This is a genomic window from Streptomyces sp. NPDC052064 (assembly GCF_055585925.1).
Genome location: NZ_JBVJJE010000006.1, coordinates 286,328 through 341,504, shown reverse-complemented (window position 1 = coordinate 341,504; position 55,177 = coordinate 286,328). Strand labels below are relative to the sequence as shown.

57 protein-coding genes, 2 tRNA genes and 3 pseudogenes (2 of these 62 cut by a window edge) are annotated in these 55,177 nt (G+C 71.7%); 32 read left to right on the top strand and 30 right to left on the bottom strand.

Annotated elements, in window-relative coordinates:
* From ACZ6TU_RS18685 to ACZ6TU_RS18675, 3 genes are all read left to right on the top strand, one after another.
* On the top strand, positions 1–386 hold the final stretch of the coding sequence (locus ACZ6TU_RS18685; protein ID WP_469549627.1) for a M23 family metallopeptidase. 547 nt of this gene lie to the left of the window's left edge; 386 of the gene's 933 nt are visible here — the last part of the coding sequence; its start codon lies off the left edge, out of view; it ends in the stop codon at positions 384–386.
* Positions 387–581: 195 nt separating this feature from the next.
* Positions 582–1,298, top strand: a complete 717-nt coding sequence (locus ACZ6TU_RS18680; RefSeq protein WP_469549625.1) for a DUF6250 domain-containing protein — start codon at positions 582–584, stop codon at positions 1,296–1,298.
* A gap of 145 nt (positions 1,299–1,443) precedes the next feature.
* A complete protein-coding gene (locus tag ACZ6TU_RS18675; protein WP_469549892.1) occupies positions 1,444–2,229 on the top strand; it encodes an SGNH/GDSL hydrolase family protein in 786 nt (261 codons plus the stop codon).
* 318 nt (positions 2,230–2,547) lie between these two features.
* On the opposite strand, the gene ACZ6TU_RS18670 is transcribed toward ACZ6TU_RS18675, so the two are convergent.
* The 3 genes from ACZ6TU_RS18670 to ACZ6TU_RS18660 form a co-directional block, all read right to left on the bottom strand.
* Positions 2,548–3,375, bottom strand: coding sequence for an SDR family oxidoreductase (locus ACZ6TU_RS18670; protein ID WP_469549621.1), 828 nt, complete (start codon positions 3,373–3,375; stop codon positions 2,548–2,550).
* A gap of 209 nt (positions 3,376–3,584) precedes the next feature.
* The gene (locus tag ACZ6TU_RS18665) at positions 3,585–4,712 is read right to left on the bottom strand and encodes a serine hydrolase domain-containing protein (RefSeq protein WP_467670686.1); all 1,128 of its coding nucleotides are present in this window, start codon (positions 4,710–4,712) and stop codon (positions 3,585–3,587) included.
* Positions 4,713–4,805: 93 nt separating this feature from the next.
* The gene (locus ACZ6TU_RS18660; RefSeq protein WP_467670688.1) at positions 4,806–5,228 is read right to left on the bottom strand and encodes a DUF4097 family beta strand repeat-containing protein; all 423 of its coding nucleotides are present in this window, start codon (positions 5,226–5,228) and stop codon (positions 4,806–4,808) included.
* Between the two features lie 223 nt (positions 5,229–5,451).
* On the opposite strand from ACZ6TU_RS18660, the gene ACZ6TU_RS18655 reads away from it, so the two are divergent.
* The gene (locus tag ACZ6TU_RS18655) at positions 5,452–6,195 is read left to right on the top strand and encodes a helix-turn-helix domain-containing protein (protein ID WP_467671480.1); all 744 of its coding nucleotides are present in this window, start codon (positions 5,452–5,454) and stop codon (positions 6,193–6,195) included.
* A gap of 26 nt (positions 6,196–6,221) precedes the next feature.
* Here the strand turns inward: ACZ6TU_RS18655 and ACZ6TU_RS18650 are convergent, their stop codons facing one another.
* A complete protein-coding gene (locus ACZ6TU_RS18650; protein WP_467670690.1) occupies positions 6,222–6,836 on the bottom strand; it encodes a TetR/AcrR family transcriptional regulator in 615 nt (204 codons plus the stop codon).
* 86 nt (positions 6,837–6,922) lie between these two features.
* Complete coding sequence (locus ACZ6TU_RS18645) at positions 6,923–8,101, bottom strand: glutamate dehydrogenase (protein WP_469549616.1); 1,179 nt, start codon at positions 8,099–8,101, stop codon at positions 6,923–6,925.
* 125 nt (positions 8,102–8,226) lie between these two features.
* On the opposite strand from ACZ6TU_RS18645, the gene ACZ6TU_RS18640 reads away from it, so the two are divergent.
* Positions 8,227–9,417, top strand: coding sequence for an MBL fold metallo-hydrolase (locus ACZ6TU_RS18640; protein ID WP_467670694.1), 1,191 nt, complete (start codon positions 8,227–8,229; stop codon positions 9,415–9,417).
* A gap of 45 nt (positions 9,418–9,462) precedes the next feature.
* Here ACZ6TU_RS18640 and ACZ6TU_RS18635 read toward each other — a convergent pair whose 3' ends face one another.
* Positions 9,463–9,987 carry an ABC transporter substrate-binding protein gene (locus ACZ6TU_RS18635; RefSeq protein WP_467671482.1) on the bottom strand — a complete coding sequence of 175 codons (525 nt, stop codon included), beginning with the start codon at positions 9,985–9,987 and terminating at the stop codon, positions 9,463–9,465.
* A 297-nt stretch (positions 9,988–10,284) separates the two neighbouring features.
* On the opposite strand from ACZ6TU_RS18635, the gene ACZ6TU_RS18630 reads away from it, so the two are divergent.
* The 13 genes from ACZ6TU_RS18630 to ACZ6TU_RS18570 all read left to right on the top strand — a co-directional run bounded on the left by ACZ6TU_RS18630 (position 10,285) and on the right by ACZ6TU_RS18570 (position 20,715).
* Positions 10,285–10,620 (top strand): hypothetical protein, encoded by a 336-nt coding sequence (locus ACZ6TU_RS18630; RefSeq protein WP_467670696.1) that lies wholly within the window; start codon positions 10,285–10,287, stop codon positions 10,618–10,620.
* A 656-nt stretch (positions 10,621–11,276) separates the two neighbouring features.
* Positions 11,277–13,505: a sensor histidine kinase gene (locus tag ACZ6TU_RS18625; protein ID WP_469549610.1), complete on the top strand. Its 2,229-nt coding sequence runs from the start codon at positions 11,277–11,279 to the stop codon at positions 13,503–13,505.
* A 68-nt stretch (positions 13,506–13,573) separates the two neighbouring features.
* Entirely contained in the window at positions 13,574–14,008 is a 435-nt protein-coding gene (locus ACZ6TU_RS18620) for a roadblock/LC7 domain-containing protein (RefSeq protein WP_467670700.1), read from the top strand.
* A gap of 2 nt (positions 14,009–14,010) precedes the next feature.
* Entirely contained in the window at positions 14,011–14,382 is a 372-nt protein-coding gene (locus tag ACZ6TU_RS18615) for a DUF742 domain-containing protein (protein ID WP_010044672.1), read from the top strand.
* Complete coding sequence (locus tag ACZ6TU_RS18610; RefSeq protein WP_467670702.1) at positions 14,360–14,989, top strand: GTP-binding protein; 630 nt, start codon at positions 14,360–14,362, stop codon at positions 14,987–14,989. Before ACZ6TU_RS18615 ends, ACZ6TU_RS18610 begins: the two co-directional genes overlap by 23 nt.
* 61 nt (positions 14,990–15,050) lie before the next feature.
* On the top strand, positions 15,051–15,623 hold the full coding sequence (locus ACZ6TU_RS18605) for a GAF domain-containing protein (protein ID WP_467670704.1): 573 nt from the start codon (positions 15,051–15,053) through the stop codon (positions 15,621–15,623).
* Between the two features lie 185 nt (positions 15,624–15,808).
* Positions 15,809–16,837 carry an L-threonine 3-dehydrogenase gene (tdh, locus tag ACZ6TU_RS18600; RefSeq protein ID WP_467670706.1) on the top strand — a complete coding sequence of 343 codons (1,029 nt, stop codon included), beginning with the start codon at positions 15,809–15,811 and terminating at the stop codon, positions 16,835–16,837.
* A gap of 34 nt (positions 16,838–16,871) precedes the next feature.
* A complete protein-coding gene (locus tag ACZ6TU_RS18595; protein ID WP_467670708.1) occupies positions 16,872–18,065 on the top strand; it encodes a glycine C-acetyltransferase in 1,194 nt (397 codons plus the stop codon).
* 31 nt (positions 18,066–18,096) lie between these two features.
* Positions 18,097–18,999 carry a LysR family transcriptional regulator gene (locus ACZ6TU_RS18590; protein ID WP_469549607.1) on the top strand — a complete coding sequence of 301 codons (903 nt, stop codon included), beginning with the start codon at positions 18,097–18,099 and terminating at the stop codon, positions 18,997–18,999.
* Positions 19,000–19,045: 46 nt separating this feature from the next.
* Entirely contained in the window at positions 19,046–19,618 is a 573-nt protein-coding gene (locus ACZ6TU_RS18585) for a helix-turn-helix domain-containing protein (protein ID WP_467670712.1), read from the top strand.
* Complete coding sequence (locus tag ACZ6TU_RS18580; protein WP_467670714.1) at positions 19,615–20,148, top strand: GNAT family N-acetyltransferase; 534 nt, start codon at positions 19,615–19,617, stop codon at positions 20,146–20,148. The genes ACZ6TU_RS18585 and ACZ6TU_RS18580 overlap by 4 nt, the downstream gene beginning before the upstream one ends.
* A gap of 30 nt (positions 20,149–20,178) precedes the next feature.
* Complete coding sequence (locus tag ACZ6TU_RS18575; protein ID WP_467670716.1) at positions 20,179–20,538, top strand: MmcQ/YjbR family DNA-binding protein; 360 nt, start codon at positions 20,179–20,181, stop codon at positions 20,536–20,538.
* 103 nt (positions 20,539–20,641) lie between these two features.
* A tRNA-Pro gene (locus tag ACZ6TU_RS18570) sits at positions 20,642–20,715 on the top strand.
* Positions 20,716–20,780: 65 nt separating this feature from the next.
* On the opposite strand, the gene ACZ6TU_RS18565 is transcribed toward ACZ6TU_RS18570, so the two are convergent.
* The 9 genes from ACZ6TU_RS18565 to ACZ6TU_RS18525 all read right to left on the bottom strand — a co-directional run bounded on the left by ACZ6TU_RS18565 (position 20,781) and on the right by ACZ6TU_RS18525 (position 30,275).
* The gene (locus ACZ6TU_RS18565) at positions 20,781–21,788 is read right to left on the bottom strand and encodes an MASE1 domain-containing protein (RefSeq protein WP_469549603.1); all 1,008 of its coding nucleotides are present in this window, start codon (positions 21,786–21,788) and stop codon (positions 20,781–20,783) included.
* Positions 21,789–21,821: 33 nt separating this feature from the next.
* Complete coding sequence (locus tag ACZ6TU_RS18560) at positions 21,822–23,210, bottom strand: PP2C family protein-serine/threonine phosphatase (protein ID WP_469549601.1); 1,389 nt, start codon at positions 23,208–23,210, stop codon at positions 21,822–21,824.
* Between the two features lie 212 nt (positions 23,211–23,422).
* A complete protein-coding gene (locus ACZ6TU_RS18555; protein ID WP_469549598.1) occupies positions 23,423–24,424 on the bottom strand; it encodes a glycoside hydrolase family 43 protein in 1,002 nt (333 codons plus the stop codon).
* Positions 24,425–24,455: 31 nt separating this feature from the next.
* Entirely contained in the window at positions 24,456–24,983 is a 528-nt protein-coding gene (locus tag ACZ6TU_RS18550) for an NUDIX hydrolase family protein (RefSeq protein ID WP_467671484.1), read from the bottom strand.
* Between the two features lie 84 nt (positions 24,984–25,067).
* Positions 25,068–26,207, bottom strand: a complete 1,140-nt coding sequence (locus tag ACZ6TU_RS18545; protein WP_469549595.1) for an amidohydrolase family protein — start codon at positions 26,205–26,207, stop codon at positions 25,068–25,070.
* A gap of 1 nt (position 26,208) precedes the next feature.
* On the bottom strand, positions 26,209–27,612 hold the full coding sequence (locus ACZ6TU_RS18540) for a type I glutamate--ammonia ligase (RefSeq protein WP_469549593.1): 1,404 nt from the start codon (positions 27,610–27,612) through the stop codon (positions 26,209–26,211).
* Between the two features lie 31 nt (positions 27,613–27,643).
* A complete protein-coding gene (locus tag ACZ6TU_RS18535) occupies positions 27,644–28,456 on the bottom strand; it encodes an SAM-dependent methyltransferase (protein ID WP_467670728.1) in 813 nt (270 codons plus the stop codon).
* A gap of 134 nt (positions 28,457–28,590) precedes the next feature.
* Complete coding sequence (locus ACZ6TU_RS18530; protein ID WP_469549590.1) at positions 28,591–29,415, bottom strand: hypothetical protein; 825 nt, start codon at positions 29,413–29,415, stop codon at positions 28,591–28,593.
* Positions 29,416–29,525: 110 nt separating this feature from the next.
* On the bottom strand, positions 29,526–30,275 hold the full coding sequence (locus ACZ6TU_RS18525; protein ID WP_469549587.1) for a response regulator: 750 nt from the start codon (positions 30,273–30,275) through the stop codon (positions 29,526–29,528).
* A 189-nt stretch (positions 30,276–30,464) separates the two neighbouring features.
* Here ACZ6TU_RS18525 and ACZ6TU_RS18520 point away from each other — a divergent pair, with 189 nt between their 5' ends.
* The 8 genes from ACZ6TU_RS18520 (at position 30,465) to ACZ6TU_RS18485 (ending at position 38,757) form a co-directional block, all read left to right on the top strand.
* Positions 30,465–31,628 carry a sensor histidine kinase gene (locus tag ACZ6TU_RS18520; RefSeq protein ID WP_467670734.1) on the top strand — a complete coding sequence of 388 codons (1,164 nt, stop codon included), beginning with the start codon at positions 30,465–30,467 and terminating at the stop codon, positions 31,626–31,628.
* Positions 31,629–31,776: 148 nt separating this feature from the next.
* Positions 31,777–32,418: a helix-turn-helix domain-containing protein gene (locus tag ACZ6TU_RS18515; RefSeq protein WP_469549584.1), complete on the top strand. Its 642-nt coding sequence runs from the start codon at positions 31,777–31,779 to the stop codon at positions 32,416–32,418.
* Between the two features lie 52 nt (positions 32,419–32,470).
* Positions 32,471–33,808, top strand: coding sequence for a M24 family metallopeptidase (locus tag ACZ6TU_RS18510; protein ID WP_469549581.1), 1,338 nt, complete (start codon positions 32,471–32,473; stop codon positions 33,806–33,808).
* On the top strand, positions 33,808–34,785 hold the full coding sequence (locus ACZ6TU_RS18505) for a thiamine pyrophosphate-dependent dehydrogenase E1 component subunit alpha (protein WP_469549577.1): 978 nt from the start codon (positions 33,808–33,810) through the stop codon (positions 34,783–34,785). Before ACZ6TU_RS18510 ends, ACZ6TU_RS18505 begins: the two co-directional genes overlap by 1 nt.
* Entirely contained in the window at positions 34,773–35,753 is a 981-nt protein-coding gene (locus tag ACZ6TU_RS18500) for an alpha-ketoacid dehydrogenase subunit beta (RefSeq protein ID WP_469549575.1), read from the top strand. The genes ACZ6TU_RS18505 and ACZ6TU_RS18500 overlap by 13 nt, the downstream gene beginning before the upstream one ends.
* 42 nt (positions 35,754–35,795) lie before the next feature.
* Positions 35,796–37,193, top strand: a complete 1,398-nt coding sequence (locus ACZ6TU_RS18495; protein WP_467670744.1) for an amidohydrolase family protein — start codon at positions 35,796–35,798, stop codon at positions 37,191–37,193.
* Positions 37,190–38,071 carry a cupin domain-containing protein gene (locus ACZ6TU_RS18490; RefSeq protein ID WP_469549572.1) on the top strand — a complete coding sequence of 294 codons (882 nt, stop codon included), beginning with the start codon at positions 37,190–37,192 and terminating at the stop codon, positions 38,069–38,071. The genes ACZ6TU_RS18495 and ACZ6TU_RS18490 overlap by 4 nt, the downstream gene beginning before the upstream one ends.
* The gene (locus ACZ6TU_RS18485; RefSeq protein WP_467670748.1) at positions 38,068–38,757 is read left to right on the top strand and encodes an SDR family oxidoreductase; all 690 of its coding nucleotides are present in this window, start codon (positions 38,068–38,070) and stop codon (positions 38,755–38,757) included. Before ACZ6TU_RS18490 ends, ACZ6TU_RS18485 begins: the two co-directional genes overlap by 4 nt.
* Positions 38,758–38,775: 18 nt before the next feature.
* On the opposite strand, the gene ACZ6TU_RS18480 is transcribed toward ACZ6TU_RS18485, so the two are convergent.
* The 4 genes from ACZ6TU_RS18480 to ACZ6TU_RS18465 are packed head-to-tail and all read right to left on the bottom strand — an operon-like array spanning position 38,776 to position 40,540.
* Positions 38,776–39,423 carry an HhH-GDP family DNA glycosylase gene (locus ACZ6TU_RS18480; RefSeq protein WP_469549569.1) on the bottom strand — a complete coding sequence of 216 codons (648 nt, stop codon included), beginning with the start codon at positions 39,421–39,423 and terminating at the stop codon, positions 38,776–38,778.
* A 2-nt stretch (positions 39,424–39,425) separates the two neighbouring features.
* Complete coding sequence (locus ACZ6TU_RS18475) at positions 39,426–39,770, bottom strand: DUF3140 domain-containing protein (protein WP_467670752.1); 345 nt, start codon at positions 39,768–39,770, stop codon at positions 39,426–39,428.
* A gap of 33 nt (positions 39,771–39,803) precedes the next feature.
* Positions 39,804–40,286 (bottom strand): Dps family protein, encoded by a 483-nt coding sequence (locus ACZ6TU_RS18470; RefSeq protein WP_467670754.1) that lies wholly within the window; start codon positions 40,284–40,286, stop codon positions 39,804–39,806.
* Entirely contained in the window at positions 40,283–40,540 is a 258-nt protein-coding gene (locus tag ACZ6TU_RS18465; RefSeq protein ID WP_469549566.1) for a WhiB family transcriptional regulator, read from the bottom strand. Before ACZ6TU_RS18465 ends, ACZ6TU_RS18470 begins: the two co-directional genes overlap by 4 nt.
* Positions 40,541–40,752: 212 nt before the next feature.
* Here ACZ6TU_RS18465 and ACZ6TU_RS18460 point away from each other — a divergent pair, with 212 nt between their 5' ends.
* The gene (locus ACZ6TU_RS18460; protein ID WP_469549564.1) at positions 40,753–41,946 is read left to right on the top strand and encodes a thiolase family protein; all 1,194 of its coding nucleotides are present in this window, start codon (positions 40,753–40,755) and stop codon (positions 41,944–41,946) included.
* A gap of 61 nt (positions 41,947–42,007) precedes the next feature.
* Complete coding sequence (locus tag ACZ6TU_RS18455) at positions 42,008–42,781, top strand: sulfite exporter TauE/SafE family protein (RefSeq protein ID WP_467670760.1); 774 nt, start codon at positions 42,008–42,010, stop codon at positions 42,779–42,781.
* On the opposite strand, the pseudogene ACZ6TU_RS18450 reads toward ACZ6TU_RS18455, so the two are convergent.
* Positions 42,767–43,568, bottom strand: a pseudogene (locus ACZ6TU_RS18450) (HAD-IIA family hydrolase). The gene ACZ6TU_RS18455 and the pseudogene ACZ6TU_RS18450 sit on opposite strands and share 15 nt — an antisense overlap.
* Before the next feature lie 477 nt (positions 43,569–44,045).
* The gene (locus tag ACZ6TU_RS18445; protein WP_467670764.1) at positions 44,046–44,585 is read right to left on the bottom strand and encodes a DUF309 domain-containing protein; all 540 of its coding nucleotides are present in this window, start codon (positions 44,583–44,585) and stop codon (positions 44,046–44,048) included.
* Between the two features lie 147 nt (positions 44,586–44,732).
* On the opposite strand from ACZ6TU_RS18445, the gene ACZ6TU_RS18440 reads away from it, so the two are divergent.
* A tRNA-Pro gene (locus ACZ6TU_RS18440) sits at positions 44,733–44,806 on the top strand.
* 212 nt (positions 44,807–45,018) lie between these two features.
* Here ACZ6TU_RS18440 and ACZ6TU_RS18435 read toward each other — a convergent pair.
* The 4 genes and pseudogenes from ACZ6TU_RS18435 to ACZ6TU_RS18420 form a co-directional block, all read right to left on the bottom strand.
* Positions 45,019–45,854, bottom strand: a pseudogene (locus ACZ6TU_RS18435) (MBL fold metallo-hydrolase).
* A 51-nt stretch (positions 45,855–45,905) separates the two neighbouring features.
* On the bottom strand, positions 45,906–46,136 hold the full coding sequence (locus tag ACZ6TU_RS18430; protein ID WP_469549559.1) for a hypothetical protein: 231 nt from the start codon (positions 46,134–46,136) through the stop codon (positions 45,906–45,908).
* Entirely contained in the window at positions 46,133–46,732 is a 600-nt protein-coding gene (locus ACZ6TU_RS18425) for an ATP-binding cassette domain-containing protein (RefSeq protein ID WP_469549558.1), read from the bottom strand. Before ACZ6TU_RS18425 ends, ACZ6TU_RS18430 begins: the two co-directional genes overlap by 4 nt.
* A 104-nt stretch (positions 46,733–46,836) precedes the next feature.
* Positions 46,837–47,079, bottom strand: a pseudogene (locus ACZ6TU_RS18420) (ABC transporter transmembrane domain-containing protein); the annotation flags it as partial.
* Between ACZ6TU_RS18420 and ACZ6TU_RS18415 the strand changes: the two are divergent.
* The 3 genes from ACZ6TU_RS18415 to ACZ6TU_RS18405 all read left to right on the top strand — a co-directional run bounded on the left by ACZ6TU_RS18415 (position 46,993) and on the right by ACZ6TU_RS18405 (position 49,795).
* Positions 46,993–47,574: a hypothetical protein gene (locus tag ACZ6TU_RS18415; protein WP_469549555.1), complete on the top strand. Its 582-nt coding sequence runs from the start codon at positions 46,993–46,995 to the stop codon at positions 47,572–47,574. The pseudogene ACZ6TU_RS18420 and the gene ACZ6TU_RS18415 overlap by 87 nt on opposite strands.
* A gap of 355 nt (positions 47,575–47,929) precedes the next feature.
* Positions 47,930–48,913, top strand: a complete 984-nt coding sequence (locus tag ACZ6TU_RS18410) for an aldo/keto reductase (protein WP_469549551.1) — start codon at positions 47,930–47,932, stop codon at positions 48,911–48,913.
* Between the two features lie 57 nt (positions 48,914–48,970).
* Complete coding sequence (locus ACZ6TU_RS18405) at positions 48,971–49,795, top strand: DUF427 domain-containing protein (protein ID WP_469549550.1); 825 nt, start codon at positions 48,971–48,973, stop codon at positions 49,793–49,795.
* A 93-nt stretch (positions 49,796–49,888) separates the two neighbouring features.
* Here ACZ6TU_RS18405 and ACZ6TU_RS18400 read toward each other — a convergent pair whose 3' ends face one another.
* The 5 genes from ACZ6TU_RS18400 to ACZ6TU_RS18380 form a co-directional block, all read right to left on the bottom strand.
* On the bottom strand, positions 49,889–50,674 hold the full coding sequence (locus tag ACZ6TU_RS18400; protein ID WP_467670774.1) for a GntR family transcriptional regulator: 786 nt from the start codon (positions 50,672–50,674) through the stop codon (positions 49,889–49,891).
* 21 nt (positions 50,675–50,695) lie between these two features.
* Positions 50,696–52,201 (bottom strand): CoA-acylating methylmalonate-semialdehyde dehydrogenase, encoded by a 1,506-nt coding sequence (locus ACZ6TU_RS18395; protein ID WP_467670776.1) that lies wholly within the window; start codon positions 52,199–52,201, stop codon positions 50,696–50,698.
* Positions 52,202–52,256: 55 nt separating this feature from the next.
* The gene (iolD, locus tag ACZ6TU_RS18390) at positions 52,257–54,131 is read right to left on the bottom strand and encodes a 3D-(3,5/4)-trihydroxycyclohexane-1,2-dione acylhydrolase (decyclizing) (RefSeq protein WP_467670778.1); all 1,875 of its coding nucleotides are present in this window, start codon (positions 54,129–54,131) and stop codon (positions 52,257–52,259) included.
* Positions 54,128–55,021, bottom strand: a complete 894-nt coding sequence (gene iolB / locus ACZ6TU_RS18385) for a 5-deoxy-glucuronate isomerase (protein WP_469549547.1) — start codon at positions 55,019–55,021, stop codon at positions 54,128–54,130. Before iolB ends, iolD begins: the two co-directional genes overlap by 4 nt.
* Positions 55,022–55,097: 76 nt before the next feature.
* A protein-coding gene (locus tag ACZ6TU_RS18380) for a Cgl0159 family (beta/alpha)8-fold protein (protein WP_467670782.1) crosses the window boundary here: on the bottom strand, positions 55,098–55,177 show its end. Its footprint extends 799 nt past the window's final position; only the last 80 of its 879 coding nucleotides appear in the window; its start codon lies beyond the right edge, outside the window; its stop codon occupies positions 55,098–55,100.

Sequence of the window (55,177 nt, the reverse complement as noted above, 5' to 3'; positions counted from 1 at the left end):
GCGCCACCGTCGGCACCCCGTACCGCATGTCCGGCAGCATGTGGTCCAGCGGCTACCACACCGGTGTCGACTTCGTCGTCCCGACCGGCACCTCGCTCAAGGCCGTCGGCGCGGGCACGGTCGTCTCCGCGGGCTGGGGCGGCGCGTACGGCAACCAGGTCGTCATCAAGCTGAACGACGGCAACTACGCGCAGTACGCCCACCTGTCCTCGCTCTCCGTCTCGGCCGGCCAGACCGTGAGCGCCGGACAGCAGATCGGCCTCTCCGGTGCCACCGGCAACGTGACCGGACCGCACCTGCACTTCGAGATCCGCACCACGCCGGACTACGGCTCGGACGTGGACCCGGTCGCCTACCTGCGCTCGCACGGCATCTCCGTCGGCTGACCGACCGCACGACCACCTGCCTGACACGCGACCGTTGGCCGGACCCCGATCCCCGGGTCCGGCCTTCGGTGTGTGCGCACCTTCCGGTCATCCCAAGGGATCGACAGCGGGCGGCAGTTGGGAGACAGTGATCCCGTCCGGAGCGCAAGCGCTTTCTAGAGCCTTCCAGGCGGATCCCCCAAGGAGACGTGTCCCGTGCCGACCACTCGCAGAGCGTTCGCAGCCCTGTCCGCCGGAGCCGCCCTGACGGCCCTCGTTCCGACGGGCGCCGCGTACGCCGCGCCCCGGCACCGCCGCCTCGTCGCCCACGACGACTTCTGCCACGGCCTCGCCCAGTGGGCGACCGAACTCCAGGGCGGCGGCACCGTCACCGCCTCTCGCGGCGTTCTGGAGATCGACGTGCCGAGCGGGGCGACCGTGTGGTTCAGGCGGCGGCTCGAAGGCCCTTACGTCCTCGAGTACACCGCCACGCCTGTCTCCGAGGGCGGGGTCAACGACCGGGTCTCGGATCTCAACAACTTCTGGAACGCGACCGACGTGCGCTCCCCGGGCGACCTCTTCGCCACGCCGCGGGGTGGGGCGCTGGAGGAGTACGACCACCTGACGACGTACTACTCCGGTTACGGCGCCAACTACAACACCACGACCCGGCTGCGGCGGTACGTCGGCGAGCCCGGCGTCCGGCCCTTGATCTACGACTACACCGAGCCGCTGCTGGTCCCCAACGAGCCCAATCGGGTCCGGATCGTCTCCGACGGCTCGACGGTCAGGTGGTGGAACAACGGGCGCCTCGTCTTCGACTACGCAGACCCGCGGCCGTACACCGGCGGGCACTTCGCCTTCCGGACCGTGTGGAGCCACTTCCGGATCACGGGCTTCCGGGTATGGCGACTGACTCCCCAACATCGCTGACGGGTGACGTATTCCGGAGTTGGCGAACACTTTGGGAGTGGCTTATCTCACCGCCCGTCAACCCCTGCCTACGGTCGCGTAGGTCACATTGGAGGGTGAATCATGAGCGGCTGTGGCAGACGATTCGAAGAGTGACAGCAGAGCAGTGATCGGGTCGTACGTGGCGGTGGGGGACAGCTTCACCGAGGGCGTCGGTGATCCCGGCCCCGACGGGGCGTTCGTCGGCTGGGCCGACCGGTTCGCCGTCCTGCTCGCCGACCGCCGGCCCGAAGGCGACTTCCAGTACACCAACCTCGCCGTGCGCGGGAAGCTCCTCGACCAGATCGTGGCGGACCAGGTTCCGCGGGCCGCCGAAATGGCCCCGGACCTCGTCTCGTTCTGCGCCGGGGGCAACGACATCCTCCGGCCCGGTACCGACCCGGACGAGGTGGCCGAGCGTTTCGAGCGGGCCCTTGTGCGGCTCACCGCCGTGGCCGGCACGGTGATGGTGACGACCGGGTTCGACACCCGTGGGATGCCCGTGCTCAAGCACCTGCGGGGCAAGATCGCGACGTACAACGGGCATGTCCGGGCCATCGCCGACCGGTACGGCTGCCCGGTGCTCGACCTGTGGTCCCTGCGCAGTGTCCAGGACCGCAGGGCATGGGACGCCGACCGGCTGCACCTGTCGCCCGAGGGGCACACGCGGGTGGCGCTCCGTGCGGGGCAGGTGCTCGGGCTGGAGGTTCCGGCCGACCCGGAGCAACCGTGGCCACCGCTGCCGGCGCGGGGGCCGCTTGAGGTTCGGCGGGACAATGTGCACTGGGCGCGGGAGTTTCTGGTGCCGTGGATCGGACGGCGGCTGCGTGGGGAGTCGTCGGGGGATCACGTGACGGCCAAGGGGGCTCTGTCGCCGGAGGACATCAGGATGCGGATCGCTTCGGTGGCGTAGGGGGACGGGTGCGGGTGCCTGCGGCGGCCTGCGGGGGTGCGGTGCGGGCGCCTGCGGCGGCCTGCGCGGGTGCCGTGCGGGTGCCTGCGGCGGCCTGCGCGGGTGCGGTGGGGTGCGCGTAGCGCCTTCGCGGTGGTGGTGGGTCGGGGCCGCGCCGGGGGGTGTCCGTCCTCGGAACGGCGCGATGGGGTCGAGTACCGACTGACTGTCCGCTGACGCGCCAACCGCTGCGGGCGGACACCCCCCGACACGTCCCCTTCTCGCCGTCGGCGGGTGCGGGCCCGTCGTGGCCGCCCTGGTGAGCGCGCCGCTTCGCGCTCAAGCTCCCACCGCGAGGAACTGGCGGGCGCCGCGCAACGTGGTGTGCAGCTTGCGCTGGGTGGCGCGGCTGTCGAGGCGGACGTCGAGGGCCCCGGGGAGCGCGCTTTCGGCCCGCAGGCCCACGGGCAGCCGGGAGACGTCGAGCCCGTCGCGCCTGGCTACAAGGGTTCCGAGCTCGTGGCGGCTCACGGCGTCGGACCCTGCCAGATGGTGTACGCCGTGTGCGTCGCAGCCCGCGAGTTCCAGCAGGGCGGCGGCCAGGTCGGCCACATGGACGGGACAGCGGACGTCGTCGGTGAACAGGACGCCGTTTCGGGTACCGGCCACGAGGTCGTGCACCATGCGTACGTGCACGGACTGCCGGTCGCCGATGATCAGCGAGGTGCGAGCGACAACGGCATCCGGGTGTACGAGGCGAACCCCTGTCTCCGCTGCGGCCTTGGCCGCGCCGTAGGGGGTGACAGGATCGGGCGGGCAGTCCTCGTCGTAGTGGACGCGTGCGCCGGAGAACACTGCGTCGCTGGATACATGGACCAGGCGGCAGCCGTACTTCACCGCAGCCATCGCCATGCGGACAGGGCCCTCGGCGGTGACCGCCCAGTCGGATTCGCTGCTCGTCGCGTTGACGACGAGGCGCGGGCGGACCTCAGCCCCGACTGCTTCGACGCGCTGGGGGTCCCGCAGGTCGAGGGCGTGCCATGCGACCCCGGGGGTGGTGCCGGGCCTGGTCGCGAAGGTCGCGGCCGTCGCGTGCCCGGCCGCTGCCGACCGGCGGACCAGTTCAGCGCCCAGGAACCCGCTACCACCGATGATCAGGACTGTCATGACGCGACACAGTAGTTCCATGTGCTCGGGCGTCACGCGCTTGGTGAGTGCCGTCTTCTCCACCCCTCGGACGGGACGATGAACGGCTCGACGATCTGACAGGCCATATGCGCGTGGCGGTCCTGACCTGGAAGTGCCCCACGGCCACCGCTGATCCGCTCACGTCGAGCTCGGTGAGCCCGGCGTGAGCCGGTTCGTGTCCTGCCTGTTCATTGAGCCGGCTCGGTCTTGTCAGCGACCTCGGCCTGCCCGCCGCGGAACACCTCCTTGACGAGCCTCTGCTGCGCCTTCTGGAACGCCTCGGCCGTGGCGGCGAAGTCGAGCTCGGCGTCCCCGGTGGTCAGGGAGGCGGTCAGGGTCGTACCGCCGTCGGGTGTGCTGTACATCAGAGCCCCCCAACCGAAAAAGCCGCCGTTGTGGTTGAAGATGGTGCCGCCGCCGTCCGTCTCCTCCACGAACAACCCCAGGCCGTAGCCGGCCTTGGGATGCGGCGTGCGCATCTCGGCAAGCAGTGAGTCCGGCAGGAGCTTGCCGCTCATCAGCGCGGAGAAGAACAGGTGGAGATCCTCGGTGGTCGAGATCATGTCACCGGCGGCGGAGATCCAGGAGACGTTGAAGCGGGTGACATCGACCACCTTCCACTGGCCGGCGTGCTCGTACCGGTAGTAGCCGTGAGCGTGCGGCTCGGGGATCTCCGGCGAGGCGCCCGGCGCCACGGTGCCCGACATTCCCAGTGGCTGCAAAATCAGCCGATGCAGCTCCTCGGCCAACGAACGGCCGGTGACCTCCTCGATCAGCAACTTGGCCAGTACGTAGTTGGTGTTGGAGTAGCTCCAGTCCGTCCCCGGCTCGAAGCGCGCCGGCTTGGACAACGCCAGCCGTACCAGCTCCTCCGGTTGGTAGGTGTGGAACTGGTTGTCCACGTACTCCTGCCCCTGCCAGGGGATCCCCGGCGCGACCGTCCCGTCGTCGTAGTACTCGCCGGTGTAGTTGAACAGCCCGCTGGTGTGCTGCAGCAGCATCCGTACCGTGATCCGCCGGTCCAGCCCGAACCGGGGCAGGTAGTCATCCGCTGGGCTGTCCAGCCCGATCTTGCCCTCGGCCACGAGTCGCAGCACCACGGTCGCGGTGAAGGCCTTGGTGGTGCTGCCGATCCGGAACCGCCCGTTGGTCGGCGGTTTGGCGCTCTCGCCCAGCTTGCGCACCCCGGCGCTGCCGACCCACTCGCCCCGCTCGTCGTGCACGCGCAACTGCACGCCGCTGAAACCGGAATCGATGATCTCCTGAAGGGCCTTCTGCAACTCCGGGCGGTCCTGCCCGGCAACGGTGAGGGACATGGCTGTGTGCTCCTTACGGGTTGGGTGGTTGATGCGGTGACGGGGCTGCCCAGGCAGCGACGACGTTGTGCCGACCGCCAAGGGCCGTGCTTCTCAGAGGCTGCGGGCGGTGATGTCGCCGTAGGCGGTGGGCGCGTGGAGGTTCAGGTCGGCGGCTCCGTCGGTGTTCCGAAGCGTGTTGTGGGTCCGGCCGTACGTGGTGCCGGCGTCCAGGGGGGCGGAGACTCCGCGGGCCGCGCCGAGCGAGATCTCGCCGTGCTCGGTGCGCAGCGTGACCGTGCCCCGCACGGCCTCGGCGATGCGGAGGTCGCCCTTTCTGGTGCTGATCTGCGCGGGGCCGCCCAGTCGGCCGATGCCCCGGAACTCGGCGCCGGCCGTATTCGCCGCGATGCGGGAGCCGGCGGGCAGCTGGACGGTCACCTCGACGGATCGGGAAGCGCCGACGCCGTCGCCGTATTCGACCTTGGTCTGTTCCGCCGCTCTCACATCGCGACCGTGGTGGCGATGATTCCGCATCGTGTTCTCCTTCGACCCGTTGTTTCCAGCGATGGAAAAGCTACGTTGCATTCGTGGATTCGGCAACACATTCGTTGCGTAGAAACACTATAGAGGCAGGTCAACGCCATGTATTCGTTGCAATGGATTTACATTCAACGCAACGGTCGCCGCTCCTGTGCGTTGCAATGGATAGAGGGTGAACGCTATGCTGAGCGCACCAAGGAGCACTAAGGAGACCGCGATGCCGGGAGGCAGGCTCACCCAGCAGGAACGCCAGCAGATCGCGCAGGGGCTGGCCGATGGCCTCGCCTACGCGGAGATCGGCAGACGTCTCGATCGTCCGACCTCGACGGTCACGCGTGAGGTGATGCGCAACGGCGGCCCCACCGCCTACCGCGCCGACCTGGCCCACCGCGCCACCGAACGCCGCACCCACCGGCGCAGGCAGGCCGCGCCAAGGGGGGCCGAGGCGCCCGCGCCGGCCCATGGACGCGACGCCGAGGCCGTGCGCGAGTACGAGGAGATGTTCACCACCCTCCTCATGCAACAGGGCCTGCCCAAGATGATGTCCCGGGTGCTGACCTGCCTCTACACCACCGACGCGGGCAGCCTCACCGCGTCCGAACTCGTCCGCCACCTCCAGGTCAGCCCGGCGTCCGTCTCCAAAGCGGTCACGTTTCTCGAAAGCCAGGGCCTCATCCGCCGGGAACGCGAAGAAGGCCGCCGCGAGCGCTACGCCGTCGACGACGACGTCTTTTACCAAGGGATGATGGCCAGCGCCCGGTCCAGTGCTCAGCTCGCCGAGACCGCGCGGCAGGGCGTCGGCGTCCTCGGCCCCGACACCCCGGCCGCCACCCGCCTCGAGAACATCGCCCGCTTCGTCGACTTCGTAGCCGAGAGCCTTGTCCGCGCCGCGGAGCAGGCTCGCGAGGTCCTCCACACCAAACCCGAAACGACCTCAGGCGGCACCGTCGATCGCGGATAGGCGGCCGTCTTGGGTTGCCGGACCGGTCAGGGCAGGGTCAAGGCCACGGTCTCCAGGCCCAGTTCGCGAGCAAGTGCTTCCTCGGCCCACTCCTGCGCCCGTGCCCGCGGCACCGCGCCCGCGTAGGACATCAGCTGGACGGCGAGGCCGTCGAGAAGGGCGGTGAGGCGGAGGGCCGTGCCGTGCGGGTCGGGGCAGTGGAACTCGCCGGCCGCCACGCCCTCCGTGATGACCTCGGCGAGGGCCGCCTTCCACTGCCTGTCGAGGTCCTGGGTGACCTCCCGCAGCGCGGGCTCACGCAGCGCCGCCGCCCAGCCCTCGATCCACAGCCGCCAGCCCTTGGCCTGGCCTGTCGGGGCGTACCACCGTACGGCCGACCGCAGCCGGCGCAGTGCCGACGTACGGCGGCCGAGCAGTCTGCGCAGATGGGCGAGGTCGGCCTCGGCCGCGTGCCGGAACGCGGCGGCGACCAGCTTCTCCTTCGTCGAGAAGTGATAGAGCACCAGCGCGTTGCTCACACCGAGCGCCGAGGCCACGTCGGCGATCCTGACCGCCGCCACGCCCCGGGCCTCGATCTGCTCGACGGCGGCCCGCAGCAGTTCCCCGCGCCGTTCCGCCACGCTCAACCGGACTCTCGTCACGCCGTCACCCTACACACGCGCGTGCACCCTCTTGACGTGCGTGTCCGGCCGGTCCGGTGTGGGGCCCGTGGCTGCCTCGCCGTCCGTCAGCGGTACCAGCCGAACCGTTCCGCTATGACCGGCAGCCGGTCCGCCACGAGCGCGTGGGCCGCGTCCCGTGGTGTCGTGCCGTCGGCCAGTGCGCGGGCCAGCATCCGCTCGACCAGGGACCGCATCGAGCGGCGTGTGTGCGCGAACGCCTCCTCCGCGTCGGCGCCGATGTCCCCGAACAGCGTCCACCACCACCAGGCGTTCGTCCCGGAGTTGACCACGACGTCCGGCAGCACGGTCACCCCGCGCGCGGCCAGCAGTAGCTCCGCCTCCGGTCGCACGGGCATGTTGGCCGCCTCGACGACCCAGCGGGCGGTGATCCGCTCCTGGTTCCCGGCGTCGATCGCGTACGAGACGGCCGCGGGCACCAGGACGTCCGTGTCGGCCGACAGCCAGGCGTCGCCCGGCAGTTCGCGGTCGCCCGGACGCAGCGCGGAGCGGTCCACGGTGCCGTGGGAATCCCGCGCGGCGAGCAGCTCCTCGACGTCGAGCCCCGCCGGATTGGCGATCGTGCCCTTGATGTCGGCGACCGCCACGACCGTGAGTCCAGCGCGTGTGAGGAAGCGTGCGGTGGCCCCGCCCATGGTGCCCAGCCCCTGGAGGGCGACCCGCGTCCCCGCGCGGGACACCCCGGCACGGTCCAGCGCCGTGAGGGCCGCCTCGGCGACACCGCAGCCGCCGACCAGCTCGTCGAGCCCGATGCCGTCCACCTCGACCGCGAACGCGTCCCCGAGCCGGCGCCGGGACTCGGCCTCGTCGTCCAGCAGCGGGTACACGGCCTGGATGGAGGAGACCAGTCCCGCCTCGGCCGCGGCCCGGTCCACCAGGTCCTGGGTGAGCCCGAGGTCCTCGCCGGTCGTCCAGAAGCTCTCGATGTACGGCCGCATGGCACGCAGGTACCGCACCAGCAGCGGGTAGGCCTCCGGATCGCGCGGATCGCAGTCGATGCCGCCCTTGGCGCCGCCGAGCGGGACGTAGCGGCTGTCGGGGTCGTAGTGGAGGGCCTCTTTCATGCTCATGCCGCGGGCCAGGCCGGTGACCTCGTCCAGGGTGCAGCCCGGGCGCATCCGCAGACCGCCACTGGCGACACCGCGCACCAGCCGGTCGACGACCAGGAAACCCTGGCGGCCGGTGATGTGGTCGGTCCAGGTGAGGGACAGCAGAGGGCTGGCCATGCGGGCTCCTTCGCCGGGATTACTGAATACCTGTTCAGTATCACGGTCGCGGGGCCCCTGCGGCCCAGTGTTGTCGGAGGGGCCGACCATAATGGAAAGCCTGACTGACTCCACCTGGAGGTACCGTGGCCGGTTTCCGTTCCCTGAGCTCCGGGCTCCGCGCGCTCCCGCCCGGGGCGTTCGGTGCGGACCCGAGCGGAGAGCGCATGGCGCGCATCCGCAGATCGCCCCACTTCGAGAACGGGGTCTTCCGGAACCCCGGCGGCCCCGCGCGGACCCGCCCCTCGGGCTCGGCCCTGGACTTCGCGAAGGTCTTCTTCGACAAGGAGACCCGGCCCCGCCGCTCCCCGAAGGGCACGGTTCCGGTGCACGCCACCACCCTCGCCGACATAGCCCGGCCGCCGGCCACCGGGTTGCGGCTGACCTGGATGGGGCACTCCAGCGTGCTCGCCGAGATCGACGGCCGGCGCGTCCTGTTCGACCCGGTGTGGGGCGAGCGCTGCTCCCCGTTCCCCTTCGCCGGTCCCAAGCGGCTGCACCCGGTGCCCCTGCCGCTGGCCGCGCTCGGCCCGGTCGACGTCGTGGTCATCTCGCACGACCACTACGACCACCTGGACATGCCCACCATCAAGGCCCTGGCCGGCACGGACACGCTGTTCGCCGTGCCGCTCGGCGTCGGGGCGCACCTGGAGCACTGGGGTGTGTCCGCCGACCGGCTGCGCGAACTGGACTGGCACGAGGCCACGAAGATCGGCGGCCTCACCCTGACCGCCACTCCGGCCCGGCACTTCTGCGGGCGGGGGCTGCGCAACACCCAGCACACCCTGTGGGCCTCCTGGGTCGTCGCCGGCGAGGAGCACCGGATCTACCACAGCGGCGACACCGGCTACTTCGACGGCTTCAAGGAGATCGGCGCCGAGCACGGGCCGTTCGACGCGACGATGATCCAGCTCGGTGCGTACTCCGACTTCTGGCCGGACATCCACATGACGCCCCCGGAGGGGCTCCAGGCCCAGCTCGACCTCCAGGGAGGCAAGCCGCACGGGGTGCTGCTGCCGATCCACTGGGGCACGTTCAACCTCGCCACCCATGCCTGGGCCGAGCCGGGGGAGTGGACGAAGGACGTGGCCGAGGAGGCGGGACAGGACGTGGCGTTCCCCCGGCCTGGCGAGCCCTTCGAGCCGGCTGGGAAGCTCCCCGGGGAGCCTTGGTGGCGGGCGGTGTCCGCGCCCCTCGCTCATCCGTGGCGCCGTACCACGAGGGTGGCCACCGCGCCGACCGCTCCAGGGGATCTCGACCTCGCGGGCGAGAAGTGATCCGGTGGTGCCGCGGCGTGTGAGGGGCGCGGACGCCCGCCATCGTCACGGAGGTCCTTCTTCGACCAGCGGAAGCCCCGCCGACCGCAACGCCCTGTCGAGCGCACCCACGTCGTAGATTCCCGTCAGGTCATCCGATTCGAGCAGGCGCAGCCGCGCGGCGTGCCGGGCCTGGGCGCGCGGGGTCCTCGGCAGCGGGTCGTCGGTGAACGTGATCCCCTGCCAGGCGGCGTCGAGCACGGCAGCCGGAAGCGCCTTGCCCGTCAAGCGCTTGAGGTGGGCGCCGGCCGCGGTCCTGGCTTCCTGGGTATGGGTGTCGATCCAGGCGTTGGCAGCGACGGATGCCCGTACGACCGCGTCGACCATGTCCGGGTGTTTCGCCAGGAACGTGGGTGAGACGATGACGTTCGTCGTGACGAACCGGCGACCGGGCCAGAGGTCCGCCTCGTCCAGCAGCACGCGTGCCCCCTCCGCGACCAGGATCGCGGCGGTCGGCTCGGGAACCCAGGCGCCGTCCAGTGAGCCGGAGCGGTAGGCGTCCACCGTCACCCGGTTGTCACTGCGGATCAGGGAGACGTCGCCCCGGCCGGGTCCTAGAGGTCAGGTGTGGAGACGGGCGGAGGGAGGGAGGCGGCCGTGCTGCCCCGGCCACCTCAGCGTACTCACCCGCCAGGCGCGCGCTCAAGAGGAACTCCTCGTCAGCGCACGGAACTTGGTCGACGTACGTGGCCTCGGACAGCAGTACGTCGGCGTCCCGTCCCAGGGCGGTCACCTCGGGACTGGGCCCGGTGTCTCCGGTGCAGGCCAGGGACGTGCCGCCCGCGGTCAGCCGGACGCCCGCGTTCGGGACGAGGCGGCAGCAGGCGTGTGTCGACACGGAAGGGGCCGATCTCGAAGCTGTCGTCGCCCTGGAACTCGCGCAGTTCGAAGGAGTCCCTCAGCATCCCGGGCCGGTCCAGGGAGAGCACCGCGTCGGGTCCGCGGCTGCCGTTCCTGACCGAGGCGAGGGCGCTCACCAGCGTGCGCGGCCGCGATCTGTACGTCAGTCCGACGGCTCTGCTGGGGCCCGTGCCCGAACTTCCGCGCACCGTGGTGGCGGCGGGCTGGTCGGGCTCCGGCTTCAAGTCGGCTCCGGCGGTGGCCGAGGCGGTGGCCGAGCTGGCGGCCCGCGCCGGTTGTCCGGCGCACCCGGCTTCCCTGTGAGCCCGACTTCCGGGCGCGGGCAGCCATGGCCCAGGCCGACACGGTCAGTGACGATCAGGGAGGGGTGGCGAAGAGTGCCGAAGACGCTGAAACGCCGTCGGCGGGCCGACCGCGGGCGGACAGTCGACGAGTGACGGGCAGACGGCGAGGGCCGGGGAGCGCGGAGCCCCCGGACCTCGCCGTTTGCTCATGACCGCTTCTGACCAGGTCGGATCGAACCCTTTCTCTTCGCGGGAGCTTTGCGCGAGGGGTTTATCGATCTGTCGTACGAGGTCTCATACCAGAGCGGGACGCTCACCGTATGAGTTTGTCAACTGCCCACCGCACATGATGCGCTGACGACTACTGTCAGTGTCCGTCGGGAAACAGACGGATCAGGGAGCGGGGACCGGCACGTGCAGGCGCAAGGCGGACGAGGGAGTCGACGCGAGGGGGATTCCCGCTGCCCGCGCACGACGGATGCCGGTACACGCGCCGCCGTGGTGACCTCCTCCGGCCCCGGGCAGCACACGGACTCCGGACGCGGCGGTGCCGGGCGGGAGCAGGGCGAGCCCGGGCGGACGGCTCGGGGCGCGCGGAAGCGACCCCGTGAGCCCGGTCGTATCACCGCAAGCCCCCCTGGCACCCAGGCCCGACGGACCAGTACGAGGACACCGATGTCTCACCTCCGCGCCCCGACCGCACGCGCAGACCGCCGTGAGGGCGGGCGGCACGGGCGGCCGGCCGCCCGCACCGCACCCGCGCTGCCCGAGACCCACATACGGCCCCAGCTGCTGCGTCTCGCCGTGCTGCCGCCCGTCGCCGTCGCCCTCAGCGGCTGTGCCGCCGTCCTCTTCACCGTCCGGTCCACCGGAGCGCGGCCGGAACCGACGCTGTGGGCCGTGCTCGCCGGGGCGGTCTCGGTGACCCTCGTCGGCATCGTCGTCGCCGCAGTGGCCGCCAACCGGGCCGCCCGGTCCGTGCACGACCGCATCGGCGTCCTGCGCCGCACCACCGCACGGCGCGAGGCCGACCTGCGCGCCCTGGTCGAGACGCTGCGCCGCGGCGACGGACCGCCGCAGCTCAGCTCGCAGAGCAGTCAGCGCGGTGGCCCCGCCGAGGGCGCCGACGACTTCGAACTCCTCGCCGCCGACCTGACCCGTGTGCACGACGGCGCCGTCACCGCCGTCGTCCAGGCCTCACAGCTCTCCAGCCAGGCGGGCAGCGAACAGAAGCTCGAGGTGTTCGTCAATCTCGCCCGGCGCTTGCAGTCGCTGGTGCACCGCGAGATCTCCATCCTCGACGAGCTGGAGAACGAGATGGAGGACCCCGACCTGCTCAAGGGGCTCTTCCACGTCGACCACCTCGCCACCCGCATCCGCCGCCACGCCGAGAACCTCGCCGTGCTCGGCGGGGCCGTCTCCCGCCGCCAGTGGAGCAACCCGGTCTCCATGACCGAGGTGCTGCGCTCGGCCATCGCCGAGGTCGAGCAGTACTCCCGGGTCAAGCTGGTGCCGCCGATCGACGGCACCCTGGGCGGACACGCCGTGGCCGACGTCATCCACCTGCTGGCCGAACTCGTGGAGAACGCCACGGTGTTCTCCGCCCCGCACACCCAGGTGCTGCTGCGCGCCAACCTCGTCACCGCCGGGCTGGCCGTCGAGGTCGAGGACCGTGGACTGGGCATGCCCCTGGAGGAGCAGACGCGGATGAACGCGCTGCTCGCCGACCCGGACCAGGTGAACGTCGCCCGGCTCCTCGCGGACGGCCGCATCGGGTTGTTCGTCGTCTCGCAGCTGGCCAGGAGGCACGGCATCACCGTCCGCCTCCAGACCAACATCTACGGCGGAGTGCAGGCGGTGCTCGTCGTGCCCCAGGCGCTGCTGGGGGCGGAGGCGGGCGCGCCCGGGAGCACTGGACAGCCGGAGGGCGAGGCGGGCGGTGCGGATCGTCCGGCCGTACCGCTGCGGCAGAGCCGGCAGCACGGAGAGCACGGACAGCTCGGGCAGTCCGCGGCCGGGGCAGGAGACGGAGCGGCGTCCCGGGACGAGGGGGCTGTGTCCGGTGGGGCCGGGCTCGGAAGCTCGCCCGAAGCCGGATCCGCGGCTGCGTCGGTGTCCTCGGTGGGGTACGGATTCTCGTCCGGGTCAGACGCCCCGTCCGATGCGCTGCCGTCGGTCCTGCCCGCCGCATCCCGGGCGCACCGGCAGGAGGCCGAACCGGCCTCGGGCGGACGCCCGCAGAGCGGCCGGCCCGCGCCCCTGCCCGTGCGCGGAACCCATCGGGAGCGGCCCAACCCGGCCGAGGCGAGGCCCGGTATCAGCCCCGACGACCGGCGCATCCTCGCCGAGAACGTGATCGCGCCGCCCACCCCGCGCAACGGCACCGTGCGCGGCACGATGGGCAAGCCCCAACTGCCCCGCCGCCGCGCCCAGGAACACATCGCGCCCCAGCTGCGCGACGGTCCCACGCCGCGTCAGGACCCCGACCACCTCGTCGGCCATGATCCCGGCCTGATGGCAGCCTTCCAGCGCGGCATCAGCCTCGCCGAGGCCCAACAGCACATGGAGGCCGGGAACACGGAGTGGGGCGACATGGAGCCGTCGACGCACGGGGAGCCTCCGACGCGCAACGAGCCGGCACACATGGAGCCAACGCACACGGAGCCGACGCATATGGAGTCGGCACACGTGGGGTCGACACACGTGAAGCCGCCACACGGGGACCCCGCGCACAGGGAGCCCGCGCACAGGGACCCGATCGCCATGGAGCCGGTGCACACCGAGTCCCTCCCCACCGTGGACGCGGCCCGCACAACCGAGGCGCGCGGCGCCCGGGACGGTGTGACCGCGTCCCGCCCCGACCACATCACCACCCGGCACGACGGGAGCGCACCCGCCGGATGACCACCCCCGTTTCCACCCCCACCCCCAGCGCTCCCTCAGACCTTCGTACCCCAAGGAGTCGATCCACCATGGCGAGCGATGCGCCGACCGCCCATGTATCCGATCTCGACTGGCTGATGAGCGGCCTCGTGCAGCGCGTACCGCACACGACCGCCGCGGTGCTCCTGTCCTGCGACGGACTCGTGAAGTCCGTGCACGGGCTCGACCCGGACAGCGCCGACCACATGGCCGCCCTGGCCTCCGGCCTGTACTCCCTCGGCCGCAGCGCCGGCGTCCGCTTCGGCGACGGCGGCGACGTCCGGCAGGTCGTGGTCGAACTCGACTCGACCCTGCTGTTCGTCACCACCGCCGGCTCCGGCACCTGCCTGGCCGTGCTCGCCGGCCGAGAGGCCGACGCGGCCGTCCTCGGCTACGAGATGGCGATGCTGGTCAAGAGCGTCCGCCCGTACCTGGTCACCGCCCCCCGCCAGCAGTCCGTCGAATCCCCGGCGATGAGGCGTTGAGCGTGGCGGCGGCCGGTGACGGGCCCTGGCTCGACGACGCGGCCGGGCGGCTGGTGCGCCCGTTCACGGTCAGCAACGGCCGCACCCGTCCCACCGTCGCGCTCGACCTGATGTCGCAGGTGATGGCCACCGGGGCGACCCCCCTCGGCTACCTCGGCCCCGAGCACGCGCAGGCACTGGAGCGGTGCAGTGTGCCCGTCGCCGTCGCGGAGGTCGCCGCCCATCTGAAGCTGCCGGTGGCCGTCACCAAGGTGCTGCTGGCGGACCTCGTGGACTGCGGGGCGCTGACCACCAAGCCCCCCGCGTTCCACCACAACCCGACGGACCGGGCCCTTCTGGAGGCAGTGCTCGATGGACTACGACGACAGCTCTGACTACGCCGGCGCTTCCGGCCACGGCGGCGACCCGTTCCCCACCGCCCTCAAGATCCTTGTGGCGGGCGGGTTCGGCGTGGGCAAGACGACCTTCGTCGGCGCGGTCAGCGAGATCGCGCCGCTCAGCACGGAGGAGCTGCTCACCACCGTCGGTGCCGCGACCGACAACCTCGACGGCATCGAGAACAAGGTCGAGACGACCGTGGCCATGGACTTCGGCCGCATCACGCTCGACGCGAAACACGTGCTGTACCTGTTCGGCACCCCCGGCCAGGAGCGGTTCTGGTTCATGTGGGACGAGTTGTGCGAGGGCGCGCTCGGGGCGGTCATCCTCGCCGACACCCGCCGCCTCCAGGAGTGTTTCGCGGCCGTCGACTTCTTCGAACAGCGCGGCCTCGGCTTCATCGTCGCCGTCAACGAGTTCGACGGCGCCTTCCGTTACGACCCGGAGGAGGTGCGCGCGGCCCTCGACCTGTCGGAGGAGATCCCCGTCGTGTGCTGCGACGCCCGGATCTCCAGTTCCGGGGTCCAGACCCTGCTGACCCTCGTGCGTCACCTCATCGCCCATGCGCCCGCCCCCACGACGGGGTATGGCGCCCACATGTGATCCCCCAACACCCGCCAGGGAGCCCGTATATGACGCATGCCCACAGTCCGGGAGGACGCCCATGAGCTACGACCCGCCGCGCCCGGCCGGTCGTCTGCTGCTCACACCCGAGGACAAGGAGGCCCCCGCTCGTGCCGGCCGACTGCGCCTGCTGGGCCTGGGGGAGCGCCCCGAACCCGCACTCGACGCCTTCGCGCACCGCCTCGCCGAGCTCACCGGGGCGCCGTACGCCATGGTCAACTTCCCGGACGAGCGGGGCCAGTTCTACGCGGGCCTGTACGTTCCAGCCGTCACGCCGGTGGTGCGGAGCGACGGGTCCAGCCCCCGGGTCGGCCGTACTCTGCCCCGCGACCATGGCTTCTGCCCCCATGTGGTGGCGCGACGCAAGGCCCTGGTCCTGGAGGACGTCCACGACTATCCGCGGTTCGCGGGCAATCCGGTGGTCGACGAGTTCGGTATCCGTTCCTATCTGGGAGCACCGCTCATCGACTGCACGGGCCTGGTGCTGGGCACGGTCAGCGTCGCCGACGTCGGGCCCCGGCCGTGGGGGAAGCCGGGCCTGACGGCCATCAAGGAACACGCCGCCCAGCTCGTCGTACAGCTGGAGGGCTGGGACGGCCGGCTGCCCTACTGACACGCCCCGGGTTTCCGCAGCGCACCAGGCGGGCGTGAAGGAAAGCTGAGGCGGCGCTTAAGAAAACCTCGATGGACCGGTGCGGCCGGCGTGCGGCAGATTGCTGTGCGATCCCACTCCTCTCCCGGCCAGGGGCTCCTTCGGCATGCCCGGAGCCGGGACTCACCCCCCCAGGAGCCGTAGCGGTGAAGGCGCTGGTCAAACAGAAGGCGGAGCCCGGGCTGTGGCTCGCGGACGTCCCGGAGCCCGCCCTCGGGCCCGGCGACGTACTGATCAAGGTGCTGCGCACCGGAATCTGCGGCACCGACCTGCACATCAGGGCCTGGGACGGCTGGGCGCGGCAGGCGATCCGCACCCCGCTCGTGCTCGGGCACGAGTTCGTCGGCGAGGTCGTCGAGACCGGACGGGACGTCAACGACATCGGCATCGGCGACCGGGTGAGCGGCGAGGGCCACCTCGTGTGCGGCAAATGCCGCAACTGCCTGGCCGGCCGCCGTCACCTGTGCCGGGCCACCATCGGGCTGGGGGTGGGCCGGGACGGGGCGTTCGCCGAGTACGTGGCCTTGCCCGCCGCCAACGTCTGGGTGCACCGCGTGCCCGTCGACCTCGACGTGGCCGCGATCTTCGACCCGTTCGGCAACTCCGTGCACACGGCGCTGTCGTTCCCGCTCGTCGGTGAGGACGTGCTGATCACCGGGGCGGGACCGATCGGCCTGATGGCCGCCGCCGTGGCCCGGCACGCCGGAGCCCGCAACGTCATGATCACCGACGTCAGCGAGGAGCGGCTGGCACTGGCCCGCAAGATCGGTGTCAGCCTCGCGCTCAATGTCGCCGACGCCACCATCGCAGACGGGCAGCGCACGCTCGGCCTGCGCGAGGGCTTCGACATCGGCCTGGAGATGTCCGGCCGTCCCGAGGCGATGCGGGACATGATCGCCAACATGACACACGGCGGCCGGATCGCGATGCTCGGCCTGCCCGCGCAGGAGTTCCCCGTCGACTGGGCCCGGATCGTCACCTCGATGATCACCGTCAAGGGCATCTACGGCCGCGAGATGTTCGAGACCTGGTACGCGATGTCCGTGCTGCTGGAAGGCGGCCTCGACCTCGCGCCCGTGATCACCGGCCGGTACGGCTTCCGCGACCACGAGGCGGCGTTCGCCGACGCGGCGAGCGGCCGCGGCGGCAAGGTCATCCTCGACTGGACCGCGTAACTCCCCCTCACCGCAAGCACTTCAGGAGCCCCTCATGTTCGACTCCGTGCGCGACGACCTGCGCGCCACCCTCGACGAGATCCGCGCCGCCGGCCTGCACAAGCCCGAGCGCGTGCTCGGCACCCCGCAGTCCGCCACCGTCAACGTCACCGCGGGCGGCCGCCCCGGCGAGGTCCTCAACTTCTGTGCCAACAACTACCTCGGCCTCGCCGACCACCCCGAGGTCGTCGCCGCCGCCCACGAGGCCCTGGACCGCTGGGGCTACGGCATGGCATCCGTCCGCTTCATCTGCGGCACGCAGGAGGTGCACAAGGAACTGGAGGCACGGCTGTCGGCGTTCCTCGGCCAGGAGGACACGATCCTGTACTCCTCCTGCTTCGACGCCAACGGCGGCGTGTTCGAGACGCTGCTCGGCCCGGAGGACGCGGTCATCTCCGACGCCCTCAACCACGCGTCGATCATCGACGGCATCCGGCTGTCCAAGGCCCGCCGCCTGCGGTACGCCAACCGTGACCTGGCCGAGCTGGAGGCCCGGCTGAAGGAGGCCTCCGACGCGCGCCGCCGGCTGATCGTCACCGACGGCGTCTTCTCCATGGACGGCTACGTCGCCCCGCTGCGGGAGATCTGCGACCTCGCCGACCGCTACGACGCGATGGTCATGGTCGACGACTCCCACGCCGTCGGCTTCGTCGGACCCGGCGGCCGGGGCACGCCCGAGCTGCACGGCGTCATGGACCGCGTCGACATCATCACCGGCACGCTCGGCAAGGCGCTCGGCGGTGCCTCGGGCGGATACGTCGCGGCACGCGCCGAGATCGTCGCCCTGCTGCGCCAGCGCTCCCGGCCGTACCTCTTCTCGAACACGCTCGCCCCGGTGATCGCGGCGGCCTCCCTGAAGGTGCTCGACCTGCTGGAGGCGGCGGACGGCCTGCGCGTCCGGCTCGCCGAGAACACGGCCCTCTTCCGCGGCCGCATGACCGAGGAGGGCTTCGACGTCCTCCCCGGTGACCACGCCATCGCCCCGGTGATGATCGGTGACGCGGCGGTCGCCGGGCGGATGGCGGAACTGCTGCTGGAGCGCGGCGTGTACGTGATCGGCTTCTCGTACCCGGTCGTGCCGCAGGGCCAGGCCCGGATCCGCGTCCAGCTGTCGGCCGCGCACTCGACGCAGGACGTCAACCGCGCGGTCGACGCCTTCGTGGCGGCACGGGCGGAGCTGGCCGGCTGAGAAACACCGGCGACCTGAGAGAATCGATCGCATGATCGAAGCGCGGCGGCTCCACATCCTCCGTGCGGTGGCCGACCATCGTACGGTGACGGCGGCGGCCGCCGCGCTGTACCTGACCCCGTCGGCCGTGTCCCAGCAGCTCGCCGCGCTGGAGCAGGAGACCGGGCACCGGCTCGTCGAGCGCGGCGCCAAGGGCGTACGCCTCACCCCCGCCGGCGAGATCCTGCTCAGCCACACCAACGCGGTCCTCGCGCAACTGGAGCGGGCCGAGGCCGAACTGGCCGCCTACAGCTCGGGAGCCGCCGGCACCGTCACGGTCGCCTCCTTCGCGACCGGCATCGCCCTGGTCGTCGCGCCCGCGGTGGCCCGCCTCGCCGAGTCGGCGCCCGGGATCCGCATCCGCGTCCAGGACGCCGAGGGCGACGCGAGCCTGCCGATGGTGCTGGACCGGCAGGTCGATGTCGCCGTCGCCGTCGAGTACCGGGGCGCCCCGGCCGCCGACGACCCACGACTGACCCACGTGCCGCTGTACGCCGAGCCCTTCGACGCGGTCGTGCCGGTCACCCATCGTCTGGCCGGGGCGGCGGAGGTCCCACTCGCCGAACTGGCCAAGGACCCGTGGATCGGCCCGTACCCCGGCAATCCCTGCCACGATGTGGTGGTCCTGGCCTGCGAGAACGCCGGCTTCCAGCCCTGCATGGAGCACTCCTCGGACGACTTCCGCGCGGTCGTCGCCCTCGCCTCCGCCGACGCGGGCGTCGCCCTCGTGCCGCGTTCGGCGCTGCGCGGTATGGACCTCGCCGGGGTGATCGTCCGCCCCGTCGACGGCACGGCTCCCACTCGGCGGGTCTTCGCCGCCGTACGCCGGGGAGCCGAGGAGCATCCCCTGATCCGCCCGGTGCTGGACGCGCTCGGGACGGCGGCCCAGGTGTGAGGACTCGTTAACACGGTCGTCCCATATTCGGGATAGCGTCCCGGATGTGAGAAGCGACGACACGGACCCGGTCGACACCCGGCTGGGCGCCCGACTGGCCGAGCTGCGGACCGAACACGGCTATTCTCTGGGTGAGTTGGCCGACCGAAGTGGAGTGAGCCGCTCCACCCTCTCCCGGGCAGAGCGGGCGGAGATCAGCCCCACGGCCTCGCTGCTGAACCGCCTGTGCGCCGTCTACGGGCGGACCATGTCCCAGTTGCTCAGCGAGGTCGAGGCCGAACCGGCGCCCGTGGTGCGCGCCGCCGACCAGCCCCTGTGGCAGGACCAGGCCTCCGGCTTCGTACGGCGGTCCGTGTCACCGCCGCACTCCGCCCTGCGCGGTGAGCTCGTCGAGGGCCGCCTCACCGCCGGCGCGGACATCGCGTACGACCGTCCGCCCGTGGTCGGTCTGGAGCAGCACATCTGGGTCCTGGAAGGGGCCCTCGACGTGACCGCGCAGGACAACGAACACCATCTGGGAGCCGGCGACTGTCTGCGCATGCGCGTGTGGGGCCCGACCCGGTTCCGGTGCGCCGCTCCCGAGGGCGTCCGGTATCTGCTGGCGGTGGTGCGGCCGTGATCGTCGACCGTCTGAACGAAGTCCAACTCGCCGAATATGCGGCAGGTTTGGCGGATCTGCTGGTCGACACCGTGAACGGCGGTGCCTCGGTCGGCTTCCTCGCCCTGCTCGACCGTGCCGAGGCTCTCGCCTGGTGGGAGGGACGGGCCGCCGACGTGGCAGCGGGACGGCTCGCCGTGTGGGCGGCGTACGACGGGGAACGGGTGCTGGGCACCGTGAGCCTGGCCTTCCCCGGCAAGCCGAACAGCCGTCACCGCGCCGAACTCGTCAAGCTGATGGTGCACCGGGACGCCCGGGGCCGTGGCCTCGGACGCAGGCTCCTGACCACGGCGGAGGGCGCTGCCGCCGGGGCCGGCGTCACCCTCCTGCACCTCGACACCGAGAGCGGCAGCCCCGCCGAGCAGTTGTACCGGTCCGCCGGCTGGACCGCGATCGGCGCGATCCCCGACTACGCGGCCAGCCCCGACGGGGAGTTGCGGCCGACGACGATCTACTACAAGCACGTACCGGCAACCGCTCTCACCAGGTGATTGTCAGTGGCAGCCGATACCGTGCCTGCCATGCCGGATGCCGAAGACGTAAGACGTATCGCTCTGTCCCTGCCGGACACGACGGAGAAGATCGCCTGGAGCATGCCCACGTTCCGGGTCGCGGGAAAGATGTTCGCCACGCTGCCGGAGGACGAGACGTCCATCGCCGTGCGCTGCCCCAAGGAGGAGCGGGACGAACTGGTGCTCGCCGAGCCGGGGAAGTTCTGGATCGCCGACCACGAGGCGCAGTTCGCCTGGGTGCGGGCCCGGCTCGCCGCTCTCGAGGGCGAGGGCGAGCTGCGGGACATCCTCGCCGACTCCTGGCGCCAGGCGGCCCCGACCCGGCTCCTGGAGGCGCATCCCCGGCTGGGTCTGCCGGCAGCGGACTGAGTAGGGGTGGGCCCCCGGAAACGGATGCGCGATCACCGACGGGAGTGCGGTATTGTTGCTCTGCGCGTTCGACCGAGGGGAAATCCCCAGGTCAGACGGGCAACGGGACGTGGCGCAGCTTGGTAGCGCACTTGACTGGGGGTCAAGGGGTCGCAGGTTCAAATCCTGTCGTCCCGACAGAGTGTCCGGGGTGTCACCCCGGTTCAGGGCCTTGTTCCACTTCGGTGGGACGGGGCCCTTGGTCATTTCGGGGCCGTATCCCTCTCCGCTTGCTCTCCCGCACCCGTGGGGAACGTCGGACGGCGATCACTGGCGGCGATTCTGGTGACCATCGCGGCGAGCTGTCCGCACGCCAGCGTGATCTCCTTCTCGGCCTGGGCGCGTTCACTGACAGCCGCTCCGACCAGGAGGGCGGTCAGTGAGGCGGAACCGTTGAACGCCTGCAGGGTGATCATGTTGGTGAACAGATCGTGAGCGGTGAACGGACCCGTCTTCTGGCCGGCCGCGATGATCGCGAAGGTCGACACGGCGAGGGCGCAGGGCGCGGCCCCGGCCAACTGGAAGCGGAAGGCCGCCCAGATCAGCAGCGGGAAACCGAGGAACAGCAGAGGCGTGCTACTGGTCTCGACGAAACCGACGCAGACCGTGACGGCCAGGAGGAAAACCCCCTCCACCCATCGGGACAGCGGAGCGCCCCTGGGCAGGCGGGCCGAGCGGAGCACCAGCAGGACCGGTGTCACCACCAGGACGCCCATCGCGTCGCCGGTCCACCAGACCGACCACGTCGGCCAGAAGTCGCCGATGTCCAGCACACCGGTGAGGACCAGCGTCCCACTGCCCATCGTGGCGCTGACCAGCATGCCGGTGAAGGCGCCGAGAAAGATCAGTGCGAGGGCGTCCCGCAGACGGTTCATCTCCCGCCGGAACCCGGTACGGCGGAGCAACGCGTACGAGCAGAGAGGTGCGAGCGTGTTGCCCGACGCGATCGCGAGTACGGCCAGGAGCGAGGGCCCCAGCGAGATGTTCACCAGGAACGCGCCGAGAGCGATCCCGGGCCAGACCCGCGGGCCGCGCAGGAGCAGGCTGGCCAGCGCGATACCGCTCGGCGGCCACAAGGGGGTGACCTGGCCACGCACCAGATGCTGGAGCAGTCCGATCTCGGCCGAGCCGTAGTACAGCGCGGCCACGACGCAGATCTCCAGGGCGGCCGAGCCTCCGCGCCGGAGCCAGGCATGCCGCGCGACAGTCATCGGGGACCTCCGCATCGACATCCATCCCGACCATCATCCGCCGGATCCGCCGGAACCTCCACGCGACCGTCGAGCTGGGTGTTCTGCCCGGGCGGGCGGCATGCGCAGGGCGAGGACGGCCATGTCGTCGTGACCGTCGCTCGGGTGCTGATCTGCCAGTGCCCGCACCAGCTCGTCCAGGGGCAGAGCCGCGTGGACGGTGGCGAGATCGGCGAGTTCGTTCAGGCTCTTGTCGATGCAGTGGGCAGGATGTTCGATCAGCCCGTCGGTGAAGAAGACCAGTGTGGCGCCCGGGGAGAGGAATCGGGAGTGGTCGGGGCGGGGTTCCTCGAGGTCGACCCCGAGCGGCAGCCCGGGCTCGGCTGAGAGGTATTCCGCTCGTCCTTCAGGGGGGAGCAGCAGGGGCGGGACGTGGCCCGCGGTGCTCCAGTGGATGCGCCAGCCCGGCCCCTCGGGTTCGATGCGGGCCAGGGCGGTGGTGGTGACGGGGTTGGTCGTGATGGCCTGGAGCGTGCGGTCGAGCCGGGCGAGGACCGCGCCGGGCGTACTGCCCCGGTCGAACAGCAGAGCGCGCAGCATGTTGCGCGTCGAGGCCATGGCGGCCGCGGCTTCCAGGTCGTGGCCGACCACGTCACCGATGACGACCGCCACGACGTCGCCGGGGAGGGGAATCGCGTCGTACCAGTCCCCTCCGAGTCTGCTGGGCTCGGCGGCGGGCCGGTAGACGGCGGCGGCGGTGAAGGGTCGCAGGTCGGGCAGCGCGGGCAGGAGCAGCCGCTGGAACTGCTCGGCTCCGAGACGAACCTGTTCGAACAGGCGGACGTTCTCGATCGCGATGCCGGCGGCGCTGGCCAGGGCCGTGACGACGTTCTGGTCGTGGATGTCGAAGGGCTGTCCGTCGCGCCGCTCGGAGAGGTACAGGTCGCCGTAGATCGCGCCGCGGACGCTGATGGCGACCCCGAGCAGCGTATGCATGTGCGGATGGTGGGGCGGGAAGCCGGCCGAGGACGGATGGGCAGGGATGTCGTCGATCCGCAGGGGCTCGGGGTGGCTGATGAGATGACCGAGGACACCCAGTCCGCGAGGCAGATCGGTACCGGCCAGTTCGGCGCGTTCCTGCTCGGAAAGCCCGGCCGTGATGAACTCCTCCAAGTGCTCTCCCGACTCGTTGAGCACGCCCAGTGCCCCGTAGCGGGCGCCGACCAGGTCCATGGCGGTGGTCACGATGCGGCGCAGCACAGCGGTCAGCTCCACCTCCCGGGTGATGGCCACCACCGCGTCCAGCAGGCCCTGCATCCGGTCCATGGCATCCAGCAGGGCGCGCAGCTGCTCGTCGATCCGGCTCAGCTCGCTCCGCAGGCGCAGGTGCAGATCGGGCAGCTGCGGCTGCCTCGGATGCTGCCCTTGCCGCTCTCCTGCCATCACGAGCGCCTCTTGCCCGGTCTCATGTCACCTTCGGGTGGCAGCTGTCGCGGCGTCCACCCCGGCGGGGCGCCGGCCGGCGGATGTCGACACGGCATGCCTTCTCACCTGGTACAGCTTAGTGCCGGGCCGTGTCGGAGCGATCCGACGCGGCCTCGTGGTGATCACGCCGGGCTGGATCCACCGCCGCTCGGTGCAGGAGAAAAGGCCGGTCAGCCGCCCCCGTCCAGGTCGTCGCGCCGGCGCAGCACACCCAGCTCGTGACCGCGGAACTCCATCTCGTACAGCTTCCCGCGTGCGTTCTCGAATGGCCGGTGGAGGATCATCATCAGGTGACCCTCGAAGGTGCGGAACAGCATGCCGTGGCCGCTGTCGTCGCGGACCAGCGGGCGACGCTGCTGCCACGGGCCCTGGATGTCCCCGGATCTCGACACGGCGTACGTCTGCACGTAGCCGCCGCTGACGGTGCCGTCCTGGCCGGCCGTGTTCTTCTCGTAGGTCGACCACAGCATGAGCAGGGAACCGTCAGGGGTGCGGTACAGCTGGGGGCCGTCGGTGATGTAGGGCGGCAGCTGGTGCGGTACGCCCGCGGGGATCTGCTCGGCGGTCCAGGGCGCGTCCGAGGCCTTGAAGAGGTAGACCGGGTCGCCGGCCGTCCGGGACAGGTCGGGAGCCAGCCGGATCGCCTCCATCGTTCCGTCGATCGTCTGGAGCCACTCGTGCGCGTACACCATCCAGGGCTGCCCGGACGGGTCGACGTACAAGGTGCCGTCGAGGGTCATGAGGTGCTCGGGCGGGACGGGGCGTGCCGGGTCGAGCACGGTGAACGGGCCGAGCAGTGAGTCGGAGACGGCCGTGACCGTGCCGCGCATATGGGTCGGGGTCCGGAACGGGAGACCCCACTGGTTGGGCGGTGGGACCGGGAGCGGTCGGTCCTCGTTGTGCAGCGTGGTGAAGAGGTAGTACCGGCCGTCCCAGGCGTGCACCTCCGGCGCCCACGCGCCGTCCGTCGCCCAGATGCCCTCCTGCTCGGCGGTCAGGAACACCACGACGGGGCGCGTCCAGTCGCGCAGGTCGTGGCTGCGGTAGACCATCGTGCCGGTGCCGTCCACGCCCGACACGGAGGGGTCGTTGGACGTGTAGAGGTGGTAGGTGCGCGTCGGTTCGTCGGCGACGACGAACGGGTCGTGCAGCGGCATGTCGGGAAGCCTCATCAGCTCACCCCTCGGTGCTGGCCCGCACCCGTCAGATCACGCAGCCCGCATGGGCCAGCGCCTGCTTGAGCAGCACTCCGTGGCCGCCCGGCATCTCGCTCTGCACCGCCTCCGAGACGGCCTCCTGCGGGCTGAACCACACCAGGTCGAGGGCGTCCTGCCGGGGCCGGCAGTCGCCCGTCACCGGCACGATGTAGGCGAGGGACACCGCGTGCTGACGTGGGTCGTGGTACGGCGTGATGCCCTGCGTCGGGAAGTACTCCGCGACCGTGAACGGCTGGAGCGATGCCGGGACGCGGGGCAGCGCGACCGGGCCGAGGTCCTTCTCCAGGTGGCGCAGGAGGGCGTCGCGGACGCGTTCGTGGTGCAGCACGCGGCCGGAGACCAGCGTCCGGCTGACCGTTCCGTCGGGCCCGATGCGCAGCAGCACACCGACACTGGTGACTTCGCCGCTGTCGTCGACGCGGACCGGGACGGCCTCGACGTACAGGATCGGCATGCGGGCGCGTGTCATCTCCAGTTCGTCGGAGGACAGCCAGCCGGGCGTGGTTTCGGTCATGTCAGACATTGCTTGATCATACTTTCAGCCGTTCGGACTTCCTGGGTAGCCGCTCGGGAGGAACTGTGACCGGCTACACGTTGTTCAACCCCCTCCCGGCGAGTCGTCCGGGAGACGGTAGACCCGCCGGGCATTGTCCCGGCCCGCCCACCGGGCGATCCGCAGCGCGTCCGGCAGGGACAGCTCGTCGGCGTCCACCCGCTCCTGGAGCAGTTCCGCCAGGCCCTGCCGGAAGGCGAGCGCCCCGAGGTGGAAGAACTCGGGCACACCGTAGGCGTCGGAGCTGTACAGCAGTTTGCGGAACGGTGTGATCTCCAGGGCCTCCGCCAGGACCGCGCCGGCCCGGGCGGGGCCGACGTGGTGGAGGGTGAGGCCGACGTCGAGATGGACCTTCTCGAAGACCGCCGCGAGGTACGCGGCCTGCCGCTGGTAGGGCCAGCAGTGCAGCAGCAGGACCGGGATCGTCCCGGCGGTCAGGTGCAGCCAGTCCGTGAGGCGGGCCGGGTCGGCCCGGTGCAGCCGGATGTCGTTGTCGCCGAACCCGGTGTGCAGCTGGAGCGGCAGGCCGAGGTCGACGGCGGTCCACAGCAGGTGCCGTACGAGGACCGGGTCGTCCAGGCGGCCGCCGCGGGCTGTCCAGTGCCGGGCGGCGGCGGTGACCTCCGCGTCCGAGGGGCGGTCCGGGGCCAGATCGAAGCCGGTGCGGTAGGCCGCCACCGACTTCACGGCCACCACGCCGGGCCGCCGTACGGCGTCCAGTGCCGCCGCTCGGAAAGCGTCGGCGTAGGCGTCCGGCTCGACCCCCGCGGCCCGCACCGACTCGGAGACGCTCTCCAGCCGCACGACCTCGTACGCGGCCCCGCCCGCGGCCTCGGCGACCTCGCGCGGGGTGGTGAGCCGGTCGGGGGCGTAACCGGTGTCGACGCAGAAGACGTCCGTGCCCGAGGCGCGCAGGAAACGCCGCTGCACCTCGTGCCGTCCGAGCTCCGAGCGCCGGGCGAGGTACTGCTCGACGGGAGCGTGCCGCGGCAGGTCCAGCAGGGGAGCGCAGTGCCGGCGCACGGCCACGCCCACCGGGCTGTCGAAGGGCGAGACGCCCGGCCACGCGTCCCCCTCCGTGAGGAGCGGCTCGAATGCCTCCCGGTCGAGATCGGCGGCCACCGTGCCGTGGCAGTGGTGGTCGACCAGGCTCAGCGCGTCGAGTGCTTCGCGGACCGCGCCCACGTCAGTACTTCCACCGGTACGCCGCAGCCACCTGGTCGTCGTCGAGACCGGCGACGGACGCCAGCTCTCCCCGCCGTACGGCGATCACCGCGTCCACCAGGACGGGACCGAGGGCGGACCGCAGCACGTCGTCCTCGCGGAACTCCTCGACGGCCTGCGCCAGCGAGACCGGCAGCCGCCGTACGCCCCGGGCCGCCGCCTCCTCCTCGCCCAGCCGCGCCGGGTCCCCGGTGGTCTCCTCGGGCAGGGCGGCGGACGAGGCCAGGCCGTCCAGCCCGGCGGCGATCAGGGAGCCGATCGCGAGATAGGGGTTGGCGGCCAGGTCGACGGGCTTGACCTCGAGGTTCGCCGCCTGGTCGCGCAGCCCGGTGGTGCCGGTGACGACACGCAGGGCGGTCTCCCGGGTCTCGCGGCCCCAGGCGGTGAACACCCCCGCCCACTGGGAGGGCCTGAGCCGCAGATAGCTGGCGGGGCTCGGCGCGGTCACGGCCGTGAGACCGGGCAGATGGGCGAGGACGCCGGCCGTGAACGACTCCGCCTCGGCCGTCATGCCGTACCGGCCCTCGCCCCCGGCGTGCAGATTGCCCCCGCCGCGCCAGGCGGAGAGATGGACGTGCCCGCCGTTGCCGACGCCCTGCCCCACGACGGCCGGGGCGAACGAGACGCGCAGCCCGTGCCGTTGGGCCACCGCGCGGACCGTCTGCCGCACCAGAACGCTGCGGTCGGCCGCCGCCACCGGGTCGACGGCACCGACCGAGATCTCGAACTGCCCGGCCGCGTACTCGGGATGGACCTGTTCCACGTCGAGGCCCTGGGCCGCGCACGCCGCCAGCAGATCGGCGGTGTAGTCACCGAGCTCGACCTGCCGCGCGGCGCCGTACGCCGGACCGCTCGTCGCGGGCACGAAGGCGTCGCCGGACGCGTCCCCGCGGGCCACGGTCCACTCGACCTCCACGGCCGCCTTGAACGTCAGGCCGTGCCGCTCGGCCGACTCGGTGACGACGCGGCGCAGGAACGTGCGCCCGCAGCCGGGATGCCGCTCCCCGTCCTGAGTGACCCGGTCGACCGGCGCCCACGCCCAGCCGGGCTGCCCGGCCAGCACCACGAGCTGGTCGAGGTCCGGGTAGAGGCGCAGATCGCCGTCGGGGGAGCCGAGCACGTCGGTGGTGACGACGGAATCGTTCGCCAGGAACGTGTCGAACACCGGGGACATGCCGATGCCCCAGGCCGCGGCGGAGGCGAGCCGGGCCGTCGGGACGGTCTTCACCCTGCCGATGCCCGCGGTGTCGACGTAGGACAGCACGACGCCGTGCACACCCCGCCCGGACAGCTCGCCGCTCAGCGCGGTGGCCCGCTCGACATCGCCGGGACGCCCGCCGGGCACGGGGTCGGCCAGGGTCGTCATACGTCCTCCTCGACGGGATGGGCGCCGGGCGTCAGGCCTTCACGGCCACCGCGCCGTACTGCGGTACCAGCACGGCCGAGCCGGCGTCGGCGCGCCACTGCCCGCAGGACACCATGCCCGGCTCGAGCAGCTCCAGACCGTCGAGGAACGCGGCGATGTCCGCGCCGCTGCGGGCGGTGATCGGGGGAGTGGCGTTCTCGTTCCAGAACTTCATGGCCGGGATCTGCCCCGCGCCGCCGAGCTCGTCGTCGAAGGTCGGGTGGGTGAGGACCAGGAAGCTGCCGGAGGGGACCGCGGCCATCACGCGGCGCACGATGTCCCGGGCCTTCTCCGTGTCCAGGACGAAGTTCAGGATGCCCAGCATCATGACGGCGACGGGCCGGGCGAAGTCGAGGGTGTGCCCGGCCCGTTCGAGGATGGCGTCCGGGTCGTGCACGTCGGCGTCGATGTAGGCGGTGACGCCGTCGGGGGTGCCGGTCAGCAGGGTGCGGGCGTGCGCCAGCACGATCGGGTCGTTGTCGACGTAGACGATCCGTGAGCCGGGCGCGAGCCGCTGGGCGATCTCGTGGGTGTTGTCCGCCGTCGGCAGCCCCGTGCCGATGTCGAGGAACTGCCGCACTCCGCGCTCGCCGGCCAGGAACGACACGGACCGGCCCAGGAAGTCCCGGTCCGCTCGGGCGATGTCCCGGATGATCGGGAACATGCCGGCCACGTGCTCGCCGACCTGCTGGTCGACCTCGTAGTTGTCCTTGCCGCCGATCCAGTAGTTCCACACGCGCGCGTTGTGCGCCACACCGGTGTTCAGCCTCGCCGAGCCGCTCGACGGGGTGTGGCTCTCACTCACGTCTCTTCCTCTCCTCGCACGAGACCGATACCGGCCATCGCCGCCATTGTGCCGTTCCGGTGATCACGCTGTCCCGGGAATCGGCAGAGGCGGCAGGGCTGTCGGCGCGCGGCGGGGGAGAGCTGCGGACCGTGTTACTCGACCTCGCCGGGGTTCGGGGAGGGCGTCTTGCCGGCCAGCACGTCCTTCAGGCGCTGGGTGCCGAGCCGCGCCGCCTGCTCGACGGAGTCGTTCTCGCCCCCGGCGAGCCCGCCCGCCGTGACGGTGATCGCGTCGTCGCCGACGCGTACGGCGGCGACGTCCAGGGTCAGCGTGGCCTCCGTGCCGCCGGTCCTGCCCCGCACCGTCACGCGCAGGCCCTCACGGGCGTCGCCCACGCCGGGCAGCGTGGTCTCCACGACCTGGACGGTGCGCTGTTCGCCGTCGTCGGTGACGGTGAACTGGTCGCACTTCTCCGGCAGGTTCGCCATCCAGTTCAAGGAGTCCCGCGGGTCGGTCCGTTCGTAGGAGGCGACCTGGTACAGCAGGCGCGAGTCGCTCTGCTCGAAGCCGCGCAGCTCGGACGCTCCGGACGGTCTGCCCAGCAGATCGTCGTCGAAGAGGGAGTCGAGCAGCCGCTGGCAGTCGGCGGCCTGGGCCTTGGCGGTGAGGAAGTCGGAGACGTCGACCGTGCCGAGGAGCAGGCTGTCGTGCCAGTTCTCGGCCTCCGCGTCCTTGACCTGGGTCCAGTCGTCCTCGATGTCCGCCTCGGTGATCAGCGCGGTCCGCGCGCCGGCCGTGGTGAGCGTGGCGGTGGGAGAGGGCGTCTGCCGCTTCCCGGCGACCTGTGACGCGGTGACGCCCGAGACCCGTGAACCGTCTTCGTCGCCGTGGTCCGAGCATGCGGCGGTGTTCAGCAGTGTGCCTGCAGCCAGGACGGGAAACAGGACGCGGCCGAGCCGGTACGGACGACGGGTCATCGGGAGTGCCTCCTGAGAACGTGACGCGTGTCCTCAGCGCACCACCGGCACCGACGGCCCACCACCGGCACCGGACCGTTCGGGTGAGCGTCGCCCAGGGCGCGAACGCCTCACGCTCCGGCTTGGGCGTGCCCGTTCTGCCAGGCCCAGGCCGCGATCTCGACCCGGTTCCGGGCGGCCAGCTTGAGCTGGACGCTGGACAGGTGCGTCTTGACCGTGGACAGGGAGACGTACAGTTCGGCCGCGATCTCGGCGTTGGTCCGGCCGAGGGCGACCAGGCGGACCACGTCCAGCTCGCGCTCGGTCAGCGGCTCCTGGAGCGGGGCCGAGGGGACCGGGGGCGCCGGCGGTGGCGCGGGTTCGGCGGCCGTCGGCGCGGTGACGTGCTTGAGGAGCCGGACCGTGACCGACGGGGAGACGAGCGAGTCGCCCGCGGCGGCGGCCCGGACGGCCTCCGCGAGGAGGGTCGGCCCGGAGTCCTTGAGCAGGAAGCCGCAGGCGCCGCCGCGCAGCGCGCCGTACACGTACTCGTCGAGGTCGAAGGTGGTGACGACGACGACCCGCAAGGGGTCGGCGACCTCCGGTCCGGCCAGCAGCCGGGTCGCCTCCAGCCCGTCCAGCTTCGGCATCCGAATGTCCAGCAGACACACGTCCGGCCGCTCGCGGCGGGCCATTGCCACGGCCTCCTCGCCGTCGCGGGCCTCGGCGACCACGGTGATGTCCGGCTGGGCGTCGAGGAAGAACCGGAACCCGGTGCGGATCATGTCCTGGTCGTCCGCGATGAGCACCCGGATGGGAGCGCCGCGGCGGGCGGCGGCGCCGGGCTCGCCGGCCGGGCCGGGTGGGACGGGGGTCGTCATGGGTCGATCATGCCTCAGGGCTGGGACGGGGCTGGGACAGGGCAGGGGCGTCAGCGTATGTGATGGATGTGGCTCCACCCTCACCCGCGGACCCGGACCCGCGCCTCCGCCGAACGGCCAGGTCCGGGCGCCGGCCCTCGGCCGTTCGGCCGATCCGGCCACCCAGGGGCCTCGCTTACCGTGATCCGCATGAGATCCACCTCTCCCCGGGGCTGCGTGCGGGGCTTCGGCGTCGGCTTCCTGCTGGCCGCCTCGCTCTACGACCTGCTCATCGCGGACGGCCTCGGCAACGCCTTCTGGCCGTCGGTGACGGTGCTGGCCGTCGGACTCGCCGCCGTGCTGTGGCCGGTCGACCGGAGGCCGCCGTGGCTCACCCCGCCGCTGCGCACCGCCGTGCCCGCCGCGGTCTCCGCGCTCATCACGACGGGCGTGCTGCTGATGGACGGCGCGGGGGTGCCGTTCGGGCCGGGCGAGGTGTTGGTCCTGCTGAGCCTGCTGTTCATCGCCGTACGCCACTGCCCGTGGCCGTGGGCCCTGGTGTGCGCGGTGCTCGACGCGGTCGCCCTGCTCCTGCTGCCGGTGCGGTACTTCCGGTCGTTGCAGGAGGAGGTGCTGGCGTACGCCGTGTTGGGCCTGGTCCTGGTCGGGCTCACCGCCGGGCTCGCCGCGTACCTGCGCTCCCTGGACTACCGGCGCACCGTCACGGTCACCGAGACACGCCGCGCCGAACGCGTGGCCATCGCCGCCGACCTGCACGACTTCGTCGCGCACCACGTCACCGGGATCCTCGTGCAGACCCAGATGGCCCGCATGATGGCGGCCCGGCAGCCGCAGGACCTGGACCCCGTGCTGGCCGGTATCGAGCGCGCCGCGACCGAGGCGCTGGCGTCCATGCGGCGCACGGTGGGCGTGCTCCGGGACACCGGCCCGGAAGCCGCCGACCGCCGTCCCGTCGGCGACCTGGCCGCCGTCACGGACCTCGTCGAGAGCTTCGCGAGCCCGGTGCAGAGGGCCGTCCTGCACCGTGACCCGACCGTGTCCGACGGCTTGCCGCACGAGGTGCAGGCGGCGGCCTTCCGGGTCGTGCAGGAGGCGCTGACCAACGTACGGCGCCACGCGGGCGACGCCACGGAGGTCACCGTCTCCCTGGCCTGCCCCGGCGACCGGCTGGAGGTCACGGTGACGGACGACGGCCATGGCGGCACCCAGCTCCCGGAGGCCGCTCACGGCGGCGGCTTCGGCCTCGTCGGCCTGACGGAGCGCGTGACGGCGCTGGGCGGCGAACTGCACGCCGGACCGCGGGCGGGGGCGGGGTGGCAGGTGACGGCGACGTTCCCGGTGGGGAAGAGCTGAGGAAGCGCGGAGTGGCGGGCCCCGCGGGTGTTCGGCACGGGGGCCGGGCCCTTTGGCTCTGGAGTGGCACACCGCCGTCTCTGGCGCGGCACACCGCCCCGGCTGTTCAATGAAGCTGCACACACGCCGCTCGTGAGAGGAGCCGCCCGTGTCCCCCGCCGTCGTGCCGCCCGTCGGTGCGCGTATTCGGCAGGCGCGCCTGGAGCGCGGTACGAGCCTGCGCGCGCTCGCCCGGGAGGTCGGTGTGTCGGCCAGCCTCGTGTCGCAGATCGAGACCGGCAAGAGCCAGCCCTCCGTCAGCACGCTGTACGCGATCACGACGGCCCTGGGAATCTCCGTCGAGTCCCTCTTCGACGTCCGGGGGAGCGCCGGAGCGACTCCGCAGACGGCGGTCCCCGGCACCGTCCTGCCCGCCCTCGCCGCCTTCGCCGCCGACCCGGGGCGGCGGATCGGCCCGTTGGTCGGCGCGGGTGAGCGCGAGGCGCTGGAGCTGGACTCGGGCGTCGTATGGGAGCGTCTCGGCCGGGTGCCGGGCGCGGATGTCGACTTCCTGCTGGTGACCTACCGGCCCGGCGGCTCCTCCTCCGGCTCCGACGGCCTGATGCGGCACGCCGGCACCGAGTACGGCTATCTGACCTCCGGCGAACTGATCCTCACCCTCGGTTTCGACGAGTACACCGTGCGCCCGGGTGACGCCGTCTGCTTCGAGTCGACGACCCCCCACCGCTACCGCAACGATGGAGAGGTACCGGCAGTGGGCGTCTGGTTCGTCTCCGGCGATGTTCAGTGACACTTGACACCCATGACACCCGGGCGTTCACTCCGAAGTGGGGGTGGTCGCCATGGCGATCCGCACATATGGGCCCAACGCCGTCGACTGGGAAGAGCGCATCGACCTGGAACGGCTGCGCGGACAGCGGCTGGCCCGGCTGAACGAGTCCCTGAACAGCTCCGAGCTCGGCGCGGTGCTCACCTTCGACTTCGCCAACATCCGCTACATGACCGCCACGCACATCGGCACCTGGGCGATGGACAAGCTGATCCGCTTCGCCCTGCTGGTGCGCGACGGCGAACCGGTCGTCTGGGACTTCGGCTCCGCCGCCCGCCACCACCAGCTGTACAACCCGTGGCTCGACTACAGCGACGGCAAGGGCGGCCCGCCCACCGGCGCGCGCGCCGGCATCTCCACCCTTCGCGGCGCCTTCCACCCGGACGCGGGCATCGCGGAGGACGTGGCCGCCAAGATCGCCGCGGAGCTGCGCGACCACGGGCTGGCGAACGAACCGCTCGGTGTCGACGTCGCCGAGATGCCCGTCCTCGCCGCCCTGCGCGCCGAAGGCATCGACGTCGTCGACGGACAGCAGGTCTTCCTGGAGGCCCGCCGGATCAAGACCGGCGACGAGATCGGCCTGCTCACCCAGGCCTGCGCCATGGTCGACGCGGCCTACGAGGCGCTGTACGGCCATCTGCGCCCGGGCGTGCGCGAGAACGAGTGCGTCGGCGTCGTAGCCAAGGTCCTGTACGACCTCGGCAGCGAGTACGTCGAGGGCGTCAACGCCATCTCGGGCGAGCGGTGTTCACCGCATCCGCACGTCTACAGCGACCGCCTGATCCGCCCCGGCGATCCGGCCTTCTTCGACATCCTGCACAGCCACCTCGGCTACCGCACCTGCTACTACCGCACGTTCGCCGTGGGCAGCGCCTCCCGGGCGCAACGGGACGCCTACGTGCGCTGCCGTGCGTACATGGACCAGGCGATCGCGCTCGTCCGGCCCGGCGCGACGACCGCCGACATCGTGCGGGTGTGGCCGCGTGCGGAGGAGTTCGGCTTCGCCGACGAGACCGCCGCCTTCGCCCTCCAGTACGGCCACGGCGTCGGCCTGTCGATCTGGGAGAAGCCGATCTTCAGCCGCCTGGTCTCCTTCGATCACCCCGAAGTCCTCGAAGAGGGCATGGTGTTCGCCCTGGAGACCTACTGGCCGGCCGCCGACGGCTGGTCCGCCGCCCGGATCGAGGAGGAGCTCGTCGTCACGGCCGACGGCTGCGAGGTCATCACCAAGTTCCCCGCCGAGGAACTGCTGGTGGCCGGGCGCAAGTACTGGACGGTGGGTGGCGAACTGAACACCCGCCGGGAGGCGCAGTCCCATCTCAACACCTCTCGTGGCGACGGGGCGAGCTGATGGACGCCGCCGGACTCCTCGCCTGCTACGAGCGGATGGCCGTCATCCGCCGTACGGAGAAGGCCGCCCACGACCTGTTCCTGCAGGGCCTGGTGAAGGGCACCACGCATCTCGCCGCCGGGCAGGAGGCGATCGCCGTGGGTGCGAGCGCCGCCCTGCGCCCGGACGACTATGTGTTCGCCACCTATAGGGGCCACCACCATGCCCTCGCCCGGGGCGCCACTCCCGAGGAGTGCCTCGCCGAGCTGATGAGCCGGGCGACCGGGCTGTGCAAGGCCAAGGGCGGCTCCATGCACCTGACCAAGGCGGACACCGGCATGCTCGGCTCGTACGCCATCGTCGGTGCCCATCTGCCGATGGCGGTAGGCGCGGCCTGGTCGGCCCGGCTGCGCGGCACGGCGCAGCTCGCGGTCGCCTTCTTCGGGGACGGCGCGACCAACATCGGCGCCTTCCACGAGTCGCTCAACCTGGCCGCCGTGTGGAAACTGCCGGTGCTGTTCGTGTGCGAGAACAACCAGTACATGGAGTACACACCGATCGCCGACGTCACGGCGGTCGCCCGGCCCGCAGCCGACCGGGCGCCCGCCCACGGCATCCCGGGCGAGGTCGTCGACGGCAACGACGTCGTGGCCGTCGAGGAGGCGGTGGCGCGGCTCGCGCGGCGGGCCCGGGCCGGGGACGGGCCCGCCGTGCTGGAGGCCGAGACCTACCGGCACTTCGGGCACAGCCGCTCCGACCCGGCGGCCTACCGTCCGGCCGAGGAGGTCGAACGGTGGCTGAAGCACGACCCGTTGGACCTCGCGCGGGGACGGCTCGCCGAGCTGGGGGCCGGGGCGGAGACGGTCGCGGAGGCCGACGAGCGGGCCCGGGCCGTCGTGGAGCGGGCCGTCGAGGCGGCGAAGGCCGGGCCGCCGCCCGACCCGCGGGAGGCGCTGACCGACGTGTGGGCGGACGGAGGTGCCGCATGGCGGACGTGATCACCTACCGGGAGGCGGTCGCCGAGGGCATCGCGCGCGAGATGCGCCGGGACACCTCGGTCGTGTGTCTCGGGGAGGACATCGCCGCGGCCGGCGGTGTGTTCAAGACGACCGTGGGTCTGCTGAAGGAGTTCGGGCCCGAGCGGGTGTGGGACACGCCCATATCCGAACAAGCCATCGTGGGTGCGGCGATGGGCGCCGCGATGACCGGGATGCGGCCCGTCGCGGAGATCATGTTCTCCGACTTCCTGGCCTGCTGCTGGGACTACCTCGCCAACGAGATCCCCAAGGTCCGCTACATGACCGGCGGCCAGGTGACGGTGCCCCTCGTCGTACGCACCGCCAACGGCGGCGGGCTCGGCTTCGGCGCCCAGCACTCGCAGGCCACCGAGAACTGGGCACTGACCGTCCCCGGCCTGAAGATCGCGGCACCGGCCACGCCCGCCGACGTCATCGGCATGATGGCGGCGGCGATCCGCAGCGACGACCCCGTCGTCTTCTTCGAGCACAAGGACCTCCTGGCCACCAAGGGGCCGCCGCCACCGGCCGGTCATGTCGTCGAGCTGGGCCGGGCCGCCGTCGTACGCGAGGGCGCCGACGTCACGCTCGTCGCGCTCGCCTCCACGGTGCCCCTGGCCCTGAAGGCCGCCGACGCGCTGTCGGGGGAGGGGACCGAGTCGGAGGTGATCGACCTGCGCTGCCTGGTCCCGCTGGACGCCGCGACCGTCCTCGCCTCGCTGAGCAAGACCTCACGGCTCGTCACCGTCGAGGAGAACCCGTACCAGGGCGGCTGGGGCGGCACCGTCGTCTCGATCGTCGCCGACGAGGGCTTCGGCCTGCTGGACGCGCCCGTGCGGCGGGTGGCGGGGGAGTGCGTCCCGCTGCCCTTCGCCGACGCACTGGAGGAACAGGTCATCCCCACCGTCGGCAAGGTCGTCACGGCGGTCCGCGGACTCGCCGCCTACTGAGCCACCGACCCACGCACCGAACATCCCATGGGAGGAAGCGCGATGACCACAAGAACACTGCTGCGCTCCGGGCACGTGATCTCGATGGACCCCGCCATCGGGGATCTGCCCCAGGGGGACGTCCTCGTCGAGGACGGCAGGATCGTGGCCGTGCGGCCCGAGATCAGCGCCGACGCCGAGGTGCTCGACATGACCGGCCGCATCGTGATCCCCGGCTTCGTCGACACCCACCGCCACACCTGGGAGGCGCCGATCCGGGGCATAGCACCCGACGCCACCCTCGACGACTACTTCGTCGACGTCCTCGACACCTTCGCACCCCTGTACACCCCGGAGGACGTCTACGCCGCCAACCTCGCGGGCGCGCTGGAATGCCTCAACGCCGGCATCACCACGCTCGTCGACTGGTCGCACATCAACAACACCCCGGACCACCCGGACGCCGCGATCCAGGGCCTGGCCGAATCCGGAATCCGGGCGCAGTACGCGTACGGCAGCGCCAACACCTCTCTCGCCGACTACTGGTTCGAGAGCAAGATCGCGATACCGGCCGACGACGTCCGGCGGATCCGCGCCGAGCACTTCGCGTCCGGCGACGGCCTGCTGACCATGGCCCTCGCCACGCGCGGACCCGGTTTCTGCGTCAACGACGTCGTCGCCTCCGAGTGGGCCCTCGCCCGCGAACTCGGCATCCCGATCACCGTGCACGTGGCCATGGGGCGGCTGGCCGGCCGCTTCGGCATGGTCAAACAGCTCCACGACATGGGGCTCCTCGGCCCGGACACCACCTATGTCCACTGCTGCTACCTCAGCGAGGAGGAGTGGCGGATGGTCGCCGACAGCGGCGGCACGGTGTCCGTCGCACCGCAGGTGGAGGTCCAGATGGGGCACGGCTGGCCGCCCGTGATGCAGGCGATCGAACACGGTCTGCGGCCGTCGCTCAGCATCGACGTCGTCACCACCGTGCCCGGCGACATGTTCACCCAGATCCGCGCGGCCTTCGGCGCCGAACGCGCCCGCGTCAACGCCGACTGCTGGCAGGCCAACCTGCCGGTTCCCAGCACCATGTTGACAGCACGTCAGATGCTGGAGATCGCCACCGTCAACGGCGCCCATGTCGCGGGCCTTGAGGACCGCACCGGCTCCCTGACCCCCGGCAAGCGCGCCGACATCGTCGCGATCGACGCCACCGCGCTGAACGTCGCGCCCGTGCACGACGCGGCGGCCGCGGTGACCCTGTGCGCGGATGTGTCCAACGTGGACACCGTCCTCGTCGACGGTGTGATCCACAAGCGCGACGGCACGTTGTCGGCCGACACCGGGCGTGCGCTGCGGCTCGTCGCGGAGGCCCGGGACCGGCTCCTCAGGACGAAGGAGATGAACAAGACGACGGCGGAGCAGGGCGAGAAGGGGGAAACGGGGGAGAGGGCCACGGCATGACGAATCACCTGGTGCGCCGCGCGGCCGATCCGCCCGAGCCGCCGTACGACGGCCTGGGCTACCGGCGGCGGACGCTGGTCGGTGAGGGCGACGGCAGTGTGCACACCGGCTTCGGCGTGTGCGAACTGCGACCGGACGGCCGTGTGCCCGCCCATGTGCACTCGTACGAGGAGAGCTTCCACGTCCTCGACGGAGCCGTGGTCCTCGAGGTGCCCGAGGGCTCGTACCTGCTGGAGGCGGGTGACTACGGCCTGCTGCCGATCGGGGTACCGCACGCCTGGCGCGGCGCCGGGGACACCGGCGCCCGCTGGGCGGACATGCTCGCCCCCGTGCCGCGGGCCCGCTTCGGGTACGACACCCAGACGGTGCCGGACCTGCCCGCTCGCGAGCCCGTCCGGGTCGATGTCCGCGATCCGCGCACCCGCTCCTTCGGCCATTTCGAGCCCGGCCAGATGGACCCCGGCAAGCAGTCCCAGGATCTGTTGGCCGTCACGGCGAGCATGCGCACCGCGCTGCTGGTCTACAGCGGCATCACCGTGAAGATGATGGTCGACAGCGACCTGGGCGCGGTCGGATCGACGATGTTCATGGTGCAGTACGCGTCCGACGGCGTCATCGGCACCCACGACCACCCCTTCGAGGAGACGTACCTGATCCTGGAGGGCGTGGCCGAGACCACCCTCGACGGCGAGCGGTACCGGCTGGAGCCCGGGGACCTCGCGTGGGCGGGCGCCGGCTGTGTGCATGGGTTCGTGAACGCTGGGCAGGGGCCCCTGCGTTGGCTGGAGACGCAGGCGCCGCAGCCACCGGCTCGGCACTCGTACCGGTTCACCAGGGACTGGGAGTACCTGCGCCAGGCGCTTGAGGAGGGATCATGAGCAGTGTCCTTGTCATCGGCGGCACGTCGGGCATCGGCCTCGCGTTCGCCCGGGCCCGTGCCGAGCAGGGGGACGAGGTGGTCCTGACCGGCCGCGACGCCCACCGCGCCGACCTGATCGCCAAGGAGTTCGGCGCCCGGGGCATCGCCCTCGACCTGGCGCGACCGCTGGAGATCGCGGCGGCGCTGGCCGACGTGGGACGCGTCGACCATCTGGTGCTCGCGGGCGTCTCCCGGGACGACAACAAGGTGAGCGAGTACGACATCGACGCCGCCCTGCGGCTGGTCACCCTCAAGCTCGTCGGCTACACCGAGGTCGTGCACACGCTGCGGGCCCGGCTGCACGACGACAGCGCCATCGTGCTCTTCGGCGGACAGGCCAAGGAACGCCCCTACCCAGGGGCGACGACGGTGGCGACGGTCAACGCGGGCGTGCGGGGCCTGATGAATTCGCTGGCCGTCGAACTCGCTCCCGTCCGGGTCAACGTCGTGCATCCCGGCGTCGTCGGCGACAGTCCGTACTGGCAGGCCAAACCGGAGAAGGTGCTGGAGGTGCTGCGCACCGAGACGCCCACCGGGCGGCTGGCCACGATGGCGGACGTGGTGGACGCGGCCGACTTCCTGCTGCGCAACCGGTCGGTCAACGCGGTGGAACTGGCCGTGGACGGGGGTTGGTTGCTGGGGTGAGGGCCGGGCCCGAGGGCGTCAGGCCACCCGCCGCAGCGTGTCCTCGGCCACGTCCTTGTCCACCGCCGCCCGGACCAGCGCCGCGGCGAGGACGGCCGAGTCTGTCCGCCCGGCCAGTTCGGTGAGACGGTCCGGATCCTTCGGCAGGTTCAGCCGCTCGGCGCCCTGGAGAGCCTTGGCGTCGAGGTAAGGGGCGGCCTCCGGCCACACACCCTGTGCCTCCCGCAGGAAGATGTCGGCGCCCGCAGGCCCCACCCCGGGGAACTCCTGGAGCAGATGGCGCAGTTCGGAGACCTTGCCGTCCGCCTCCCGGCGCAGTCGCCGCAGGTCCCCACCCCACCGTTCGGTCAACAGCTCAGCGGCCTCTCCGAGTTGTGTTGCCGTACGCTCGTCGTAGCGCCGGTAGCCGCCCCGGCCGAGCGCGTCCACGCGCTCCTGCCAGTGGGCCTCCGCCATGCGGCGCGGGTCGCGCAGCCCCGCCTCGTGCAGGGCACGGGCGGTGGCCAGCGCGACCGACCCGCGGATGCGGGCACTGAGCAGATGAGCCAGCACCAGCAGCCGGTACAGCGGCTGCGGGGTGTCCTTGAGCCGGATACCCGCCTCGTCCGCGTACGTGCGGCCGTGCGCGTCGAGGAGTTCGCGTACGACGCGCTCCTGCCGGTCCACTGCTACCCCTTGAGCGGATCGTGGCCGACCGTCATCAGCCGGCGCCGGCGGCGCGTGTCCTCGGCCGTCACCTCGGGCTCCGGCTCGTTCTCCACGTCCACCTGCGAGGTGACCGTGTCCACGACCTTCTCCATCACGCGCAGGTCGTCCTCGGTCAGGTCGGTGCGCCGCTTCTGGAGGATCGCCAGGACGTGCTGCCCCGTCTCCGTACCCGCCTGATCGGGCAGCGGCTCCGCGTCCTCGTCGGCGTCCCGCATCCGCAACCAGGCCGCGAGCTCCTGCGAGGTCATGTTCACCACGCGGTGGAAGTCCTCCCACAGCGCGTCGAGTTCAAGGGCGTCGGTCATCACATGCCCCTTCCGTACGTACGTGCGCGTCGGTCAGCCTTCGCGGGGGAAGTTCTCGGCGTCGAACATCCACCGCTGCTTCTCCAGCTCGGCGGTGATGCTGATCAGCAGGTCCTGGGTGACCAGGTCGGCCTTCTCGGTCGCGTCGATGCGCTCGCGCATCCGGCCGATGGCGTCCTGGAGGGACTCCACCATCACCTGCACGGCGTCCGAGTCGCGCACCCAGCCCTCCTTGGGGGCGGGCAGGGTGAAGGCCTTGGCGATGGTCTCGGGCCGGCCGTCCGGCGGGACGCCGAGCGCCGCGGACCGCTCCGCCACCGTGTCGGCGAAGTTCCGCGCGGCCGAGACCACCTCGTCGAGCTGGAGGTGGATCGACCGGAACCGCGGTCCGACGATGTTCCAGTGCGCCTGTTTCCCGATCAGCGAGAGTCCGAGCAGATCCACCAGGGTGTCCTGGAGTGCCTCGCACGAGACCCGGCGGGCCTCGTCGGGCAGTGTGCTCCGCACAGCCGTCATAGGGCGCTTCTCCTCCTCGCGTCGTTTCTCGTGGTCCGGAGCAGTGCGTCGCGCTCCTCCTCGCAGGTCCCGCCCCACACGCCCGCGGCCTGGCCGCTGCTCAGCGCGAAGCTCAAGCACTGGTCGGTCACCGGGCAGCGCGCACAGATCCGCTTCGCGGCGGCGACGTCCCGCAGGGCCGGGCCTGTCGTGCCCACGGGGAAGAACAACTCGGGGTCCTCGTCCACACAGGCGGCGCTCCGCAACCACTCCATGAACGCGCGGGTGCCCAGGGTGCACAGGTGCAAACGCGACGCGTGACGGACGCGGGCAGTACCGAAGCGGCGTCCTGGCCTGCGGAAATGCCCTCCTGGCGCCCTGGGACCCGCAGAAATCTTCCCAGGCGGCCGCTGAAGGTCTATAGTCCGAAACTAGCAGTGCTAATTAATGCGCGGTTGTCCATGCGCGGTGTGTGAGGAGTCCTCTCGTGCGTCCCGTCCACTTCGCGGCCGCCCGCCGCACTCCCATCGGCAAGCTGAGGGGCTCCCTCTCCTCGGTACGCCCCGACGATCTCGCCGCGACCGTAGTCCGCGCCCTGGTCGGTGAGGTGCCCGCGTTGGACCCGGCCCGCGTCGACGACGTGTACTGGGGCGCCGCCAACCAGGCCGGCGAGGACAACCGCAACGTCGCCCGCATGGCCGTGCTGCTCGCCGGACTCCCCGAGTCCGTGCCCGGTGCCACCGTCAACCGCCTCTGCGCGTCCGGCCTGGAGGCCGTGACCACGGCAGCCCGCACCATCGCCGCGGGCGAGGCCGACATCGTGATCGCGGGCGGCTCCGAGTCGATGAGCCGCGCCCCCTTCGTTCTGCCCCGCCCCGACGAGGCCCTCCCGCACCGTATCGAGACCGTCGACACTCGCCTCGGCTGGCGCCTGGTCAACCCCGGGATGCGGGACCTGCACGGCCTGCTCTCCATGGGAGAGACGGCGGAGGAGGTCGCCGCGCGGTACGGCATCCCGCGCGAACGCCAGGACGAATTCGCCCTGCGCAGTCACCAACGCGCCGCACTCGCCCGCAAGAACGGCCACTTCGACGGCGAACTCCTGCCCGTGGAACGCCCCGACGGAGTGGTCGTCGACACCGACGAGTGCGTCCGCGAGGACACCTCGTACGAGAAGCTGTCCCGGCTGAAGCCGGTCTTCCGGGAGGGCGGCACGGTCACCGCGGGCAACGCCTCGCCGATGAACGACGGCGCCGCCGGCATCCTCCTGGTCAGCGAGGAGGCCCTCAACGAGCTGGGCCTGGAGTCCCTGGGCCGCTACGTCGCCGGCGCCTCGGCCGGTGTGCACCCCGACGTGATGGGCATCGGCCCGGTCCCCGCCACCCGCAAGGTCCTCACTCGCGCCGGCTGGGACATCGGCGACCTGGAGGAGGCCGAGTTCAACGAGGCCTTCGCGGCCCAGGCCCTGGCCTGCGTGGACCAGCTCGGCATCGACCCCGAGCTGGTCAATCCGAGCGGCGGAGCCATCGCCCTCGGTCATCCGCTGGGCTGCTCCGGCGCCCGCATCCTGACGACGCTGCTCCACCGGATGCGGCGCACGGGGGCGGGGCGGGGGCTGGCGACGATGTGTGTGGGTGTCGGGCAGGGGAGTGCCGTACTCGTCGAACGGCACCAGGGCTAGGGCTCACCAGGCGAGACGCCGCTACCCGCACCGGTTCGTTGCACATAGCATCAGTGTTCGCATGAACACCATGACGCTCTGGCACATCACCGGCTGGGAGTTCGCCGCCCTCGCCTTCGCGGCCCTGCTCGTCGGCTTCTCGAAGACCGCCGTGAGCGGGGCCAACACGGTCAGCCTCGCCATCTTCGCCGCGGTGCTGCCCGCCCGCGCCTCCACCGGCGTGCTGCTGCCGGTGCTGATCGCCGGGGACCTGCTCGCCGTCGCCACCTACCGGCGGCACGCCCACTGGCCCACGCTGTGGCGGCTGTTCCCGGCGGTCGCCGCGGGCGTCGTCGTCGGCACGCTCTTCCTGATGTGGGCGGACGACGCGGTCGTACGGACCTCGATCGGCGTGATCCTGCTGCTGATGGCCGCGGTCACGGTCTGGCGCAGGCGTACGGCGGACGCCGAGCAGGAGCCGGAGTCGGTCACCACCCGGGCGGGCCGGCTCAAGGCCCGCTCCTACGGCGTCCTCGGCGGCTTCACCACCATGGTCGCCAACGCGGGCGGCCCGGTGATGTCGATGTACCTGCTGTCCGCGGGCTTCCGCAAGCTCGGCTTCCTCGGCACGTCGGCCTTCTTCTTCCTGATCGTCAATGTCTCCAAGCTGCCCTTCAGCGCCGGCCTCGGCCTGATCGACGGCCGCTCCCTGCTGCTCGACCTGGCGCTCGTGGTGTTCGTCGTGCCCGGCGCGCTCTTCGGCAAGTGGGCGGTCAACAAGATCAACCAACGGCTGTTCGAACAGCTGGTCATCGCGGCGACGGTCGTGGGCGGACTGCAACTACTGCTGCGCTGAACCCCGCAGCAGTGCCGGAAGGTCCGCGAAGCAGTCGATCACGTGGTCGGGCGTGCCGTCGGCGGCCCGGAGCGCCTCCGGCTGGAACTTGCCGGTCCGGACGAGGACCCCGGTGACACCGGCCCGCTGCGCCGCGAGCACATCGGACTCGACGTCGTCCCCCACCATCACGGCCTCACCCGCACCGGCGCCCAGCCGGGCGAGCGCCGCCTCGAAGAACGCCCGGGGCCGGTTTCCCGGTGATCTCGGCCTCCACCCGGGCGGCCTGCTCCAGACCGGCCAGGAACGCACCGGAGTCCAGCCGCAGCCCCTCGGCCGTACGCCAGTACAGGTTGCGGTGCATGGCCACCAGCCGGGCCCCGCGCTGGAGATGCCCGAAGGCCCGGTCGAGCGCCGCGTAGCCGAACTCCGGACCGGCCCCGCCGACCAGCACGACATCCGGCACGGTGCCGGAGTCCGCCGTGTCGACGACGGTCACGCCGCCGAGGTCCGCCTCGATGTCGCCGCTGTTCAGCAGGGCGCACCGGGCGCCGGGACAGTGCTCGGCGAGGTAGGCGGCGGTGGCGGCGGGCGCGGTCAGGATGTCCTCGGCGGTCACCGGGAACCCCGCGTCCGCGAGCGTCCCGGCGATCGACGCCCGCGTACGGGACGTCGTGTTCGTGACCAGCAGCACGGCGAGCCCGGCTTCCCGGATCTCCCGCAACGCCTCCACTGCCCCGGGCAGGGGCCGCCACGAGACGGTCAGCACCCCGTCGATGTCGACGAGCACGGCACGCACGGACTCCATGACCGGACCATAACCACCGGGAGCTGGGCGCGCCCCTCCGCGTCCGTCCCCCAGGGGGTGTCCGCAAAGTCCTGCACAGCCCCCGCGGCGCCCGGCACGCCGAGGCCACGCACCGGACACCGCGGGTACCGCACGGGACTTTGCGGACACCCCCTAGCGCCGGCACGGACCCGCTCGTCTCACCCGGCCCCGCTCGTGGCCGGCACCCTCGTCGGCCTGCCCGGCAGGCCGTGGCTCGCCCCGGCTCGCGCCTCGCGCCGGGCTGCTCCTGCGCAGCGTCCCGGGCCCGGTGTCCCGGGTCGAGGCTGCGCGCTTGTGGCCGGTGGTCGGGGTGGCTGTGGCTCGGGGCCGGGTGGTGCGCCGTGTTCGCTCTCGTGGCCCAGAGTGCTCGTGCTCGGCGTTCCGGGCGGTGCCCCGCTCCCCGGCGTCCCGCGCCTGTGGCCCCGCATCCGGGACGCTCATGCTCAGCGTCCCCGGTCAGCGCCCAGCGTCCGCACCCCGCAACCGGGGCGCCCGCGCGCCCGCGTCCACCGGTCGGCCCTCTCGCTCCACGTCCTCGGCCAGCTCCCGTGCCCAGGCGGCGACGCTTCCGAGGTCGATCCCATGTGGCGCCGCCTCCCCGGAGGCGGACGCCCACGCCTCGGTCGCACTCGCGCCGCGCCGCAGCAGGCGCGCCCCGCCCGTCAGGTTGCCGCGGGCGGTGTGTGTCAGGCCCACGGCGAGCTGGGCGAGGCCGCGCCACAGTTCCCGCTCCGTGTCGGGGCCCGACTTCCAGGCGTCCTCGAAGACCTCGTGCGCGTGGAACGGTTTCCCCTCGTCCAGCAGCCGCTGCGCCTCGGCGACGGTCTCCTCCGGGGTGCGGACGACGCCCTCGGGCTGCCGCGGCACGCCCGGCGCGTCGTACGGCAGGGGCCGACCGAGACCGTCCCGCGGCCGGGCGTTGCGCGCACGCCCCTCGCTGTCGCGGTCCCGTGCGCCGCCCGGCCCGCCCGCGGACGTGCTCCCCGTGTTTCCCATGTCTCCCGTGCTCTCCGAGCTTCCCCTGCTGTCTGTGCTGCCCATAAGGCGATTGTCCCGCGCCGGGGGCCGCCTTTCGGAGAGGCCCGGGGTGTGGGGTAAAGTGCTGTTCGCGCGATCACGCGGTTCACCGCGGTGGTCGCGCACCGGGACGTGGCGCAGCTTGGTAGCGCACTTGACTGGGGGTCAAGGGGTCGCAGGTTCAAATCCTGTCGTCCCGACTCGTGAGAGTCGCAGGTCAGAGGTCGTATCGGAGGAATCCGGCACGACCTCTTGATCGTTTTTGGGTACCAATCTCGCGCCGAGCCGGTCGATGTTCAGCTCGCCCGGCCGCCCGGCTGAACCACGAAACTGAGCTTCGCGTCTTGCCCGGCCGCCTCCAGGCGCTCGGCGAGCATGCCCTCGCGGCCTGTCCCGCGCCGAACGGCCGCGATCACGCCGAGAGGAACGGCTCCGTCAGATGCGGCGTCGCCAGGTGCAGCGTGGTGGCGGTTTCGCGGCCGAGCATGCGCTCCCTCGAGTGCCTGGCCGCCTCAGGGTCGGCCTCGTGCGCGTAGGCGAGCTCGGGGTGGAGCAGCTGGAGCGCGTGCACCAGGAGGTCGCCGGTGACGAGCGCCAGCTCGCGCCCGTCGGCGACCAGCACGCTCTGGTGTCCGGGCGTATGACCGGGCGTGGCGACCGCGCGCCCGGCGCGCAGTGGAGTGTCCCCGTTCAGGAGCCGGAGCCGACCGGCGGCCGCGAGCGGGTCGGTGAGGGTCTCGCGAAGCTGCGGGTTGAGCGCGTCGAGGGCGTCGAACTCGGTCCGCTGGAGCAGGTATTCGGCGTTCGGGAAATAAGGACGGCGGCCGCTGGCCGCGCCGCCGGTCGAAGCATTGCCGTCCACCGCGCCGCCCGCTGAAGGGACGGCCGCCTCGGTCGCGACCGGGCGGCGGCGAGCGACTCGGGGAGCGCACCGGGCACGGGCGCCCACGAGCCGGCCGGGCTGTCCGCCGGACCGATCCCGGCGGTGAGGCCCTTGTCGCCGCGGATCGCGTACGCGCGGAACTGGAGCCTCCAGCGGCCCTCGGCGTCGACCGCGCCCGGGTCGTAGCGGTCGGCCTCGGCACACTGAGCGGCCGTGGCCTCGGGGAAGGCCTCGGCGCGCGGGGAGAAGAACGGCCCCTCGCCGTCGGCGAGAGCGATGATCTCGGTCGAGCCGACCTTGAGGCGGGGAACGCGCGCACCGTGCTCCGTCGCCGCGCGAGCGGCGAGTCCGTCGAGCGGATCCAACCGGAACTGAGTGCGCCGTCCACCTTGTTGGGCTCCACGTCGCTGCCACTCTCACCTGGTCAGCGAGGTGGTCCCACAGCAGCGCCCTGCATTCCAGACATCGGCGTAGCGGCCGCCGCGGTGCAGCAGCTCGTCGTGGGTGCCCTTCTCCACGATCCGGCCGCCGTCCAGAAGGACGACGCGATCGGCGCGTTGGACGGTTCGCATCCGGTGCGCGACCATCACCACCGTCCGGCCGGCCATCAGATGCTCGATGCCCTCGTGGACGGCTGCCTCGTTCACCGGGTCCGAAAGACGTCCTGGAAGACGATGGCGATCTGCGCCATCAACACCTCCGTGTTGATGGCCCGCACGTCCACCCCTCCCACGCGCACAGCGCCCGCGTCCACGTCGTAGAACCGCGCGATCAATTGCAGCAGTGTGCTCTTGCCCGCACCCGACGGTCCGACAACGGCGAGCCGTTGTCCCTCCGGCACGGACAACGACGTGTTGTCGATCACCGTGCGGTCGCCCTGCCGGAAGGCGACGGACTCGAACTCCAGGTCATGGCGTACCGGTTGGATCGGTTCGGCCGGCTCCGGCAGCGGCTCGGTGCGCAATACCGTGTCGAGCCGCGCCAACTCGTAGCGCGCTACGCGTAGTTGGCCGCCGATGTCCGACAGTGACAGCAGCGGATCCGCGCAGCGGGCGGCCAGCACCAGGATCGCCAAGACCTCCGCCGCACCGATGTTCCCGCGGAGTGCGAGGTAGGCGCCCAGGGCCAACACGACGGTGAACATCGTCTGCACCGCGAGTGCCAGTCCCACCACGCCGGGCAGCGCTGACAGCGCGGTTCGGCGGGAGGCGCGCTGGACTTCCTGCAACGAGTCGTCGAGCACCCGTCAGCGTTCGACGGTCCGGCCGCCGGCGCGCAGCACCGGCTGGCCTGGAGGTACTCGATGACTCGCCCGGTGGCCTCGTGGTCGCGTTCGTGGCGCTCCGTGTCCGTGGCGGCCATCGAGCGTCCCGTCCGTATCTGGATGGCAGCCACGATCGGAACGGCGGCCAACGTGGCCAGGCCCATCTGCCAGTTGAAGGCCAGCATGACGGCAACAATCGTCATGGGGGTCACACAGGCGGAGATGAACGGTGCCAGCAGATGCGCGATCACGCTCATCGCCCGGAGGGCGCCGCGGCTGGCCAGGACGGATACCTCCCCGACGCGGCCTGCGTCGTACCAGCCGATGGGCAGTCGGGCCAGATGGTCGCCGAGACGGTGGTACGTGCCGCGCAACAGCGTGGTCCCGACCCGGAAACCGGACAGATCGCTGACATGACGCGGCACCGCGTAGACGGCGACCGCGGCCCCGAACGCGACCAGCCAGGGCCAGGCGTCTTCGGGTGTGCTCCCGAACAGTGCCCGCAGCACGGGAACCAGCAGGGCGTAGGACAAGCCCTCGACGAGGGCGGCGGATGCACACCCGAACAGAGCGTCGACGTCTTCCGCAACATCTGGTACTACACCGTCGGCGAGGTCCTGGTCCGCGCCCACTCCGCCCGCCGACGGGACGAGGGCAGGCCCTTCGCCTACCGCGACGACCTGGACCCGTCCCATCTGCCCCACCTGGCCGCCATCGGCGTCCGGTGGGCCGCGCTGGCCGCACGGGACATCTACCCCCGGGGGCTCCGCACGTTCGTCGACGGGCTGCTCGCACAAGCCACCCCCCGTGGCGTCGGCTGAGCACGGACGACGGGCCGGGCCGCCACTGCCCCAAGGCCGGTAGAAGAGCGAACGCGACCGCGCCAGACAACGCAGGTCCGGCGAGTCGCCGCCCCGGACCTGCCGCCCCGGAGCCCCGGACCTGCCGCCCCGGAGCCCCGGAGCGGCATGGGGGTGAGCGGGCTGTCAGGGTCCCAACGAGGGTGAAGAGACCGAAGTCGACGTCGCCGATGCCGGCCCGTTTCAGGTGTGGAACAGCCGGCACGCACTCGTCGAACATCCCTTTGCGCCGTAAGCCCTTGACTTGAAGCGCGCTCCAAGCTGAAGACTCCCCTTCGTGCCCCGAGACCCGGGGCCGCAGGGAGGAGCAACAGCCATGCGTTACCGCACGATCGGCACGGACCCGCGCACCCGCCGCGAGGTGAGCGTCCTCGCGCTCGGCGCGATGCTGTTCGGCTCGGTGACGGACGAGAAGACGTCCTTCGCCGTCCTCGACCGCTACGTCGAAGCCGGCGGGAACTTCATCGACACCTCGGACAACTACGCCTTCTGGACCGACGGCGGCCAGGGCGGCCAGAGCGAGGAACTCCTCGGCCGCTGGCGGCGCAGCCGCGGCGTCGGCGACGAGATCGTCATCGCGACCAAGCTCGGCGCACGCCCCCTGGCCCCCGGCACCAGCTACGTCGACAACCCCGAAGGCCTCTCGGCGAAGGTGATCCGCGAGTCCGCCGAACGCAGCCGCGAGCGGCTCGGCGTGGCGAAGCTGGACCTGTTGTACGCCCACATCGAGGACCCCAGGGTCCCCCTCCAGGAGACCGTCGAGGGCTTCGCCGCCCTGGTCGCCGAGGGCACCGTCGGACTGCTCGGCGTGAGCAACCACGCCGCCTGGCGCGTGGAGCGGGCCCGTGCCCTCGCCGCCGCGGCCGGACTGCCCGGCTACGAGGTGCTCCAGTACGCGCACAGCCACCTGCGCCCTCGCACCGACGTACCCGACGACGTCTTCCCGGACGGCAGCCTCGGCCACGCCGGCCCCGACCTGCTGAGCTATCTGAGGGCCGAGCCGGGCATGACCCTGATCGCCTACTCGCCCCTGTTGAAGGGCGCCTACACCCACCCGGACCGGCTGCCCGCGGACTTCGACCACCCCGGCACCCCGGCCAGGCTGGCGGTGCTGCGGGAGGTGGCCCGGGAGACCGGGGCGAGCGTCAACCAGGTCGTGCTCGCCTGGCAGATCGGCGGCGAGCTGCCGATCGTCCCGCTGGCCGGGGTTTCGTCGTTGGCCCAGTTGGAGGAGAACCTGGCCGCCGTGGACCTGGAACTGACCCCCGAGCAGCGGGCCCGGCTCGACGCGGCGCACTGAGCGCGTGGGACCGTGGAGGGGAACCGGACATCCGGACCTCCGGAAGGAGCACCGGCCATGACCACCCACCCGGCCCACCCCACCGCCCGGTCGATCAGGACCACCCCAGAAGGCCTCATGTGGGAGCCCAGCGAGCGCTGGGTGCGCGGCCGCAAGGGCGACGTCACCGTCGTCGACAGCCGGCACCCGGTCCTCGTCTGGGAACCCCACCTGCCCGTACCGCAGTACGCCTTCCCGCACGACGAGGTCCGCATCGACCTCCTCCGCCCGGCACAGAACCCGCCCACCGGCGCGCACACCGGCTCCCGGATCTTCTACGACCTCGACGCCGACGGCGACGTGCGCGCGAACGCGGCCTGGACGTTCCCCGCCGACGACCTGGCCGGCCACATGGCCTTCGAGTGGTTCCGGCGCACCGACACGGGCCTCGACCACTGGTACGAGGAGGAGGAAGAGATCTTCATCCACCCCCGCGACCCGCACAAACGCGTGGACGCGCTGTCCAGCAGCCGCCATGTCCGGGTCGAGATCGACGGCCGGGTCGTCGCGGACACCCACGCCCCCGTCCTGCTCTTCGAGACCTCCCTGCCGACCCGGTACTACTTCCCCCGCGAGGACGTCCGCCTGGACCTCTTCGCCGCCACCGACCACAGCACCGGATGCCCCTACAAGGGCACCGCCGAGTACTGGTCCTGGCGCGGCGAGGGCGGTGTGCCGCCCAACATCGTCTGGAGCTACCCCGACCCGCTGCCCGCGGTGGCGGCGATCCAGGGGCGCGTCGCCTTCTTCAACGAGGCCGTCGACATCACGCTGGACGGCGAGCGCCTGGAGCGCCCGGACACGCCGTTCAGCCGGATGCTGCGGAAGGGGAGCCGCTCGTGAAGCTGCCGAGCAGGGCGACGAGGCCGGCCGCGAGGCCCTCGGGGTGCCCTGCTCGGCGAGCGCGGACGGCTCTGCGCCCGGGTTCGGGTCCGGTCAAGGCCGCACCAGCAACTGGGAATCGAACGTGTACCGCGACGCCCGGTAGACGTGCGTTCCGTACTCGACCGGCCGCCCGGTGTCGTCGTACGCCGTGCGCTGCATGGTGAGCAGCGCCGCGCCCTCCTCCTCGTCCAGACGCGCGGCCTCCTCCGCGGTGGCCGCGCGGGCGCTGACACGCTGCCGGGCGCTGTGCAGGGTGATGCCCGCCGAGCGCATCATCCGGTACAGGCCCGTCGACTCCAGGCGGGCGTCGTCGAGGTCCATGAGAGACGCCGGCAGGTAGTTGCACAGCAGGGCCACCGGCTGGCCGTGCGTGCAGCGCAGCCGGTCCAGGACCGTGACCTCGCTGCCCTCCGCGACCCCGAGGGCGGCGGCCACGTCGCAGGAGGCCGGGACGACCTCGTTGCGCACGACCTGTGTGGTGGGCCCCTGCCCGGCCTCTTCCAGGTCGTCGTAGAGGCTGCTCAGTTCCAGCGGGCGCCTGACCTGGCTGTGCACCACCTGGGTGCCCACTCCGCGCCGCCGGACCAGCAGCCCCTTGTCGACGAGGGACTGGATGGCCTGGCGGACGGTGGGGCGGGACAGACCGAGGCGCGCCGAGAGGTCGACCTCGTTGCCCAGGAGGTTCCCCGGGGCGAGGACCCCGTGCTCGATCGCGGCCTCCAGCTGCTGGGCGAGCTGGTAGTACAGCGGAACGGGACTGCCCCGGTCCAGGGCGAAGTCCAGCGAGCTGAGCGCAGGCGCGGCCGCGGCACGTGCCCGGTCACCGCTCTTCGCCATGGATGAACCCCCCTCCATGGGTCAGGAGTTGCTCGGGAAGCCGAGGTTGATACCGCCGGTGTCCGCCGGGTCCGGCCAGCGCGTGGTGATCACCTTGCCCTGGGTGTAGAAGGCGATGCCGTCGTTGCCGTAGATGTGCAGGTCGCCGAAGAGCGAGTCCTTCCAGCCTCCGAAGGAGTGGTAGCCGACGGGGACCGGGATCGGCACGTTGACGCCGACCATGCCCGCCTTGACCTCCAGCTGGAAGCGGCGGGCGGCGCCGCCGTCCCGGGTGAAGATCGCGGTGCCGTTGCCCCAGCGGGAGTCGTTGATCAGCTTGATGGCCTCTTCGTACGTCTCCGCGCGGACCACGCACAGCACCGGGCCGAAGATCTCGTCCCGGTACGCGTCCGCCGTCAGCGGCACCCGGTCCAGTAGGGAGACGCCGAGGAAGAAGCCGTCCGCGCACTCGGGGTGTCCGTCCACCGAGAAACCCGTGCCGTCGACGACCACCTCGGCGCCCTGCTCGGCGGCCGACGACACGTAGGACGCCACCTTGTCGCGGTGCTCGCGGGTGATCAGCGGGCCCATCTCGGACGCCGGGTCGTTGCCGGGGCCGATCTTCAGGTTCTTCGCCCGCTCGGCGATCTTGCCGACCAGTTCGTCACCGGTGTCGCCGACCGCGACCACGACCGACACGGCCATGCAGCGCTCGCCCGCCGAGCCGTACGCCGCGTTGATCGCCTGGTCGGCGGCGTGGTCCAGGTCGGCGTCGGGCAGGACCAGCATGTGGTTCTTGGCGCCGCCCAGGGCCTGCACCCGCTTGCCGTGCTCGACGGCCTTGAGCTGGATGTACTTGGCGATCGGGGTCGAGCCGACGAAGGAGACCGCCTCGATGTCCGGGTGCTCCAGGATGCGGTCGACCGCCACCTTGTCGCCCTGCACGATGTTCAGGACGCCGTCCGGCAACCCGGCCTCGGCGGCCAGTTCGGCGAGCTTGAAGGAGGCCGACGGGTCCTTCTCGCTGGGCTTCAGCACGAACGTGTTGCCGCACGCGATCGCCAGCGGGAACATCCACATCGGCACCATCGCCGGGAAGTTGAACGGCGTGATGCCCGCGACCACGCCCAGCGGCTGGCGGATCGAGGCGACGTCGACCCGGGTGGAGACCTGCGTGGACAGCTCGCCCTTGAGCTGGACGCTGATCCCGCACGCGAGCTCGACGATCTCCATGCCGCGCGCGACCTCGCCGAGCGCGTCGGAGTGCACCTTGCCGTGCTCGGCGGTGATCAGTTCGGCGATCTCGTCGCGGTGGGCGTCCAGCAGCTCGCGGTACTTGAACAGGACCGCCGTGCGCTTGGCGAGCGAGGACTCCCCCCAGGACTCGAAGGCGGCCTTGGCGGAGGCGACGGCGGCGTCCACCTCGTCGACGGTCGCGAACGCGACCTGCTTCTCCTGGGCGCCGGTGGCGGGGTCGTAGACGGGGCCGAAGCGGCCGGAGGAGCCTTCGACGGGCTTGCCGTCGATCCAGTGGGTGATGGTCTTCATGGTGCGCGAGGGCCTTTCGTGAGCCTGGAGTTCAAGCCTGGAGTGCAGCGGGTGTTCAGAGGTGGCGACGGCGTCCGGCGACCTGGCGGTCATAGCGCTCGCGGGCCTCGACGGCGGCCTCGCGGGAGGCGGTCTCGGCCACCGGCACGTCCCACCAGGCCTCGGCCGGGGGAGCGGTCGGGGCCGGGTCGGTCTCGACGTACACGCACGTAGGCCGGTCGGAGGCCCGAGCCGTGGCCAGAGCCTCGCGCAACTCGCGCACCGTCTTGGCGCGCAGTACGTCCATGCCGAGGCTGGCCGCGTTGGCGGCCAGGTCGACGGGGAGCGGGGCGCCGGTGAAGGTGCCGTCGGCGGCCCGGAAGCGGTAGGCGGTGCCGAAGCGCTCGCCGCCGGTCTCCTCCGACAGACCGCCGATGGAGGCGTAGCCGTGGTTCTGGATGAGGACGATGTTGAGCGGCAGGCCCTCCTGGACGGCCGTGACGATCTCCGTCGGCATCATCAGGTAGGTGCCGTCGCCGACCAGCGCCCACACCGGCGTACCGGGAGCGGCCTGCTGGACGCCGATGCCGGCCGGGATCTCGTAGCCCATGCAGGAGTAGCCGTACTCCAGGTGGTACTGGCGCGGGCTGCGGGAGCGCCACAGCTTGTGCAGGTCGCCGGGGAGCGAACCGGCCGCGTTGATCACCACGTCGTCGTCGCCCACGGCCGCGTCCAGCGCGCCGAGCACCTGTGTCTGGGTCGGGACCGCGCTCTCGTCGTCGGCGCGGAAGGCCGCCTCGACGACCTCGTCCCAGCGCTCCTTGCCGGCGCGGTACCCGGCCTCGTACGCCTCGCTCACCCGGTGGCCGGAGAGCGCCTCCAGCAGCCTTTCGAGGCCCGACTTCGCGTCGCACACGAGCGTGCGCGCGGCCAGCTTGTGCGCGTCGAAGCCGGTGATGTTGAGGTTGAGGAACCGCACGTCCGGGTTCTGGAAGAGCGTGCCGGAGGCCGTGGTGAAGTCCGTGTAGCGGGTGCCGACGCCGATGACGAGGTCGGCGGTGCGGGCGAGGTCGTCGCTGACGGCCGTGCCGGTGTGGCCGATGCCGCCGAGGTCGGCGGGGTGGTCGTGGCGGAGTGATCCCTTGCCCGCCTGGGTCGAGGCGACCGGGATGCCGGTGGCGTCCACGAACGCCTTCAGCGCCGCCTCGGCCTCGCTGTGGTGGACGCCGCCGCCCGCGACGATCAGGGGCCGCTCGGCCGACCGGATCGCCTCGACGGCCGCCGTCAGCTCCACCGGGTCCGGCGCGGGACGCCGTACGTACCAGACGCGCTCGGCGAAGAACTCCTCCGGCCAGTCGTACGCCTCCGCCTGCACGTCCTGGGGCAGGGCCAGGGTGACGGCGCCGGTCTCGGCCGGGTCGGCCAGCACGCGCATGGCCTGGAGCGCCGACGGGATCAGCGCCTCGGGGCGGGTGATCCGGTCGAAGTACCTGGACACCGGGCGCAGGGTGTCGTTGACCGACACGTCGGCCTCGACCGGGTGCTCCAGCTGCTGGAGCAGCGGGTCGGCGGAGTGCGTGGCGAAGTAGTCGCCGGGCAGGAGCAGCACCGGCAGCCGGTTGATCGTCGCCAGGGCCGCACCGGTGACCAGGTTGGTGGCGCCCGGGCCGATCGAGGTCGTCACGGCTTGGGCGGACAGCCGGTTCAGCTGCCGGGCGTAGCCGACCGCCGCGTGCACCATCGACTGCTCGTTGCGGCCCTGGTGGAACGGCATGACGTCCTCGCCCGCCTCCAGGAGCGCCTGACCGACGCCGGCCACGTTGCCGTGGCCGAAGATGCCCCAGGTCCCGGCGATCAGCCGGCGCCGCACGCCGTCCCGTTCGGTGTACTGGGCGGACAGGAACCGCACCAGGGCCTGGGCGGTCGTCAGTCGGCGGGTGCGGGCGCTCATGCGGAGGTCTCCGGGGCGGTGTAGAGGGGGAGTCGGGGATCGACCGGCTGGTCCGGCCAGGTGTCGCGGACCCAGGCGTGGTCGGGGTGGTCGCAGATCAGCCAGGCACGCTCGGCCTCCGGGCCCGCCATGACGTTGAGGTAGTACATGTGGTGGCCGGGCGTGGCCATCGACGGCCCGTGCCAGCCGTCCGGGATCAGGACGACGTCGCCGTCGCGGACCTCCGCCAGCACGTCGGTCTCGCGGCCCGGGCCGGAGGGGGAGACGCGCTGGTAGCCGAGGCCGGGGATGCCGTCGTGGCCGGCGAACTCGAAGTAGTAGATCTCCTCCAGCACGGACTCCTCGCCCGGCCGGTGCTCGTCGTGCTTGTGCGGCGGGAACGACGACCAGTTGCCGCCCGGGGTGATCACCTCGACCGCGATGAGCTTGTCGCACTCGAACACGCCCGCCGCGCCGAAGTTGTTGACCTGCCGGGAGCAGTTCCCGGTGCCCCGCAGCTCCACGGGCACCTCGGAGGCGGGCCCGTAGCGGGCGGGCAGCCGGCGGGTGCAGCGCGCGCCGGTCAGCGCGAACCGGCCGCCGGCGGCGGACGTCACGGTCGCCCGGGCGTCGCGCGGCACGTACGCGAAGTCGCTGACGCCGCTGAAGACGTCCCGGCGGCCGTGGAGCTCGAAGGTGTCCTGGCCGAAGTCGTCCGTCGCGGCGACTGTGCAGCCGCCGCTCAGCGGGACGACGATCCACTCGCTGTCGCCGGCCTCGAAGGAGTGCGTGCCGCCCGGCGGCAGCTCCACGATCCGCAGGCTGGAGTGGTCCCAGCCGGCCTTCTCGGGCGTGACGTCGACGATGTAGGGGCCGCCGAGGGCCTTACCCGCGGGGAGGTGATACGTCATCGTGTGCCTTTCGGGTCACAGCGGAGCGACTCACAACAGACCGATTCACAAACAGACCGATGCACAGCAGACCGGTTCACAGCAGACCGACGGCCGTGTCCACTGCCTGTTCCACGCTGCCCTCGGCCGGGTAGAGCAGCGATCGCCCGACGACCA

Coding starts and splice junctions, on each gene's coding strand:
- ACZ6TU_RS18500 (WP_469549575.1), top strand. CDS start 34,773: ATGGCGGACGTGATCACCTACCGGGAGGCGGTCGCCGAGGGCATCGCG.
- ACZ6TU_RS18490 (WP_469549572.1), top strand. CDS start 37,190: ATGACGAATCACCTGGTGCGCCGCGCGGCCGATCCGCCCGAGCCGCCG.
- ACZ6TU_RS18410 (WP_469549551.1), top strand. CDS start 47,930: ATGCGTTACCGCACGATCGGCACGGACCCGCGCACCCGCCGCGAGGTG.
- ACZ6TU_RS18445 (WP_467670764.1), bottom strand. CDS start 44,585: ATGGGAAACACGGGGAGCACGTCCGCGGGCGGGCCGGGCGGCGCACGG.
- iolD (WP_467670778.1), bottom strand. CDS start 54,131: ATGAGCGCCCGCACCCGCCGACTGACGACCGCCCAGGCCCTGGTGCGG.
- ACZ6TU_RS18595 (WP_467670708.1), top strand. CDS start 16,872: ATGTTCGACTCCGTGCGCGACGACCTGCGCGCCACCCTCGACGAGATC.
- ACZ6TU_RS18415 (WP_469549555.1), top strand. CDS start 46,993: ATGCGCGATCACGCTCATCGCCCGGAGGGCGCCGCGGCTGGCCAGGAC.
- iolB (WP_469549547.1), bottom strand. CDS start 55,021: ATGACGTATCACCTCCCCGCGGGTAAGGCCCTCGGCGGCCCCTACATC.
- ACZ6TU_RS18510 (WP_469549581.1), top strand. CDS start 32,471: ATGGCGATCCGCACATATGGGCCCAACGCCGTCGACTGGGAAGAGCGC.
- ACZ6TU_RS18555 (WP_469549598.1), bottom strand. CDS start 24,424: ATGAGGCTTCCCGACATGCCGCTGCACGACCCGTTCGTCGTCGCCGAC.
- ACZ6TU_RS18625 (WP_469549610.1), top strand. CDS start 11,277: ATGTCTCACCTCCGCGCCCCGACCGCACGCGCAGACCGCCGTGAGGGC.
- ACZ6TU_RS18475 (WP_467670752.1), bottom strand. CDS start 39,770: ATGACCGACGCCCTTGAACTCGACGCGCTGTGGGAGGACTTCCACCGC.
- ACZ6TU_RS18395 (WP_467670776.1), bottom strand. CDS start 52,201: ATGAAGACCATCACCCACTGGATCGACGGCAAGCCCGTCGAAGGCTCC.
- ACZ6TU_RS18590 (WP_469549607.1), top strand. CDS start 18,097: ATGATCGAAGCGCGGCGGCTCCACATCCTCCGTGCGGTGGCCGACCAT.
- ACZ6TU_RS18550 (WP_467671484.1), bottom strand. CDS start 24,983: ATGACCGAAACCACGCCCGGCTGGCTGTCCTCCGACGAACTGGAGATG.
- ACZ6TU_RS18405 (WP_469549550.1), top strand. CDS start 48,971: ATGACCACCCACCCGGCCCACCCCACCGCCCGGTCGATCAGGACCACC.
- ACZ6TU_RS18495 (WP_467670744.1), top strand. CDS start 35,796: ATGACCACAAGAACACTGCTGCGCTCCGGGCACGTGATCTCGATGGAC.
- ACZ6TU_RS18530 (WP_469549590.1), bottom strand. CDS start 29,415: ATGACCCGTCGTCCGTACCGGCTCGGCCGCGTCCTGTTTCCCGTCCTG.
- ACZ6TU_RS18620 (WP_467670700.1), top strand. CDS start 13,574: ATGGCGAGCGATGCGCCGACCGCCCATGTATCCGATCTCGACTGGCTG.
- ACZ6TU_RS18565 (WP_469549603.1), bottom strand. CDS start 21,788: ATGACTGTCGCGCGGCATGCCTGGCTCCGGCGCGGAGGCTCGGCCGCC.
- ACZ6TU_RS18525 (WP_469549587.1), bottom strand. CDS start 30,275: ATGACGACCCCCGTCCCACCCGGCCCGGCCGGCGAGCCCGGCGCCGCC.
- ACZ6TU_RS18485 (WP_467670748.1), top strand. CDS start 38,068: ATGAGCAGTGTCCTTGTCATCGGCGGCACGTCGGGCATCGGCCTCGCG.
- ACZ6TU_RS18520 (WP_467670734.1), top strand. CDS start 30,465: ATGAGATCCACCTCTCCCCGGGGCTGCGTGCGGGGCTTCGGCGTCGGC.
- ACZ6TU_RS18465 (WP_469549566.1), bottom strand. CDS start 40,540: ATGGAGTGGTTGCGGAGCGCCGCCTGTGTGGACGAGGACCCCGAGTTG.
- ACZ6TU_RS18540 (WP_469549593.1), bottom strand. CDS start 27,612: ATGACGACCCTGGCCGACCCCGTGCCCGGCGGGCGTCCCGGCGATGTC.
- ACZ6TU_RS18605 (WP_467670704.1), top strand. CDS start 15,051: ATGAGCTACGACCCGCCGCGCCCGGCCGGTCGTCTGCTGCTCACACCC.
- ACZ6TU_RS18400 (WP_467670774.1), bottom strand. CDS start 50,674: ATGGCGAAGAGCGGTGACCGGGCACGTGCCGCGGCCGCGCCTGCGCTC.
- ACZ6TU_RS18455 (WP_467670760.1), top strand. CDS start 42,008: ATGAACACCATGACGCTCTGGCACATCACCGGCTGGGAGTTCGCCGCC.
- ACZ6TU_RS18470 (WP_467670754.1), bottom strand. CDS start 40,286: ATGACGGCTGTGCGGAGCACACTGCCCGACGAGGCCCGCCGGGTCTCG.
- ACZ6TU_RS18660 (WP_467670688.1), bottom strand. CDS start 5,228: ATGCGGAATCATCGCCACCACGGTCGCGATGTGAGAGCGGCGGAACAG.
- ACZ6TU_RS18655 (WP_467671480.1), top strand. CDS start 5,452: ATGCCGGGAGGCAGGCTCACCCAGCAGGAACGCCAGCAGATCGCGCAG.
- ACZ6TU_RS18665 (WP_467670686.1), bottom strand. CDS start 4,712: ATGTCCCTCACCGTTGCCGGGCAGGACCGCCCGGAGTTGCAGAAGGCC.
- ACZ6TU_RS18645 (WP_469549616.1), bottom strand. CDS start 8,101: ATGGCCAGCCCTCTGCTGTCCCTCACCTGGACCGACCACATCACCGGC.
- ACZ6TU_RS18670 (WP_469549621.1), bottom strand. CDS start 3,375: ATGACAGTCCTGATCATCGGTGGTAGCGGGTTCCTGGGCGCTGAACTG.
- ACZ6TU_RS18560 (WP_469549601.1), bottom strand. CDS start 23,210: ATGGCAGGAGAGCGGCAAGGGCAGCATCCGAGGCAGCCGCAGCTGCCC.
- ACZ6TU_RS18505 (WP_469549577.1), top strand. CDS start 33,808: ATGGACGCCGCCGGACTCCTCGCCTGCTACGAGCGGATGGCCGTCATC.
- ACZ6TU_RS18610 (WP_467670702.1), top strand. CDS start 14,360: ATGGACTACGACGACAGCTCTGACTACGCCGGCGCTTCCGGCCACGGC.
- ACZ6TU_RS18575 (WP_467670716.1), top strand. CDS start 20,179: ATGCCGGATGCCGAAGACGTAAGACGTATCGCTCTGTCCCTGCCGGAC.